Origin of the sequence: Lentzea sp. NPDC020367 (assembly GCF_044387305.1) — a bacterium.
In the GTDB taxonomy this organism is placed as follows: Bacteria; Actinomycetota; Actinomycetes; order Mycobacteriales; family Pseudonocardiaceae; genus Lentzea.
Window position 1 is genome coordinate 228,776 of sequence record NZ_JBIRVV010000005.1, and the last position, 57,671, is coordinate 286,446.

General features: G+C 68.0%; 52 protein-coding genes, 1 pseudogene and 1 riboswitch (1 of these 54 cut by a window edge). Of the genes and pseudogenes, 26 read left to right on the plus strand and 27 right to left on the minus strand.

The window, feature by feature from the left end:
- Both ACH413_RS22775 and ACH413_RS22780 read right to left on the minus strand, forming a co-directional pair.
- Positions 1–337 carry the start of an ATP-binding protein gene (locus ACH413_RS22775; protein WP_360037802.1) on the minus strand. 923 nt of this gene lie to the left of the window's left edge, so 337 of the gene's 1,260 nt are visible here — the first part of the coding sequence; its start codon is at positions 335–337; its stop codon lies beyond the left edge, outside the window.
- The gene (locus tag ACH413_RS22780) at positions 334–1,035 is read right to left on the minus strand and encodes a response regulator transcription factor (protein WP_360037805.1); all 702 of its coding nucleotides are present in this window, start codon (positions 1,033–1,035) and stop codon (positions 334–336) included. Before ACH413_RS22780 ends, ACH413_RS22775 begins: the two co-directional genes overlap by 4 nt.
- 167 nt (positions 1,036–1,202) lie before the next feature.
- Here ACH413_RS22780 and ACH413_RS22785 point away from each other — a divergent pair, with 167 nt between their 5' ends.
- From ACH413_RS22785 to ACH413_RS22795, 3 genes are read left to right on the plus strand one after another with little or no spacing between them, the layout of a single operon-like run.
- Entirely contained in the window at positions 1,203–2,276 is a 1,074-nt protein-coding gene (locus ACH413_RS22785; RefSeq protein ID WP_360037808.1) for a hypothetical protein, read from the plus strand.
- Complete coding sequence (locus ACH413_RS22790; protein ID WP_360037811.1) at positions 2,273–3,277, plus strand: ABC transporter ATP-binding protein; 1,005 nt, start codon at positions 2,273–2,275, stop codon at positions 3,275–3,277. The genes ACH413_RS22785 and ACH413_RS22790 overlap by 4 nt, the downstream gene beginning before the upstream one ends.
- Positions 3,274–4,077, plus strand: a complete 804-nt coding sequence (locus tag ACH413_RS22795) for an ABC transporter permease subunit (RefSeq protein WP_360037814.1) — start codon at positions 3,274–3,276, stop codon at positions 4,075–4,077. Before ACH413_RS22790 ends, ACH413_RS22795 begins: the two co-directional genes overlap by 4 nt.
- Before the next feature lie 90 nt (positions 4,078–4,167).
- Here the strand turns inward: ACH413_RS22795 and ACH413_RS22800 are convergent.
- The 5 genes and pseudogenes from ACH413_RS22800 to ACH413_RS22820 form a co-directional block, all read right to left on the minus strand.
- Positions 4,168–4,581: pseudogene (locus ACH413_RS22800) on the minus strand (HIT family protein); the annotation flags it as partial.
- Positions 4,515–5,270, minus strand: a complete 756-nt coding sequence (locus tag ACH413_RS22805; protein WP_360037817.1) for an SDR family oxidoreductase — start codon at positions 5,268–5,270, stop codon at positions 4,515–4,517. The gene ACH413_RS22805 and the pseudogene ACH413_RS22800, both read right to left, overlap by 67 nt.
- Positions 5,271–5,282: 12 nt before the next feature.
- Positions 5,283–6,233, minus strand: a complete 951-nt coding sequence (locus ACH413_RS22810; RefSeq protein ID WP_360037819.1) for an ABC transporter ATP-binding protein — start codon at positions 6,231–6,233, stop codon at positions 5,283–5,285.
- A complete protein-coding gene (locus ACH413_RS22815; RefSeq protein WP_396425149.1) occupies positions 6,233–7,840 on the minus strand; it encodes an ABC transporter permease in 1,608 nt (535 codons plus the stop codon). The genes ACH413_RS22810 and ACH413_RS22815 overlap by 1 nt, the downstream gene beginning before the upstream one ends.
- Positions 7,816–8,814 carry a thiamine ABC transporter substrate-binding protein gene (locus ACH413_RS22820; RefSeq protein ID WP_360037822.1) on the minus strand — a complete coding sequence of 333 codons (999 nt, stop codon included), beginning with the start codon at positions 8,812–8,814 and terminating at the stop codon, positions 7,816–7,818. The genes ACH413_RS22815 and ACH413_RS22820 overlap by 25 nt, the downstream gene beginning before the upstream one ends.
- Positions 8,808–8,920: riboswitch (TPP riboswitch) on the minus strand. (Overlaps the previous gene by 7 nt.)
- Positions 8,921–8,951: 31 nt before the next feature.
- Between ACH413_RS22820 and ACH413_RS22825 the strand changes: the two genes are divergently transcribed.
- A complete protein-coding gene (locus ACH413_RS22825) occupies positions 8,952–9,245 on the plus strand; it encodes a 4a-hydroxytetrahydrobiopterin dehydratase (protein ID WP_093602787.1) in 294 nt (97 codons plus the stop codon).
- 140 nt (positions 9,246–9,385) lie between these two features.
- The gene (locus tag ACH413_RS22830) at positions 9,386–10,288 is read left to right on the plus strand and encodes a glycoside hydrolase family 88 protein (protein ID WP_360037825.1); all 903 of its coding nucleotides are present in this window, start codon (positions 9,386–9,388) and stop codon (positions 10,286–10,288) included.
- On the opposite strand, the gene ACH413_RS22835 is transcribed toward ACH413_RS22830, so the two are convergent.
- From ACH413_RS22835 to ychF, 5 genes are all read right to left on the minus strand, one after another.
- Entirely contained in the window at positions 10,205–11,419 is a 1,215-nt protein-coding gene (locus tag ACH413_RS22835) for a mannosyltransferase (RefSeq protein ID WP_360037828.1), read from the minus strand. The two genes, ACH413_RS22830 and ACH413_RS22835, sit on opposite strands and share 84 nt — an antisense overlap.
- A gap of 277 nt (positions 11,420–11,696) precedes the next feature.
- Positions 11,697–11,852 carry a DUF6131 family protein gene (locus ACH413_RS22840; RefSeq protein WP_089909616.1) on the minus strand — a complete coding sequence of 52 codons (156 nt, stop codon included), beginning with the start codon at positions 11,850–11,852 and terminating at the stop codon, positions 11,697–11,699.
- A 62-nt stretch (positions 11,853–11,914) separates the two neighbouring features.
- Positions 11,915–14,626, minus strand: a complete 2,712-nt coding sequence (locus ACH413_RS22845) for a BTAD domain-containing putative transcriptional regulator (RefSeq protein ID WP_360037831.1) — start codon at positions 14,624–14,626, stop codon at positions 11,915–11,917.
- A complete protein-coding gene (locus ACH413_RS22850) occupies positions 14,623–17,748 on the minus strand; it encodes a BTAD domain-containing putative transcriptional regulator (protein ID WP_360037834.1) in 3,126 nt (1,041 codons plus the stop codon). Before ACH413_RS22850 ends, ACH413_RS22845 begins: the two co-directional genes overlap by 4 nt.
- A gap of 91 nt (positions 17,749–17,839) precedes the next feature.
- Entirely contained in the window at positions 17,840–18,919 is a 1,080-nt protein-coding gene (ychF, locus tag ACH413_RS22855) for a redox-regulated ATPase YchF (protein ID WP_360037837.1), read from the minus strand.
- A gap of 80 nt (positions 18,920–18,999) precedes the next feature.
- Between ychF and ACH413_RS22860 the strand changes: the two genes are divergently transcribed.
- Together ACH413_RS22860 and ACH413_RS22865 are read left to right on the plus strand one after the other, a co-directional pair.
- The gene (locus ACH413_RS22860; RefSeq protein WP_360037840.1) at positions 19,000–20,286 is read left to right on the plus strand and encodes an AlkA N-terminal domain-containing protein; all 1,287 of its coding nucleotides are present in this window, start codon (positions 19,000–19,002) and stop codon (positions 20,284–20,286) included.
- Positions 20,283–20,780, plus strand: a complete 498-nt coding sequence (locus ACH413_RS22865; RefSeq protein ID WP_360037843.1) for a methylated-DNA--[protein]-cysteine S-methyltransferase — start codon at positions 20,283–20,285, stop codon at positions 20,778–20,780. Before ACH413_RS22860 ends, ACH413_RS22865 begins: the two co-directional genes overlap by 4 nt.
- Before the next feature lie 10 nt (positions 20,781–20,790).
- Here ACH413_RS22865 and ACH413_RS22870 read toward each other — a convergent pair whose 3' ends face one another.
- From ACH413_RS22870 to ACH413_RS22880, 3 genes are read right to left on the minus strand one after another with little or no spacing between them, the layout of a single operon-like run.
- Positions 20,791–21,330, minus strand: a complete 540-nt coding sequence (locus ACH413_RS22870) for a hypothetical protein (protein ID WP_360037846.1) — start codon at positions 21,328–21,330, stop codon at positions 20,791–20,793.
- A 20-nt stretch (positions 21,331–21,350) separates the two neighbouring features.
- Complete coding sequence (locus ACH413_RS22875; protein ID WP_360037849.1) at positions 21,351–24,227, minus strand: SMC family ATPase; 2,877 nt, start codon at positions 24,225–24,227, stop codon at positions 21,351–21,353.
- Positions 24,224–25,363, minus strand: a complete 1,140-nt coding sequence (locus ACH413_RS22880; protein WP_330270993.1) for an exonuclease SbcCD subunit D — start codon at positions 25,361–25,363, stop codon at positions 24,224–24,226. The genes ACH413_RS22875 and ACH413_RS22880 overlap by 4 nt, the downstream gene beginning before the upstream one ends.
- 98 nt (positions 25,364–25,461) lie before the next feature.
- Between ACH413_RS22880 and ACH413_RS22885 the strand changes: the two genes are divergently transcribed.
- The 3 genes from ACH413_RS22885 (at position 25,462) to ACH413_RS22895 (ending at position 30,647) form a co-directional block, all read left to right on the plus strand.
- Complete coding sequence (locus ACH413_RS22885; RefSeq protein ID WP_360037852.1) at positions 25,462–26,373, plus strand: DNA recombination protein RmuC; 912 nt, start codon at positions 25,462–25,464, stop codon at positions 26,371–26,373.
- A gap of 89 nt (positions 26,374–26,462) precedes the next feature.
- On the plus strand, positions 26,463–27,188 hold the full coding sequence (locus tag ACH413_RS22890) for a DUF6542 domain-containing protein (RefSeq protein ID WP_360037855.1): 726 nt from the start codon (positions 26,463–26,465) through the stop codon (positions 27,186–27,188).
- 81 nt (positions 27,189–27,269) lie between these two features.
- Positions 27,270–30,647 carry a hypothetical protein gene (locus ACH413_RS22895; RefSeq protein ID WP_360037858.1) on the plus strand — a complete coding sequence of 1,126 codons (3,378 nt, stop codon included), beginning with the start codon at positions 27,270–27,272 and terminating at the stop codon, positions 30,645–30,647.
- On the opposite strand, the gene ACH413_RS22900 is transcribed toward ACH413_RS22895, so the two are convergent.
- Positions 30,644–31,588 (minus strand): 4-hydroxy-3-methylbut-2-enyl diphosphate reductase, encoded by a 945-nt coding sequence (locus ACH413_RS22900; protein WP_360037861.1) that lies wholly within the window; start codon positions 31,586–31,588, stop codon positions 30,644–30,646. The genes ACH413_RS22895 and ACH413_RS22900 overlap by 4 nt on opposite strands.
- 63 nt (positions 31,589–31,651) lie before the next feature.
- Between ACH413_RS22900 and ACH413_RS22905 the strand changes: the two genes are divergently transcribed.
- From ACH413_RS22905 to ACH413_RS22945, 9 genes are all read left to right on the plus strand, one after another.
- The gene (locus ACH413_RS22905; RefSeq protein WP_360037864.1) at positions 31,652–32,146 is read left to right on the plus strand and encodes a lipid droplet-associated protein; all 495 of its coding nucleotides are present in this window, start codon (positions 31,652–31,654) and stop codon (positions 32,144–32,146) included.
- Complete coding sequence (gene xseA / locus ACH413_RS22910) at positions 32,143–33,393, plus strand: exodeoxyribonuclease VII large subunit (protein WP_360037867.1); 1,251 nt, start codon at positions 32,143–32,145, stop codon at positions 33,391–33,393. Before ACH413_RS22905 ends, xseA begins: the two co-directional genes overlap by 4 nt.
- Positions 33,383–33,727, plus strand: a complete 345-nt coding sequence (locus ACH413_RS22915; protein WP_360037869.1) for a sugar ABC transporter substrate-binding protein — start codon at positions 33,383–33,385, stop codon at positions 33,725–33,727. Before xseA ends, ACH413_RS22915 begins: the two co-directional genes overlap by 11 nt.
- Positions 33,724–33,957 (plus strand): exodeoxyribonuclease VII small subunit, encoded by a 234-nt coding sequence (locus ACH413_RS22920; RefSeq protein ID WP_360037872.1) that lies wholly within the window; start codon positions 33,724–33,726, stop codon positions 33,955–33,957. Before ACH413_RS22915 ends, ACH413_RS22920 begins: the two co-directional genes overlap by 4 nt.
- A 67-nt stretch (positions 33,958–34,024) precedes the next feature.
- Positions 34,025–35,065 carry a class II fructose-bisphosphatase gene (gene glpX, locus ACH413_RS22925; protein WP_319980272.1) on the plus strand — a complete coding sequence of 347 codons (1,041 nt, stop codon included), beginning with the start codon at positions 34,025–34,027 and terminating at the stop codon, positions 35,063–35,065.
- Between the two features lie 132 nt (positions 35,066–35,197).
- A complete protein-coding gene (locus tag ACH413_RS22930; RefSeq protein WP_360037875.1) occupies positions 35,198–35,968 on the plus strand; it encodes a serine protease in 771 nt (256 codons plus the stop codon).
- A gap of 142 nt (positions 35,969–36,110) precedes the next feature.
- Positions 36,111–36,671, plus strand: coding sequence for a L,D-transpeptidase (locus ACH413_RS22935; RefSeq protein WP_360037878.1), 561 nt, complete (start codon positions 36,111–36,113; stop codon positions 36,669–36,671).
- A gap of 9 nt (positions 36,672–36,680) precedes the next feature.
- A complete protein-coding gene (locus ACH413_RS22940) occupies positions 36,681–37,088 on the plus strand; it encodes a L,D-transpeptidase (RefSeq protein ID WP_360037881.1) in 408 nt (135 codons plus the stop codon).
- Between the two features lie 56 nt (positions 37,089–37,144).
- Positions 37,145–37,555, plus strand: a complete 411-nt coding sequence (locus ACH413_RS22945) for a L,D-transpeptidase (RefSeq protein ID WP_360037884.1) — start codon at positions 37,145–37,147, stop codon at positions 37,553–37,555.
- Here ACH413_RS22945 and ACH413_RS22950 read toward each other — a convergent pair.
- Positions 37,552–38,523, minus strand: a complete 972-nt coding sequence (locus ACH413_RS22950; RefSeq protein WP_360037887.1) for a Glu/Leu/Phe/Val dehydrogenase dimerization domain-containing protein — start codon at positions 38,521–38,523, stop codon at positions 37,552–37,554. The two genes, ACH413_RS22945 and ACH413_RS22950, sit on opposite strands and share 4 nt — an antisense overlap.
- Before the next feature lie 110 nt (positions 38,524–38,633).
- Between ACH413_RS22950 and ACH413_RS22955 the strand changes: the two genes are divergently transcribed.
- Positions 38,634–39,095 carry an Lrp/AsnC family transcriptional regulator gene (locus ACH413_RS22955; RefSeq protein WP_093602793.1) on the plus strand — a complete coding sequence of 154 codons (462 nt, stop codon included), beginning with the start codon at positions 38,634–38,636 and terminating at the stop codon, positions 39,093–39,095.
- A 27-nt stretch (positions 39,096–39,122) separates the two neighbouring features.
- Here the strand turns inward: ACH413_RS22955 and ACH413_RS22960 are convergent, their stop codons facing one another.
- Complete coding sequence (locus ACH413_RS22960) at positions 39,123–40,091, minus strand: NAD(P)/FAD-dependent oxidoreductase (protein WP_360037890.1); 969 nt, start codon at positions 40,089–40,091, stop codon at positions 39,123–39,125.
- Between the two features lie 63 nt (positions 40,092–40,154).
- Here ACH413_RS22960 and ACH413_RS22965 point away from each other — a divergent pair, with 63 nt between their 5' ends.
- Positions 40,155–41,549: a class II fumarate hydratase gene (locus ACH413_RS22965; RefSeq protein ID WP_360037893.1), complete on the plus strand. Its 1,395-nt coding sequence runs from the start codon at positions 40,155–40,157 to the stop codon at positions 41,547–41,549.
- Between the two features lie 138 nt (positions 41,550–41,687).
- Here ACH413_RS22965 and ACH413_RS22970 read toward each other — a convergent pair whose 3' ends face one another.
- Together ACH413_RS22970 and ACH413_RS22975 are read right to left on the minus strand one after the other, a co-directional pair.
- Positions 41,688–41,933, minus strand: a complete 246-nt coding sequence (locus ACH413_RS22970) for a hypothetical protein (RefSeq protein ID WP_360037896.1) — start codon at positions 41,931–41,933, stop codon at positions 41,688–41,690.
- A 617-nt stretch (positions 41,934–42,550) separates the two neighbouring features.
- Positions 42,551–45,295 (minus strand): tetratricopeptide repeat protein, encoded by a 2,745-nt coding sequence (locus ACH413_RS22975; RefSeq protein ID WP_360037899.1) that lies wholly within the window; start codon positions 45,293–45,295, stop codon positions 42,551–42,553.
- 254 nt (positions 45,296–45,549) lie between these two features.
- Here ACH413_RS22975 and ACH413_RS22980 point away from each other — a divergent pair, with 254 nt between their 5' ends.
- Together ACH413_RS22980 and ACH413_RS22985 are read left to right on the plus strand one after the other, a co-directional pair.
- The gene (locus ACH413_RS22980) at positions 45,550–46,065 is read left to right on the plus strand and encodes a tyrosine-type recombinase/integrase (RefSeq protein ID WP_360037902.1); all 516 of its coding nucleotides are present in this window, start codon (positions 45,550–45,552) and stop codon (positions 46,063–46,065) included.
- Between the two features lie 194 nt (positions 46,066–46,259).
- Positions 46,260–47,654 (plus strand): hypothetical protein, encoded by a 1,395-nt coding sequence (locus tag ACH413_RS22985; protein ID WP_360037905.1) that lies wholly within the window; start codon positions 46,260–46,262, stop codon positions 47,652–47,654.
- 86 nt (positions 47,655–47,740) lie between these two features.
- On the opposite strand, the gene ACH413_RS22990 is transcribed toward ACH413_RS22985, so the two are convergent.
- Positions 47,741–48,412 carry a hemolysin III family protein gene (locus ACH413_RS22990; RefSeq protein ID WP_360037908.1) on the minus strand — a complete coding sequence of 224 codons (672 nt, stop codon included), beginning with the start codon at positions 48,410–48,412 and terminating at the stop codon, positions 47,741–47,743.
- Between the two features lie 77 nt (positions 48,413–48,489).
- Here ACH413_RS22990 and ACH413_RS22995 point away from each other — a divergent pair, with 77 nt between their 5' ends.
- Positions 48,490–49,272, plus strand: a complete 783-nt coding sequence (locus tag ACH413_RS22995; protein ID WP_360037911.1) for an isoprenyl transferase — start codon at positions 48,490–48,492, stop codon at positions 49,270–49,272.
- A gap of 57 nt (positions 49,273–49,329) precedes the next feature.
- Here the strand turns inward: ACH413_RS22995 and ACH413_RS23000 are convergent, their stop codons facing one another.
- Both ACH413_RS23000 and ACH413_RS23005 read right to left on the minus strand, forming a co-directional pair.
- On the minus strand, positions 49,330–49,596 hold the full coding sequence (locus ACH413_RS23000; protein ID WP_360037914.1) for a hypothetical protein: 267 nt from the start codon (positions 49,594–49,596) through the stop codon (positions 49,330–49,332).
- Positions 49,597–49,685: 89 nt separating this feature from the next.
- The gene (locus ACH413_RS23005; protein WP_360037917.1) at positions 49,686–49,943 is read right to left on the minus strand and encodes a hypothetical protein; all 258 of its coding nucleotides are present in this window, start codon (positions 49,941–49,943) and stop codon (positions 49,686–49,688) included.
- A gap of 229 nt (positions 49,944–50,172) precedes the next feature.
- Between ACH413_RS23005 and ACH413_RS23010 the strand changes: the two genes are divergently transcribed.
- Entirely contained in the window at positions 50,173–51,423 is a 1,251-nt protein-coding gene (locus tag ACH413_RS23010; protein WP_360037920.1) for a DUF885 domain-containing protein, read from the plus strand.
- A gap of 400 nt (positions 51,424–51,823) precedes the next feature.
- Complete coding sequence (locus tag ACH413_RS23015; protein ID WP_396425150.1) at positions 51,824–53,116, plus strand: PhoH family protein; 1,293 nt, start codon at positions 51,824–51,826, stop codon at positions 53,114–53,116.
- A gap of 64 nt (positions 53,117–53,180) precedes the next feature.
- On the opposite strand, the gene ACH413_RS23020 is transcribed toward ACH413_RS23015, so the two are convergent.
- From ACH413_RS23020 to ACH413_RS23035, 4 genes are read right to left on the minus strand one after another with little or no spacing between them, the layout of a single operon-like run.
- A complete protein-coding gene (locus ACH413_RS23020) occupies positions 53,181–53,951 on the minus strand; it encodes an ABC transporter permease (protein WP_360037926.1) in 771 nt (256 codons plus the stop codon).
- Positions 53,948–54,901: an ABC transporter ATP-binding protein gene (locus ACH413_RS23025; RefSeq protein ID WP_360037928.1), complete on the minus strand. Its 954-nt coding sequence runs from the start codon at positions 54,899–54,901 to the stop codon at positions 53,948–53,950. Before ACH413_RS23025 ends, ACH413_RS23020 begins: the two co-directional genes overlap by 4 nt.
- A 4-nt stretch (positions 54,902–54,905) precedes the next feature.
- Positions 54,906–56,345, minus strand: a complete 1,440-nt coding sequence (locus ACH413_RS23030; protein ID WP_330271018.1) for a GuaB1 family IMP dehydrogenase-related protein — start codon at positions 56,343–56,345, stop codon at positions 54,906–54,908.
- Positions 56,346–56,405: 60 nt separating this feature from the next.
- Positions 56,406–57,671, minus strand: a complete 1,266-nt coding sequence (locus tag ACH413_RS23035; protein WP_360037931.1) for a GNAT family N-acetyltransferase — start codon at positions 57,669–57,671, stop codon at positions 56,406–56,408.

The following is a 57,671-nucleotide window of genomic DNA, read 5'->3' on the forward strand; positions in this document are numbered from 1 at the left end:
GACGAGGCGACCCGTCCCCGGCGAACACCACCTGCCCGCGGAACCTGAGCGCGGACTCCCCCTCCATCCGCAGCACGGGCTCGCCGGACCTCAGGGCCCGGATGTCCTGCGCTGTCAACGGAAGCGGCGGCTGCCCGTCCACCGGCGCCCCGGACACGTCCAGCACTCGCGGCGGTGACTTCTCCAGTTCCTGGTCCACGGCGGTGATCTGGATCAGCCCGATCAACGCCGGCGCCAGCCCGGTGAACGCCAGCAGGCACAGCAACGCCACCCCCGTGGCCACCACGGTGATGCGGAAGCGCAACGTGCGCCGCAACCACCAGCGGCGAGGGTTCACTTGTTCCCCAGCGCGTTGTCGAGGTCAGGGGTCGACGCGATGTAGCCGTGTCCACGAATGGTCCGCACGACCTCGCCGGCCCCCACGGCGTCCAGCTTGCGCCGGAGATATCCCACGTAGACCTCGACCGCGTTGCGGGTGGCGGCCTGCTCGTCGCCCCAGACGGTCCGCAGCAGTTCGTCCTTGGTCACCACGGACCCCGCCCGTGACGCCAGCACGTCGAGCACCGCGTACTCGCGCGGCGACAGCGACACGTCCTGCCCGGCCCAGCTGACCTCGCGCAGCCCGCGGTCGATCACCAGGTGCCCCAGCGTCAGCCTCCGGCGCGCCCCGCCACCGCGCCGCAGCAACGCCCTGACCTGCGCGACCAGCACCACGAAGCTGAACGGCTTCACCAGATAGCCGTCGGCGCCGAGGTCCAGCCCGTCCGCCTGGTCGACCTCGCCGTCCTTCGCCGACACCATCAGCACGGGCGTCCGCACCCCGTCGGCGCGCATGCGCTGCAGGATCCGGTACCCGGACAGCCCAGGCAGCATGATGTCGAGCAGCACCACGTCGAACGCCCCGGTCAACGCGACCCGCAGCGCCGTGGGCCCGTCGGAGGCGGTGACGACCTCCATGCCCTCCGCCGTCAGGCCACGTTCCAACGCCCGACGCACGCCGACTTCGTCGTCCACGACCAGCACCCGAGGCTTCACGGGTCACAGCATGCCGCGCACGACTCTCAGCCGCGCGCAAGATCTCAGCCGACTCTCAGAAAGCACTCTGCACGGAGCACAAAACCGCAGGTGGGAGTAGTCTCAGCACCATCTCAGCAACCCACCACCAAGCTATGAGCACAAGCCCTTGGAGGAGGGGACCACTGATGAACAAGCGAAAGGTGACCCTGGCCGCTGCGGCGGCCGGAGTGATCACCGGAGCGACAGGCCTGAGCCTGCTCGCCATGCCGGCGGGTGCGGGCCAGCCGCCGTCCCTGCCTGATGTGTCCGCGGAAACGCTCGTCGAGCAGGTGCTGACGAGCAACCCGAGTGCGTTCGGCGGAACCGTGGAGGTCGACAACAAGCTCGGTCTCCCGTCGATCGCGGAAATCCCGCAGCTCGCCGACGGCAAGCACAGCGCGCGGATCTGGACGGACGGCAACGGCAAGTTCCGCGCCGCCCTGCCGAACGGCCAGTCCGAGCAGACCATCGTCGACGACGGCACGACCACGTGGTCGTGGAACTCCGCCGACAACGAGGTCACCAAGTCCGAGCACAAGGCCGACCAGCCGAAGCCGGACGCGGGCAAGGCCGAGACGATGGATCCGGCCGCGGCGGCCAAGCAGGTCGTCGGGCTGACCAAGGAGTTCAGCGACATCAGCGTCGACGGCACCGCGCGAGTCGCGAACCGTGCCGCCTACGAGCTCGTGCTGACCCCCAAGGCCAGCGAGAAGACCCTGATCCGCGAGGTGCGGATCGCGGTCGACTCCGAGCTCAAGATGCCGCTGCGTGTCGCCGTGCTGACCAACGGCACGAGCGAGCCGGTCGGCCTGGTCGGCTTCAGCGAGATCAACGTCGGCCCGCAGGACTCGAAGCTGTTCGAGTTCACGCCGCCCGCCAACGCCAAGGTCACCACGCCGGAGGCCAAGGAGGAGAAGGGCCGCGACCGCATGCCCGAGATGGGCATCGAGCAGGCGCTGCAGGGCAAGGACCCGCAGATCTTCGGCACCGGCTGGGACACCGTCGTCGGCGCGAGGATTCCGGCGGAGGCCATGACCCAGGTGCCCGCCGAGGCGCAGGGCATGGTCGACCGGTTCACCAAGAAGGTGAGCGGTGCCTGGGGTAGCGGCAAGATCTTCAACACGAAGGTCGCCACGGTCCTGATCGCGGACGACGGCCGTGTCGTCGCGGGCGCCGTGCCCGAGCAGGTCCTGTTCGACACGATCGGACAGGTGAAGTGACCACCTCGACCAGCGCGCCGGTGACAGCGCCGTCGAAACACGCTGTCGCCGCGCGGACCAAGGGTCTGCGCAAGGAGTACGGGAGCACGGTCGCCGTGGACCGCGTCGACCTGGAGCTGCCGGAAGGTGCCGTGCTCGGCATGCTCGGGCCCAACGGGTCCGGCAAGACGACCACGATCCGGATGCTGCTCGGGTTGGTCCGCCCCACGCAGGGGGAGATCGAACTGCTCGGCCAACGTCTTCCCGACGGAGCCGAGCAGGTGCTGCCGCACGTCGGCGCGCTGGTCGAGGGTCCGGGGTTCCACCCGTTCCTGAGCGGGCGGGAGAACCTCGTCAGGTGTGCCGCGTTCGAGCCTCTGCTGCCCCGCAAGGAGATCAAGCAGGCGGTGGAGGACGCGATCGAACGCGTCGGGCTCGCGCAGGCGGCCCACCGCAGGTACCGGGGGTACTCGCTCGGCATGAAGCAGCGTCTCGGCCTGGCCGCGGCGCTGCTCGTGCCGCGCAAGCTCGTCGTCCTCGACGAGCCGACCAACGGCCTCGACCCGGCCGGCACGCGGGAGATCCGCAAGATCATCGCGGACCTGCACGCGTCCGGCAGCACGGTGATGGTGTCGAGCCACCTGCTCAGCGAGGTCGAGGCCACCTGCACGCACGTCGCGGTGCTGCACCGCGGAACCGTTGTGGCACAAGGAGAGCTGACCGAACTGCTGCAGGCGGGCGGTTCGGCGCTCCAGGTGATCACACCGGACGTCGAGAAGGCGCTGAGCGCGTTGCGGCAGGCCAAGATCTCCGCCCGGCCGCTCGGTGACGGCCTGCGGGTCGAGCTCGCGGGGACGAGCGCGCCGCAGGTGATCGAGACGCTCGTGCACGGAGGCGCCCAGGTCTACGAGGCGACGCGCTGGAAGACCGGTCTGGAGGAGCTGTTCGCGCGGCTCACCGAGGCCGAGGAGGCCGAGCGCGGGATGTCCGCTGTGGACACTCTGGACGGGGGACGGCGATGATCACGCGTCAGTTCGGTTCCGAGGTGCGCTGGATGCTGCGCAGGCCGCGGACCCTCATCGGGTTGTTCGGCCTGATCCTCGTGCCGATCATCATCAGCTTCGGCATCTGGACCGCCGGCGAGGACGGTGGCGGCGGGCCTGGCCTCGCCGCGATCATCGAGGGCAACGGCATGGTCGTGCCGATCTTCACGTTGTTCCTGTCGCTCAACCTGTTGCTGCCGCTGGTGGCGTCGATCTGGGCGGCGGACGGCCTGGCGGGCGAGGCCCAGCACGGCACGTTGCGCAGCCTGCTGGTCGCGCCGGTGTCCCGTGTGCGGCTGCTGTTCGTGAAGCTGTTCGGGCTCACCGCGATGTCGCTGCTGGCCGTCACGCTGATGGCCGTCGTCGGCATCATCGCCGGCACCGCGTTCCTCGGCTCCGACGGCATGGCGACGCTGTCCGGCACCACCCTCTCGACCGGAGAGGGCCTGGTGCGCATCGGTTTGTTCATCCTGCTGGTGACGTTCCAGATGGTGTCGATCGGCGCGGTCGCCCTCGCCGTCTCGTCCGCCACCGAGCACCCGCTGGTGGTGCAGGCGGCGACGATGGTGACGATCATCGTGTTCCAGGTGCTGGGGCAGTTCAGCTCACTGGACTGGCTGCACCCGTTCCTGATCACGACCGGGTTCCCCGGGCTGATCGACGTGATGCGCGACCCGATCCCGTGGGGGCAGATCGGCGACAGCACGTTGCTCGCCGGGTGCTACCTGCTGATCGGCACCGGGCTGGCGGCGATCCGCCTGATCACGAAGGACAGCTAGCAGCTTGTCCGCATAAGGCCGGCGTTGCTCGCCGGTGGCGAATCCCGGTAGCGGCTTCGATCCGTACAGGTCGTCGCCGCTGTACCGGGGGATGACGTGGACGTGGAAGTGCCACGCGTCCTGGCCACCGGCGGGCTCGTTGTGCTGGCGGGTGGAGATCCCCTCGCAGCCGTACGCGTCCCGCATCGCGACGGCGATCTCGCGAACGGCGTCGTGCACGGCGTGGCCGTACTCGGCGGGCAGGTCGTAGATGTTCTCGTGGTGCGCGTTGGGGATCACGATGACGTGGCCGCGGTTGGCGGCCCACCAACCGGACGCGACGAACGCCGTGGCTCGTTCGGTGCGCAGCACGACGTCGCTCTGGCTGTCGATCTCGGTCTCCCCGCCGGCGAGCAGGAAGCAGAACGGGCACTCGTACCCGTCCGGTGCGTGACTGATCACCGCCGGAACCCGCCCTCGCTGTTGAGCACCTGACCGGTGATCCACGCGCCGTCGTCGGTGCACAGCCAGGAGATCAGCCGAGCCGCGTCGTCCGGTTCGCCCCAGCGCTTCGCCGGCATCCGCTCGTTCACGAAGTCGGTCAGCTCGGGCCCGGCCCAGCCGGTGTCGGTCGGGCCGGGGTTCACCGCGTTGACGGTGATGCCCCGGTCCGCCAGCTCGTGCGACAGCGTCGCGACGATCGCCGCCAGCGCCCCCTTCGAGGCCGCGTAGGCGATCTCGCCGGGCATCGGGCCGAGGTTCTGGCCGGACGTCAGGAACACGACCCGTCCGCCGTCGGCGCTGGTCCACTGGCGGGCAAACGCTTGCGCCAGCAGGATCGACGAGCGGGTGTTCACCGCGTAGTGCTCGTCGAGCATCGCGGCGTCCAACGAGCCCAACGGGCCGTCGCCGCCAGACCGCGCGTGGTTGCACACCAGGACGTCGACACGTCCGCAGGCCTCGACAGCCGCGGCCATCAGCTCGTCCGGTGCGTCCGGCCGGGCCAGATCCACGCCCAGGCCTTGAGCGCCGAGGTCCGCCAGCACCTCGTCCACCGAGTCCGCGCCCCACGGCTGTGAGGCGTCGTGCGCGACGTGGTGCTGCACGAACAGATCGAAGCCCAGGCCGCGTAGCCGGGACGCGATCGCGTAGCCGATTCCCTGCCGCCTGCTCACGCCCGTGACGAGCGCGACCCGTCCCCCATGAAGTCCCATAGGGCTCCATGACTACCCGACGCGCGCGACGCCGTCCAAGTCAATTGCGAGCCGCACGCGGTCCCCCACGGACACCGGACCGACGGCCTCGTACTCCTCGCCGCCGATCTCCACGAGCAGCCGCACGTGATCTCGCCGGTGCACGCGCTCCAGCACCGTGCCCTCCAGCAGGCCGTCGGAGTCGACCCGGAGCGCGGTTGCCCGCAGCCCGACCCGTTCCACGTCCAGCCCGACGAACGAGCCGGGCACGAACTTGTTGCAGCCCAGGAACTTCGCCGTCTCCACGTCCACGGGCGACGACCACACCTCGGCGGGCGGCCCGACCTGGACGATCCGGCCGCGCGACATGATCGCCACGCGATCGGCCAGGGTGAACGCCTCGTCGTGGTCGTGCGTCACCACGAGAGCCGTGGTCGCAGCCTCTCGCAGCAGCCGGGCCAGGTCGACCGCGAGCTGTTCGCGCAACGCCCTGTCCAGCGCCGACAGCGGTTCGTCCAGCAGCAGCAATCGAGGCGACGGCGCCAAAGCTCGCGCCAACGCGACTCGTTGCTGCTCGCCGCCGGACAGCTGCGTCACCCGCCGGTCGGCATAGCCTTCGAGGCCGACGAGTTCCAGCAGCGACAGCACGCGCTTGTCCCGCGCCTCGCGCTCGACCTTCTTCATCCGCAGGCCGAAGGCCACGTTCCCGGCCACCGTCCGGTGCGGGAACAGCTGCCCGTCCTGGAAGACCAGCCCGAACTCGCGCCGGTGCACAGGAACGCCGGCCAGGTCGGCGAAGTCCCAGCGAACCGCACCGGCAGACGGCTTCTCCAGGCCCGCCACAGTGCGCAGCAACGTCGACTTCCCGCACCCCGACGGGCCGAGCAACGCCACGACCTCGCCATCCGCGACCGACAGCGACACGTCCGACACCGCGGCCGTCTGTCCATAACGGACGGTGATCGAGTCCAGTTCCAGCGCCATCAGAACTCCCCGCTGCTCGGCACGCGCAACCGTTCGATCAGCAGCACGCACCCGACCGTCACGACCATCAGCAGCGCGCACGCCGCGTAGGCCATCTGGCTGTTCAACTCCCCCGGCCGCGACATCAGCCGCGCGATCACCACCGGCAGCGTCGGTGCGTCCGGGCGGGCCAGGAAGCTCGTCGCCCCGAACTCCCCCAGCGCCACCACGTACCCGAACCCGGCCGCCGCCACCAACGACCGCCCGACCAGTGGCAGGTCCACCTCTCGCCACACACGGAACGGTGAGGCGCCCAGCGTTGCCGCCGCCTGCCGCAGCCGTTCGTCGACGGCCCGCAGCACCGGCAGCACCATTCGCACGATCAACGGCGTCACCACCAACGCCTGCGCCAGCGGCACCAGCAACGGCGAGGTGCGGAAGTCGCCGGGCAGCGCGTCCATCGTGATCAGGTAGCCGAAGCCGACCGTCACCGCGGACACCCCGAGCGGCAGCATCAGCGCGGTGTCGAGCACCTCGGACACGCGGCTCCCAGACCGCCGCAACCCGACCAGCACCACCGCCGAGAACACCCCGACCACCAACGCCACCAAAGTCGCGTCGAAGGCCGTCCGCAACGAGTTCACCGCGGCGTCGATCCCGGTCACCGCCAGCGTGCCGCGGTCGCCACGGGAGTTCAGCGCCACGTACCCGGCGAAGCTCCATCCGTCCCGAGTGGACAGTGACCGCGTCACCAGCCCGACCACCGGCGTCAGCAACGCCAACACGACGGCGAAGGCCGCGAGCACCACGTACCACTCGCCACCGGTCGGCCGCCGCGCCAGCTCTTCCCTGCCCCGCAACGCCAGCGCGGTCTCGCGCCGGCGCCGGGCCAGAGCTCCCAGCACCAGAACCGCGAGCACGGCGAGGAACTGCAACAACGACAGAGCAGCGGCCCCGGACAGGTCGAACAACTCGACCGTCCGCAGGTAGATCTCGGTCTCCAGGGTCCGGTACCGCGACCCGCCCAAAACCAGCACCACGCCGAAACTCGTGGCGCAGAAGAGGAACACGACCGCCGCGGCCGAGCCGATCGCCGGTGCCAACGCCGGCAGCACCACCGACACGAACGCGCGCGGACGCGATGCACCCAAAGCCCGCGCCGCGTCCTCAGCCCGTCGATCGGTGTGCGCCCACAGCCCGCCCACGGTCCGCGCGACCACGGCCACGTTGAAGAACGCGTTCGCCAGCACGATCGGCAACACCCCGCCGTCCGGCCAGAACGTCCGGAAAGCCAGGCCCACCACCACGGTCGGCAGCACGAACGGCACCATCACCGCGGCCCGGATCACGCCGAGCCCGCGGATCCGGCACCGTGCCAGCACGAACGCCAGCGGCATCCCGGCGACGACTGCCACGACCGTCGACGCCAGAGCCTGGCCCAGCGTGAACCCGACGAGTTCCCAGGTGTCGCTGTCGGCGAACGCGGAGGCCACGCCACCTTCGCGCAGCCCGAGCGACACGATCGCCAGCACGGGCCACGCGAAGAACAAACCCAGGAAGGCCAGCGGAAGCAGCGCCGCCGCCGACCACCCCGTGCGGGAACTCAGCCCTGCACGAGCTTGCGCCACTGCTCGACCCACGCTTCGCGGTTGTCCTTCACCTTGTCCGCCGGAAGCGACTGCGGTGAGGACGGCAACGGCGCGTCCTTGGCCCACGACTCGGGCAGCGCGACGCCCTCACGCGACGGGTAGACGTACATCTGCTCGGCCACCTGGGCCTGGAACTTCTCGCCCAGCAGGAAGTCGAGGACCTTCTGCGCGTCGGCGGAGTTCTTGGCCCCGGACAGCACACCCGCGTACTCGACCTGGCGGTAGCAGGTGTCCAGCACGGCCTTGGTCTTGCCGCCCTCGGCCGACGGCGACGACGCGTAGGACACGACGATCGGCCGATCGCCCTTGGTGGCGGAGAACTCCTGGTTGTAGGCCTCTTCCCAGCCGCTCACGACCTTGACGCCGTTGGCCTTGAGCTTGGTCCAGTAGTCCTGCCAGCCGTTCTCGCCGTACTTGGCGATCGTGCCGAGCAGGAACGCGAGACCGGGCGAGGACGTGGCCGGGTTCTCGACGACCAGCTTGTCCTTGAACTTCGGGTCGGCCAGGTCGTCGTACGACTTCGGCTCGACGCCGCCGAGCTTGGCCGGGTCGATGTTCAGGCACACGTCACCGACGTCGACGGCCTGCAGGCGGTTCGTGTCGTCGGCCTTGTACCGCTGCGCGCCCTTCGAGGCCTCCGGCGAGGCGTACTCGGCGAACACACCCTCGCTCAACGCCCGCGAGGCGAACGTCGAGTCGACGCCGAACGCGACGTCGCCGATCGGGTTCGCCTTGGTGAGCACCAGCTTGTTCGTCAGCTCGCCCGCGTCACCGCTGGCGATCTGCTTCACGGTGATTCCCGAGGACTTCTGGAACTCCTCCAGCACCTCGGGTTTCACGACGAACGAGTCGTGCGTCACCAATGTGACCTCGTGCGTCTGCGGCGCGGTCGAAGTACCGGCCGAACAACCGGTCAACGCCAGCGCGGCGACAACAGCAAAAATCCTTCTCACGTCAAATCTCTCCCTACGCCGGTATGACCCGGATCAGGTGGACGGTCGAGGGCTTGCGAGCCCTCCTCTCAGCCCGGCGCTTCACCGGACTCCCGTGGCAACGCGCAGCCTACGTGACGTGGTGGGACGATCAGGGCATGGCCGAGCTGTTGAGCGACGATCAGCTGAACGACGTGCTGCCCAAGCTGCCCGACTGGAGTGCCCAGGACGCGGCGCTGGTCCGGACCGTGGAGCTGGCGAGCTTCTCCCACGCGATCATGGTCGTGAACCGGATCGCGGAGATCGCCGAGAACGACAACCACCACCCGGACATCGACATCCGCTACAAGACGCTGACATTCCGCCTGAGCACCCACTACAAGGGAGGAATCACCGCGCTCGACGTGTCCCTCGCCGAGGAAATCGACGGGGTCCTGGACGCGATGAGCTGATTCGGTCAAGATGTGCGCTGCCGCCGCCCGCGGAAATGAGAGGGAACACCCTCATGCGGTTGCGCACATCACTTTTCGTCCTGGTTCTTACCGGGACACTTACCGCGATTCCGACCGCGGCTCAGGCCGTGCCGTGTGCCGTGACGGACACGATGATCAAGGCCAGTGCCACCTGGGTCACCAAGGGGTCCGACCTCGCGGCGAACACCTGGTCCAACGCGAACTTCCACGTCGGCAACCTCGCCCAGGTGCGGACCACCGGGATCAGCAACCACAAGACGTGGCCGTGGGTGCAGGCGAACAAGTACCTGCTGCCCGTGGACCCGGCGAACCCCTTCGCCCCGGACGCCCAGTCGACCGGTGAGCCGTACCTCGACGTGGCGTTCTTCCACCCGGAGCCCGAGGTGCTGCAGCCGTTGCGCGACAACCTGCGCGCCCAGGTGAAGGACGGGAAGACCGGCTACTGGCGCTCGCCGGACGCGCTGAACATGGCGCTGCCGTCGTTCACGCGCATCGCCGTGGCCGACAACGACAAGGCCATGCTCGACTACTCGTTCCAGTCGTACCGCAGCCTGAAGGCCCGGACGTTCAACGAGTTCACGGGTCTGTGGAGCCTGAACGTGCAGACGAACGGCTGGGCGGTGCAGGGCCTGGCCAAGGCGATGCTCGCGCTGCCGGCCGACCACCCGTACCGCGCCGAGTACGCCAAGACGCTGCGCAAGAGCGTGCAAACGCTCAAGTTCCTGCAGCGCCACGACGGCTTCTGGGGCAGCACCGGCAAGGACTCCGCCGCCACCGCGATGATCACCTACGCGATCGCCGCCGGCATCAACGCGGGCGTGCTCGACCGGGCGACCTACCTGCCGCACGTGCAGAAGGGCTGGCAGGCCCTCCTGACCGCGCTGGACGCAGACGGAACGCTGGGCTGGGTCGCGGCCCGCAACTCGTGGAAGCCGGCCTCAGCCGGTGACACCGGTGGGTTCGCTGTGGGCAGTTTCCTCATCGCCGGGCAGCAGATCGTCCCTCTTACGCCGGGTTGCTAGCCCGATCGCGACGAGCGTGAGCAGGCCCGCGGCCGGATAGCCCCAGCCGAGCAGCACGAAGATCCAGGGCCGCGGGAAGTCCCAGATGTTCGGCTGGGCGAGCAGCAGGAACGAGATCAGGTAGCCGCCGGTCAGCAGCACCCACAGGCCGGCGGTGATCTTGCACAGGAGGTGTCCGCCCTCGTAGATGAGCCACAGCAGGGCGGGCACCATCCACACCCAGTGGTGGCTCCACGAGATCGGCGAGACCAGCAGACCCAGCATCTGAACGCTGACGATCAACGCCAGCACGTCCTTGGTCTTGCTGACCGCGAACCACGTCAGCGCGGCCGCGACGAGCACGGCGACGATGTAGATCGGACCGGTCTTCACGTCGTACCCGACCGTGCGGCTCAGGGCACCGCGCATCGACTGGTTGATCGCGCTGCCGACCGGCCCGACGCGACTCGCGTCACCGAGCAGCTGGAACCAGAACTTGTCCGACTGGGACGGTGAGATGGCCCACCCGATGCCGTACACCACGACAAAAGCGACGAACGACCACACAGCGGCCATCCACCGGCGCTGAATCAGGAAGTACAGCCCGGAAATGGCGGGCGTGAGCTTGATGCCCGCGGCGAAACCGACACCGGCGCCGCCGACCCAGTTGCGCGCGCTGGCGAGCGTGCCGATCAGGATCGCGACCAGCACCAGGTTGATCTGGCCGTAGTTGAGCGTGGTGCGGACCGGCTCGATCCACAGCGTCAGCGCGGTCCACATCATGGCGCGGCGCGGGTCCTGCAGCTTCAGCAGCTTCAGGCTGGTGCGCACGATGTAGTAGAGGCAGCCCAGGCAGAGCAGCTGCCAGATCCAGCGCGACGCCTCCCACGGCACCCAGCTCATCGGCGTGAAGATCGCGGCCGCGAACGGCGGGTAGGTGAACGGCAGCGGGAACACGTCCGCGTACTGGTCGAGCCGCCACTCGTAGAGGTCGCCGGAGAACAGGTGCGGCGACCCGTTGCGGTACACCAGCAGGTCGATCATGGTCATCTTCGCCTGGAACGCGACCATGAACAGGTGCCCGGCGACCGACAACGCGAGCAGCCACGGTGCTACGGAGAGCACACGCGCTTCCACAGCACGGAGTTTCACCCCGAAAACGTTACCCGAGGCAACGAAACGGGGTACCCCGGCGTCATTAGGACGGGAGAGATCGCAAGAGGGAGTTTTCTGGTCATGTCTGTTGATCTTGTAGTTGCCGCTGTCGCCGCTCTGGCCATGCTGGGGGTCGCGTTCGGAGTGTTCGCCGCTGCCGCACGCGCTAAGAACAACGTGTAAGAGCTTGTGAGACAAGCAGAAGGGGGAGCCTCCACAAAGGAGGCTCCCCCTTCACCGTTTCCGAGGGGAGGAACGGTGACTTGGTGCGCGTTTAGAAGTAGTGCGCCCGTCCGCCGATCGGCTTGCCGACCGCGCCCAACACGGCGAGGATCGCGCCGATCACCAGGAGCACGACTCCCAGGGTCGTCAGGATGCTGATACCCATCAGCCACCCGACGACAAGCAGAATGAGACCGAGGACGATCATGACACCTCCAGGTGGGGAATCCTTTTCTGGATTACCCCACGGGGGTCGGTACAAACCTCGCTTCATACATTCGTCACCGATGTAAGCAGTGCCCGCGCCTCATCCGTCTCGTGGTGCCGCAGCTTCTCGTAGATCTGCACCGCCTCGGCCAGGTGTTCCCGCGCTGCGCCGGGCTCCCCTGCTGCGATCTGCGCCCTCGCCAGCCGTACGAGCCCTTCTCCCAGGTAGTAGGTGTGGTGCATCGCCCGCATCCGGCCGACGGAGAGGCGGTAGCTCTCCACGGCTTCGGCATACCTGCCCAGTTCCACGTAGATGTCCCCCAGCGTCTCGGCGTTGTTCGCATGGGGCATGGTCTTCGGGCCGGTGTCCAACTCGAACGACACCTCCGCCTCCATGCAGAGTTCGATCGCGCGCTCGCGCTCACCGCTCTGCTGATAGGCCCGTGCGTACGCCGCGAGGTAGCAGCCTCGCTGGAACACGCTCAGTTCGGCGATCCTCGGGTACAGGCGACTCAAGATCTCCAGCGAGCGGTGGTGGTGCCCCAGCTCCTCGTACACGTGTGCCAGCCCGCGAGAGACGTCCGCCTGCCCGTTGACGTTGTCCATCTCCTCTTCGCAGCGCAGTGCCGAACTCAGGTGGTGTTCAGCCTCCGGAAAGTCTCGTTTCGCGATGTAGATCCCGCCGAGCGCGCGGTGCAGCCGCTGTCGCCCGAACACGTCTTTCCGCCGTTGTGCGGCACCCAGCGCGAGCAACTCCGCTTCCTCGGCTTCGTTCAGCAGTCCCTCTCGCAACAGAGGCAGGTGGAGTGTGTAGGCCAACCGCCACACGAGGTCGTCCACACCTGCCTCCACCATCTCGGTCAACACGCCCAGCAGCACCGACTGCTCGATCCGGAACCAGTCCTTCGCCGCCTTCACATCCGGCAACGGCGCGATCACGGCCGCCGGCGAGGGAGGTGCCAGTGGCGTCCAGACGGCCCTGGGCTCGGTCCACCTGTTCGCCTTCAGCGAGGAGTGCAGATAGTGGTCGAACAGTCGCTGTTGCGCCTCGGCCTGCCACTCCTCCGACAGCTCGCCGAAGCGTTCGGCGGCGTAGTCCCGCAACAGGTCGTGCAGCAGGTACCGGCCGATGCTCGTCCGGGTGACGAGGCTGCTCCCGACCAGTTCACCGAGCGCCCGTCGTGCTTCCGTTCCCGAGACGGCGGCGAGGCTCGCGGCGGCCTCGACCGTGAACTCCGGGCCGGGATGACGGCCGAGCACCACGAACACCGCGGCCGCGTCCTCACTGACCGACCGCAGTGACCAGGAGAAGACGGGCCGGACGCCGGTGGTCGGGTCGTCGATGTCGAGCGCGTCGAGCCGTTCCTGCTCCAGCTCGTCCGCGAGTGCGGTCAGCGAGTCGCCGTAGGCAGCGCGGGCGGCCACGATGCCCAGCGCCAGCGGCAGGCCCGCACATCGTTCGACCAGCCGCGCGACGGCGTCCGGCTCGGCTGCGATCCGTGCCGCGCCGACCCGTTCGGTCAGCAGGTCGGTCGCGGCCCGCTCGTCCATGACGTCCAGCGCGACCGGCTGAGCACCCTCGCGCGCGACGAGGCCACTCAGGCGGTTGCGGCTGGTGATCAGCACGAGGTTGCCGGCTCCACCGGGCAGCAGCGGGCGTACCTGCTCCACGTCTCGGGCGTTGTCCAGCACCACGAGCATCCGGCGGCGCGCCAGCAGCGACCTGTACTCGGCGATCACCGCCTCGTCCGACGTCGGCAGCTCCTTGCCGGACACGCCGAGCGCCACGAGGAAGTCGCGAGCCACCGCGACCGGGTCGAGCGGCTCGGCGCGGAGGTCGAAGCCACGCAGGTTGACGTGGAGCTGCCCGTCCGGGAAGCGGTCGGCGACCTGATGCGCCCACTGCACCGCGAGCGCCGTCTTGCCGACGCCGCCGATGCCGTTGATCGCGGAGATCAGCAAGGGTTCGCCGGGGCGCGCCCCGACCAGGTCGGTCAGTCGTTCCAGCTCGTGCTCACGGCCGGCGAAGTGTGGATAGGCGGGCGGTAGTTGCCTCGGCACGACCGGCGAGACGGGCACCTCACCGCTCAGGACCTGCTCGTGCGCCTCCCGCAGCCGCCGGCCGGGATCCACGCCGAGTTCGTCCGCGAGCCGCGTGCGGATCTCCTGGTAGGCCGCGAGCGCCTCGGCCTGCTGGCCCGCGCGGTGCAGCGCGAGCATCAGCTGCGCCCAGAAGATCTCGCGCAACGGGTGCTGCCGCACCAGCGAGCGGAGTTCCGGCACCAACACGTCGGTGGTGTGGGCGAGTTCCTCGTCGATGCGGCGTTCCAGCGCGACGACCTGCTCCTCCACCAGCCGCGGCACGTCCTCGCGGTGCAGCGAGTCCGACGTGACGTTGCCGAGCACCGGGCCGCGCCACAGCTCCAGCGCCGCGCGGTGCTCGCCCGCGGCGGTGAGCCGGCGGAACCGGGCGAGATCGAGCTGTTCGGGGTCGACTTCGGCCAGGTAACCGTGCGACGACGTGACGACGCAGTTGGCGGCGCCCAGCGACTGCCGCAGCCGCATCACGACGGTCTGCAAGGTCTTGCGCGCGCGGTCGAGGGCGGGCGGCTCGCCGTCCCAGACCCGTTCGACCAGCTCGTGCACCGACACGAACTCGTTGGCACGCAACAACAGCGTCGCCAGCAGCACGCGCCCGCGACCTGCGGGAACACCTACCTGCTCGCCGTCGAGCAGTACTTCCAACGGCCCCAGGACGCGGTACTCGGCGGTCACCCGGGAGAACCTACCGGTACGCCGCAGTCCCGATAGGCGTTGATGGCCAACGCTTCCGCGGCCTCCGCGCCTTCCTCGTCCCCCAAGGCACGGCGCACGGCCGCGAGCGTTGCGTGCGACTGCCCTTCCAGATACCGCTGGCGGTGCCGCTGATGTGTGGCGACCGCCTCTTCCGCGCACAACAACGCTTCCGAAAGCTCGCCCATCGCAAGGTGGAGCAGCGCGCGCTCGCTGAGCAGCACTCCTTCTCCCTCGACCGCGTAGCCGGCAGCGGTTCGGACTGCGCGGGCCTCGTTCAGATGGTTCACCGCCGGTTCGAGCGCGCCGAGTTTCCGGTACGCCCGCGCAGCCGAGCAATGCGCGGTGAGCCGATAGGAGGGAACGGTGGAGTCCTCACCGATGAGCCTCAGCCGCACCAGGGCGGCGACCAGCGCGTCCTCATGCGCACCGCAGTGGTCCATCACGTCCTCCAGCGCGTGCCAGACGTGGCACTCCTCCTCCATGCCGATCCTGTGCCGTGCCTCTTCGAGGAGGTCGAGCACGAGGTCGAAAGCCTCGTCGACCCTCCCCAGTGCCAGGTCGATCCTGACGACGGAGGCGGCGCCGATGGAGACGCGCAAGGGCGCTCCCAGCTCGGCCAGCACCGCGAGGTACTGCTCGTAGTGCGCTCTGGCATCCGCGAACCTGCCCAGTTCCACACAGGTCGTGACCAGGCCTTCGTGGGTGACCACGCGAACGGCAGGTGAGTCGGCCAGCTCCAGAACCCTGAGCAGCGCCTGTTCGGTGGCCGGGTAGTCGGACAGTTCGCACCAGAGGGCGGCGAGGTTCCGCAGGGCCAACGCCTGCCCCTCGGTCGACCCCCGGCGCTCGTGGATCGCGAGCGTCCGCTGCAGGTGTTCGACAGCGGTCTCCGTGTCACCGGCGATCCTGGCCACCGCCCCGATGCTGAGGTGCGCGCTCGCCTGGATCGACAGGTCACCCTCCCTGACGCCGATGTCGAGCGCTTCCTGTGCGAGTTGCTTGACCTCCGCGAAGTCCCCTTGGCAGTAGCGGTAGATGGAGGCGCCGAGGTTCGCGCCGGCGATCAGCAGGTCATCGCCGGACGCACGGCTGGAGCGGTCCCGGATCTCGCACAACACCGCCCAGTCCGTGTCATAACGAACTTCGTAGTAGAAGCCGTTGGCCACGGCCCCGAGCTCGGCGACCAGCCGGTGATCACCCCGCTCGGTCGCGACGAGCATCGTCGCGATCAGGTTCACGTGCTCGGTGTTGAGCCACGCGAACGCCTCGTCCGTGCTCTTCAGCACGACGCCGGGCAGTGGGGTCGTGGTGGTGTTGAGCGGGTATCTGCGCTGATCCGGGAACAGCAGCTCGGCCGCGGCGTCGGTCATGCGACGGTAGAAGTCGTACAGCCGTGCGATGGCCTCGTCGGTTTCATCGCTCGTGCACCTCTCCCTCGCGTACACGCGCAGCAGGTCGTGCAGGGCGAAGCGGGTGCCGCGCTGTTCGACGAGGTGCACACCGACCAGGTGGTTGAGGTGGCGGCGGGCGTTGGGCAGGCCGGCGATCACGGCGGCGTCGTTGGCGGTGAAGTCCGCGCCGGGCAGCAATCCCAGCCGGCGCAACACCATCCGCGTCTCCTCCGGCAGCGAGGAGTAGCTCTCGTCCAGCACGACGCTGACCGCGGCGGCGGGATCGCCGGGCACCGAGAGCTCGCCGAGGCGGTCGTCACCGAGCTGCGCGACCTTGTCCGCGATGGTCATCGTGTCCTGGGAGGACAGGTCCGCGGCCGCGATGCGCAACGCGAGCGGCAGCCCGCCGCACAGCCGCACCAACGTGGCCGCGGCCTCCGCCTCCGCGCGCACCCGGTCCGCCCCGAGCACCCGCTCCAGCACGCGTGTCCCGTCGTGGTCACTCAGCACCGGAAGCCGCAGCAGGTCGCCGTCGTGCAGGGCGAGTCCGCGCAGGTCACCTCGGCTCGTGACGATCGTCAGCGCACCCGCGGACGCGGGCAGCAGCGGCCGCACCTGCTCGGCGTTCGCGGCGTTGTCCAGCACCAGCAACAACTTCCGGTCCGCCACGAGGGACCGGTAGAGCGCCACCAGCTCGTCCAGTCCGGCAGGGACGGAGTCGACGCCCAGCGCCTTGAGAACGAGGGTCAGCGCTTCCTGCGGCGGCATGGCCCGCACCGGATCCTGACCGCGCAGGTGCACGAAGATCTGCCCGTCCGTGAACCGCTCGCTGATCCGATGGGCCCAGTGCACGGCCAGGGAGGTCTTGCCGACGCCCCCTGTGCCCGCGATGGCCAGCACCTTCGCCCCGCTGGCCGCCAGCCGTGCCACGTCGTCCTCGCGCCCGGCGAACGTGGCGAGATCCGGCGGCAGCTGCCTCGGCGTGACGCGCTTCTCCTTCGGCGGCGTGACCTCTCCGCGCAGGATCTGCTCGTGCAACTCGCTCAGCGCGGGCGCCGGGTCGATCCCCAGCTCGTCCGCGAACATCTCGCTGACCTGCCGATACGTCGCGAGCGCGCCGGCCTGCTGCCCCGACCGGTACAGGGCGAGCATGAGGTGAGCCCAGAAGCGGTCGCGCAACGGATGCCTGCGGGTGAGGTCGTGCAGCTCCGGCACCAGGTCCGCGGACCGCCCGGCCGTGAGGTCGGCCTCGATCCGCTGCTCCAGCGCGGCGAGCTGTTCCTCCACCAGCGACGGCACCTCGTCGCGGTGCAGCGACTCCGACACGACGTTGCCCAGCACCGGCCCCCGCCACAACGCGAGCGCGGGCCCGAACTGCTGCCGCGAGACCAGCGCGCGGAACCTCAGCAGGTCGAGCTGCTCCGGTTCGATCTCGGCCAGGTACCCGCCGGGCTCGTGCCGCACGCAGTTCGCCTCGCCGAGCGCCTGCCTCAGCCGCATGACGACCGTCTGCAACGTCTTGTGCGCCCGGTCCAGATCCGGCGGCGCGCCCTCCCACAACCGTTCAACGAGCTCGTCCACGGAGGTGAACCGATTGGCGCGCAACAACAGCGTGGCGAGCAGCACCCGGCCGCGGCCGGCGGGAACCGCCACGGGTTCGCCGTCGAGCACTACCTCCAGCGGTCCCAGCAACCGGTACTCAGCTCTCACACCTCGGGAGTCTAGGTGTGCCACCGGAGCACGCGCCTGACATGGCGACGGCCCCTTCCCGCGTGGGGAAGAGGCCGTTGCCGTGCACTGGTCAGACGTTGAAGCGGAACTCCACCACGTCGCCGTCGGACATGACGTAGTCCTTGCCCTCCATGCGGACCTTGCCCGCCGCCTTCGCGTCGGCCTTCGAACCAGAGGTCACCAGGTCGTCGAACGACACGACCTCGGCCTTGATGAAGCCGCGCTCGAAGTCCGTGTGGATCACGCCCGCCGCCTGCGGGGCGGTGGCGCCCTTCGGGATCGTCCAGGCGCGCGATTCCTTCGGGCCGGCCGTGAGGTACGTCTGCAGGCCGAGGGTGTGGAAGCCGGCGCGGGCCAGGGCGTGCAGGCCCGGCTCGGTCTGGCCGATCGACTCCAGCAGTTCGAGGGCCGACTCGTCGTCGAGCTCGATCAGCTCCGACTCGACCTTGGCGTCGAGGAACACGGCGTCGGCCGGGGCGACGAGCTCGCGCAGTTCCTTCACGCGGGCCTCGTCGGTCAGCACGCCCTCGTCGGCGTTGAAGACGTAGAGGAACGGCTTGGTGGTGAGCAGGGAGAGCTCGCGCAGCAGTTCACCGTCCACTTCGGACTGCGCTGCGAACAGCGTGCGGCCCGCGTCGAGGATGTCCTTGGCCTTCTTCGCGTTCTCGAGGACGGCGCGGCGGTCCTTCTGCATCCGCGCCTCCTTCTCGATCCTCGGGATGGCCTTCTCGAGGGTCTGCAGGTCGGCGAGGATCAGCTCGGTGTTGATCGTCTCGATGTCGCTCGACGGATCGACGCGGCCGTCGACGTGCACGACGTCCGGGTCGTCGAAGACGCGGATGACCTGGCAGATCGCGTTCGCTTCGCGGATGTTCGCGAGGAACTTGTTGCCGAGGCCCTCGCCCTCCGACGCGCCCTTCACGATGCCCGCGATGTCGACGAACGACACCACGGCGGGCACCTCGCGCTCGGAGCCGAAGATCTCGGCGAGCTTGGTGAGACGGGCGTCCGGCAGCGGCACCACGCCCACGTTCGGCTCGATGGTCGCGAACGGGTAGTTCGCGGCGAGCACGTCGTTGCGCGTGAGCGCGTTGAACAGGGTGGACTTGCCAACGTTGGGCAGGCCGACGATACCGAGGGTCAAACTCACGGTGAGCGAGTCTACGGCAGCCGACGGTCGTGTCCGATTCCCGCGAGCCATCGGCCGTTCCCGCTGGCAGGATCGATGGCATGGTCATTGACGAAGAACACGCGTACCGGGTGTGCTCCGCACGTGACGCCCGCTTCGACGGGTGCTTCATCCACGCGGTCCGCACGACCGGCATCTACTGCCGGCCGTCGTGCCCCGCGGTGACCCCGAAGCGCCGCAACAGCCAGTTCTTCCTGACGGCCGCCGCCGCGCAGTCCGCGGGCTTCCGCGCCTGCCGCCGCTGCCTGCCGGACGCCGTGCCGGGCTCCCCCGAGTGGAACCTCCGCGCGGACCTGGCGGGCCGGGCGATGCGCCTGATCAGCGACGGCATCGTGGAACGCGACGGCGTGACCGGCCTGGCCTCCCGGCTCGGCTACTCGGAACGCCACCTGACCCGCGTGCTGACCGCCGAGCTCGGCGCCGGCCCGCTGGCCCTGGCCCGTGCCCACCGCGCCCACGCGGCCCGGTTGCTGATCGAGACGACCGAACTCCCGTTCGCCGACATCGCGTTCGCCGCGGGCTTCGCGTCGGTGCGCCAGTTCAACGACACGATCCGCATGGTGTTCGCCTCGACCCCGTCCGACATGCGCGGCCGGGGCAAGGCACCGGTGGGCACGCCGGGCCGCATCGTCCTGCGGCTGCCGTACCGCCCGCCGTTCGACGCCACGGGCCTGCTGACCCACTTCCGGGCGCACGCGTTGCCCGGTGTCGAGGAGGTGACCGCCGACTCGTACGCACGGACGTTGTCACTGCCGCACGGCGAGGCGACGGTCCGCCTGACGTTCCCCGCCGACCACGTCCTGTGCTCGCTGCGTCTCGCCGACGTGCGGGACCTGGGCGCGGCCGTGGCCCGCGTGCGGCGGCTCCTGGACCTCGACGCCGACCCGACGGCCGTCGACTCGTTCCTGGGCGCCGACCCGATGATCGGCCCGCTGGTCCGCGAGGTGCCCGGCATCCGGGTGGCGGGCAGCGTCGACGGCGCCGAGACCCTGCTGCGCCTGGTGGCCCCGTTCACCGGCGTCCCGCTGCAGATCCCGGACGGCGCCCTGACCCACCTCTACGCGGCCGGAGACCACCCCGTCACCGAGGCACTGGCGAACGGCAGACTCGTCGTCGACGTGGGCCGCTCGATCGAAGACCTGACCGAAGAACTGACTCCCCTGGTCGGCGCCTCCGTGGCCGACGAGGTGGCCATGCGAGTGCTGGGCGCACCGGACGTGCTGGTGCTTCCGAAAGCCTTGCGACACCTGACTTCCCACGGCCCGAACTGGCGGCCGTGGCGCTCCTACGCCGGAGCACACCTGACGAGGAAGGCAGCAACATCATGAGCGTCGCGCACACGTCCACTGTGGACACCCCGGCGGGGCCGTTCACCGCGATCGCCGCGCCGGACGGGGCAGTGCTGGCCAGCGGCTGGACCGACGACCTCGCCCTGCTGACGCCCCAGATCCACGCCACCCTGATGCCGTCCGAGATCACCTCGCGACCCGATCTGGGCGACGTCACCAAGGCCGTCATCGCCTACCACGAGGGCGACCTGACCTCGATCGACACCATCGAGGTCCGCCAGAAGTCCGGCCCGTTCCTGCAGCACGCGTGGGACGTCCTGCGCACGGTCAAGGCGGGCGAGCCGGTCACCTACTCCGAGTACGCCGAACTGTCCGGGCGCCCGGCCGCGATCCGGGCGGCGGCCTCGGCCTGCGCCCGCAACTCCGCGGCGCTGTTCGTCCCCTGCCACCGGGTGATCCGGATCGGCGGCGACCTGGGCGGCTTCCGCTGGGGCCTGGACGTCAAGCGCTGGCTGCTGGCCCACGAGAACTGACCCGCGAGACCTAACCGACGAGGTTGATCTCCGGCGTCTCGCTCATGGTCACCAGGTCCGTGCCGCACCGCGTGCACGGCCTGGTGACGGGCAGGACCACGTTGGTCTGCAGGGAGTTCTCCCCGTTGAACCAGTCGGCCTCGCCGGCGTCACGGCAGGTGTGGCACCCGACGCGGTAGTGCAGCCGGACCCACGGACCGGCTCCCAGCTCGCCGCCCTGCGCCTGTGGACGCTGGAGATCGGTGAACGGCGACCACCAGAACGACAGCCTGCACCGCAGCATGCGGGTGGCCCCGTCGCCGGCGGCGTCGAAGCCGGTGATGCGGATCGGCGCCGGGTGACTGCCCGACTCGACCGCCTCGTCCTGCCACTCGAGCGGGCTCCGGGAGGAGTGGCACACGCCGTGCGTCGCGCCGTGCTGCAGGGTGACGGTCCGTCCCTCCCGGCGGCACACGAAGCAGTCGTGCGAGTACTCCACCTTGTTCGCCCACCCGAAGTGGGCCGCCTTGGTGACCGAGACGCGCGCGGTGATTTCCACGTGGGACAGCACGGGCCGAGGTTAGACGCTGATCACGCCAGCGACATCTCCAGCGTCGACCCGGTCCTGGCCTTGCGCACCCGCAGCCGCGTGGGAATCCGCTGCCGCAGCTCCTCCACGTGCGACACCAGCCCCACGACCCGACCGCCGGCCCGCAGCTCGTCCAGCGTGTTCATGACGATGTCCAGCGTGTCCGAGTCCAACGTCCCGAACCCCTCGTCGACGAAGAGGGTGTCGAGCAACGCCCCGCCGGTCTCGTTGGCGACCACGTCGGCCAGGCCGAGCGCGAGCGACAGCGAGGCCAGGAACGACTCCCCGCCGGACAACGTCTTGGCCGGCCGGGCACGGCCCGAGTAGTCGTCCAGCACGTCGAGGTTCAGCCCGCCTCGGGTGCCGCGGGCGCCGGCCGAGTCGGAGTGCACGAAGCTGTACCGGCCCTGGCTCATCCGGTGCAGCCGCGCGGAGGCGGCGACCGCGACCTCTTCGAGGCGCGCGGCCAGCACGTACGACCGCAAGGTCATCTTCTTGGAGTTCTGGCCGCGGCCGTTGATCACGTCGGTCAACGCGTCCAGCTCGGCGTAGGTGGTTTCCAGCGGCTCCAGCGACTTCCACTCGGCCCGCAACCGCGCGGCCAGTTCGCCGACCCGGTCCAGCGCGGCCTGCGCACGGGCCAGGCCGGTGGCGGCGGAGGACGCGGCGGCACGGGCAGACGACGCCGCGGCCGTCACCTGGCCCAGGTCCACCTCGTGCGCCGGGTCGATCTCGGCCAGCTCCTCGACCGTCGCCGAGGCTGAGGCGCGGGCGCGTTCCCAGGCCGCGATGCGGTCGTCCAGGGCCTGGAGTTTGATCGCCGGACGGGCCGCGGCCAGGACCGCGTCGACGTCGGGGAAGCCCGCGTCGGAGGCCATGGCCGCCACGCGGGCCTGTTGTTCCTCCACGCGGGCGAGGGCGGCGTCACGGGCCGCGCGGCGGTCGGCCAGTTCCACCAACGCCTTCGACAGCCGGAGCAGGTGGTCGCGGCGGGTCAGGACGTCGTCGTGCTCGCCCCGCGCCTTGTCCAGCCGGGCGCCGCGTTCCTCGACCACGCCCACCAGCGACTTGTGTTCGGTGTGCAGGCCCACCAGGTCCTGCTCCACCTGGGCCTTCTCCGCGCCGAGCTCGCGGGTCTTGGCTTCCAGGCCGACGAACTCGTTCTGCCGTTGCGAACGGGTGTGGGCCAGGTCGAAGGCCTTGCGGTACTCGGCGATCGCGACAGCGGGCTCGTCCGACCCCAGGGCCTCCCAGCAGGCCTGGATGCGCAGTTCGGCGGCGTGGGCGGCACGCTCGGCCTCGTTGCGGCGGTCCAGCGCGAGCTGCTCTTCGGCGGCCGCGTCCTCCTCGTCGGTCGCGTCGACGCCGCCGAGCATGGGCTGGGCGGGGGCGGGGTGCGACGGCGAACCGCAGACGGCGCAGGGCTTGCCGCGCTTGAGCGCCGCGGCGAGTTCGATGGCCATGTTCTCCAGGCGTTGGTGCCGGACCTGCTGGAGGACGTCCTTGGCCTTCTGGTGGACGTCGATCGCCTCGTGCAGCTCTTTCTTGGTGCGCTCCAACGCTTTCCCGGCGTCCGGCAACGCCAGCGCGGCGTCGGCGCGGGACTTCAGCGACTCCAGGCGGGCCGACGCCTCCGCCGCCGCGTCCAGCTGGAGGCGGCACTGGGCCACGCGTTCGGGCAGCACCTCCAGTTCGGCGTTCAGGGCCAGCAACCGGCGTTCGACCTGGTACGAGGAGTTCTTCAGCACCGACAACCGGCGCACGTCGGCCTGCTGCCGTTCGGCTTCGGCGGCCAGTTCGCCCAGGCCGCCCGCCTCCTCGCGGTAGCGCTCGGCGTCCTCGCGCAACTCCGAGCCCGTGTACCCCAGGCGCTCCAACGATTCGAGCGCGCGGGCCTCGTCGCGGACGGCGAACTCGTAGGACTGCTGGAGTTTCGCGATCTCACCGAACGCCGGCACGACCGGAACGGCACGGCGGGCCGCGTCCCGTTCGGCGAACCACGCCGCCGAGTCCGCGGCCTCCACGCGCGCCAGCAACTCGCGGGCCTCGCGCACGCGGCGGATCTGGTCGGCCTGCACGCGGGCCTGGGCCAGCAACGCGTCCGCCCCGTCGGCCAGGCCCGCCGTCTCCTCCGCCAGCGCGCCGGCCGTGGAGACCGCGGCGGACAGGCGCTCCAGCACGGATTCCAGCCAGCCCGGCTCGAACGACGGCTCCCCACCGGCGGCTTCGGCCACCCGGTGCATCAGCTCGTTGGCGCCCTGCCGGCGGTCCTCCAGCACCCGGCCGGCCGCGACCCGCCTGTCGCGGAACCACTTCTCGACGTCGAGGAACCGCTCGGTGCCGAAGAGCTTCTCCAGCAACACCTCGCGTTCGGCCGTGTCCGACCTCAGGAACCGCGCGAACTCCCCCTGCGGCAGCAGCACGACCTGGAAGAACTGCTCGTACGACATGCCCAGCATGTCCTCGACCGCGCGCGCCACGTCGTCGATGCGGGTGATGCCCTCGCCGTCCCAGCCTTCGAGCCAGGTCAGCGAGCACTTCGCGGGCTGCGTGGTGAAGCCGCCGCCGCGCTTCTTCGGCCGGTCGAACTCCGGTGAGCGCACGATCCGGAACCGCCGCGACTGCACGGTGAGCTCCAGCGTCACCTCCGTCGGCACCTCGGGATCGGCGTACTCGCAGCGCAGCTTCTTCACGTCGCCGCGCGCGCCCGGCACCCGGCCGAACAGCGCGAACGCCACCGCGTCGAGCAACGTCGTCTTGCCGGCTCCCGTGTCGCCGTGCAACAGGAACAGCCCGTCCGCGCCCAGCCCGTCGAAGTCGACGACCTCGGGCTTCGGGTAGGGCCCGAACGCCGTGAGCTCCAGGCGGTGCAGTCTCATTGCTCCTGCTCCCTCGCCACCGACGCGAACGCCTCGCGCAACAACGCCATCTCCGCCGTGGAGGGCTCGGAGCCGCGTGCGTCCGACACGAAGCAGCAGGCCACTTCCTCGTCGGAACGGCCGCGCACCCGGTCCGCGTACGTCATGTTGTGCTGCTGGCCCTGCTCCGGCCGCCACTCCACGTGCACCGCGTGCTCGAACCGCTTCTGCAGCTGCCGCAACGCGTCCATCGGCCGCACCTGGTCCGTCAGCACGACCGACAGGAAGTGGTCTTCCAAAGGCTTGTGCGCCGGATCCTCCAGCACCTCGGCCAAAGTGCCGCTCACGACGGCCAGCTGCCGCGGCACCGGCAAATCCCGCCGTTCCACCCCGACGAGCCCGCCCGCGTCCAGTTCGACCAGCCAGACCGACTTGCGGTGCCGCGCCTCGGAGAACGAGTACGCCAACGGAGATCCCGAGTACCGCAGGTTCTCCGCCAGCGTCTGCGGCCCGTGCAGGTGCCCGAGAGCCACGTAGTCGACGCCCGCGAACACCTGCATCGACACGTCCTGCACACCGCCCACCGCGATGGTGCGCTCGGACTCCGACGGTGCCCCGCCCGTCACGAAAGCGTGCGCCAGCACCACCGACCGCGCCTCGCGTGATGCCAGGTCGGCGCGAATCCGCCGCATCGCCTCGCCGAGAACGGGCGCGTGCCCCTTGTCCGCCACCCCGAGCACGTGCCGCGCGGGCTCCGGCTCCAGGAACGGGATCCCGTACACCGCGACGGGCCCGTGCTCGTCCTCCAGCTCGACGGGCTTGTCCAGCAACGAGATCTGCGTGCGCAGGTAGAGCCCGCCCGCCGCCGCGAACTCGCCGAACACCCCGATCCGCGCCGCCGAGTCGTGGTTGCCGGGGGTGATCACGATCCGCGCCCCTGCCGCGCGGATCCGCATCAGCACCCGCGCGCACAACGCCACCGCGTCGGCCGACGGCACCGCCCGGTCGTACAGGTCGCCCGAGATGACCACGACGTCGACCTTCTCGGAAGACACCAGGTCAGCGAGGCCGCTCAGCACCGACTCCTGCTCCACGAGCAGGTCGCGGCCGTGGAAAGTGCGCCCCACGTGCCAGTCGGAGGTGTGCAGGATCCGCATGGCCCCAACCGTAGAGACGGGGTCTGACAAATCTCCGGGAGGGTTCCCGGCGTGTCACCCGATCGAGTTCAACATCTTTGGGGGAGCATCATCGTGCCGTGACCGCAGTGATCATCACCGCCTCGATCGTCCTGGCACTCGTCTGTGCCGGGGCGCTGCTGTTCGTCTGGCGCCTCTACCAGGACAGCGTCCGGCGAACCGACGAAGCGCTCCAGGCCATCGGCACCGAACGCGCGCGCTACGACGCGCAACAGGTCGCCCTGCAACGCTACGAAGTGGCGTTCTCCAGCGTCAGCGGACGCGGCGAGCTGGGCGAACAGGTGCTCGTCGAGACAGCGCGCGCACTCGGACTGAGGGAAAACCTCCACTACACGCTTCAGACGGACGTGGCGGGCGGCGGCGCGGTCCGGCCCGACATGGTGCTGAACGTCGGCGGCGGCCGCGCGGTCCCGGTCGACTCGAAGATGTCCATGGCGACGTGGGCCGAGGCCGTCGAGACGGACGATCCGCAGGAACGCCAGGACGCGCTGCGGGTGCACGTCCGCAACATCCGTTCGCGCGCCGCCGAACTGGCCGGCAAGGGCTACCAGCGCTGGGCCGACGCCATCTACGGCACGATCATGTTCGTCCCCAACGACGGCGCGGTCGTCGCGGCGCTGGACACCGATCCCGAACTGCTGCGCTGGCTGCTCGACCGCCGCGTCTTCCTGTGCGGCCCGACCGGGTTCGCCGTGATCGCGTCGAGCGCCATGTTCGCGGTCACCGAACGCGCGCTGGCCGACGACGTCGAGCAGGTCAGGCTTCAGGCGGGCCGGGCCAACCGCGCGGCCGACAGCGCCATCGACGCCGTCAACCTCTCCACCACCCACCTGCAGCGCTTCCTCTCCGCGAGGCGCAGGGAACTCGACGCCCTGGAGGGCTTCCGGGCGAGCGTGGAGCCACTGACGGACGCCTCCGCCACTCCTACGCCCCTCCCACTGGTCCGAAGGGCGGACGAACAGTCCGCTTAAAACGCACGCAGTGTGCCCTCAGGTTGCTTCTGGGTGAGAAAGCCGCGGACTGACGAACACCGAATGGCCGAACGGCTACCGTGTGCGTCGTGAGTGCGTTGCGCGAGCGTTCAGCAGCTTTCGATGATGACGATGTCGAAGACTACGACGCGGTCCCGTGGAACTACCGAGCGATCTTCGGCGAGTTCAAGGGCATCCCGTGGTGGGCAGCGATCCTCGCTGCCCTGGTCCCGGCGTTGATCGGCGCGTTCATCGACATCAGCTCCAGCAAGACCGTCGGCTGGACGTTCAACGCGGTGTTCTTCCTCGGCGCGCTGGCCGCGATCCTGCTGGTGCAGCGCCGCAGCCTGTTCGGGCCGATGGTGCAACCGCCGTTGATCCTCGCCGTCACGGTGCCCACGCTGGTGCTGTTCACCGGCGGCGTCCAGAAGGGCGGCCTGTCCTCCATGGCGCTCGGCCTGGGCAAGCCGCTGATCGACAGCTTCCCGGTCATGGGCATCACCACCGCCGTCACGGTCGCGCTGGGCATCCTGCGGATCACCCTGCAGAAGGACCCGAACCGCCCGTCGAAGGACGAGATCCGCGAGGCCAAGGCGGAGATCAAGGAACGCTCCAAGCCCGTCCGCAGGCCCCGCGAGGAGCCGGAGGAGGACGAGCGTCCGCGCCGCCCCCGTCCGGAACGCGCGGAGGGCACTCCGGCGCGCCGGCCGCGTCCCGAGGGCACCCCGGCCCGCCGCCCACGCCCGGAAGGCGCCGCCCGCAGCGAACGCCCGGCAGGCCAGCGCAGGCCCCGTCCGCCCCGCGAAGACCGCTAGAGGTTGTTCGCGATCGCCCCTTAGAACGTCGTACAACGGATCACGGACAACAACCCCCTGACCAGCACGCACTCTGCGAGCATGAGTTCGATGCCTAGGGGAGAACGTCCACTGGACGAGGGCGACAGCCCGCTGCTGCTGTTCGCCGCGGACCTGCGCCAGTTGCGAGCGGACGCGGGGAAACCGAGCTATCGGGAGCTGTCCCGACGCGCGCACTTCTCGGCCAGCACGCTGTCCGACGCGGCGGGCGGCCGGAAGCTGCCGGGCCTCGACGTCGCCCTCGCGTACGTCCGCGCGTGCCACGGCGACGAGCCCGCGTGGGAACGGCGCTGGCACGACCTCGCCGTCGCGATGGCGCAGAGCCGGACGAACGACGGACCGTCGCCGTACGTCGGCCTGAACCCGTTCACGCGAGAAGACGCCGACCGCTTCTTCGGCCGTGAGGCGCTCACGCACCGGTTGCTCGACCGGCTCGAACGCCAGCCGTTCCTGGCCGTGTTCGGCGCGTCGGGCGAAGGGAAGTCGTCGCTGCTCAGGGCGGGTATCGCGGCGAAGTTCCCGCACGCGGTGGTGTGCACGCCCGGCTCGGATCCGGACGCGGCCATCGCCGACGCGCTCGCGCTCCACCCGGACCTGCTGGTCGTCGACCAGTTCGAGGAGCTCTTCACGCTCTGCGAGGACGAGGTGCAGCGCCAGGCGTTCCTGGACGCGCTGCTGGCCGCGGACTGCCGCCGCGTCATCGCCGTCCGGTCCGACTTCTACCCGCACTGCGCCCAGTACCCGAGGCTCGCGGAGGCGCTCACGGACGCCCAGGTGCTCCTCGGCACCATGACGCCGGACGAGCTGCGCCGCGCGATCACCCAGCCCGCCGCGACCGTCGGCTGCACGGTCGAGACAGCGCTGCTGACCACCCTCGTGGCCGAGGCGGCGGGACGCAGCGGCGTACTCCCCCTCGTGTCGCACGCGCTGCTCGAAACGTGGCACCGCAAGCGCGGCAACACCCTCACTCTCGGCGGCTACCAGTCCGCCGGCGGCATCCAGGGCGCGCTCGCGCAGAGCGCCGAAGCCGCGTTCGGCACGCTGGACGAGTCCGAGCAGCACCTGGCCAAGCAACTGCTGCTCCGGCTCAGCGCCGACGGCACCAAACGGCCCGTGCCACGGCATGAGGTCGTGGGCGAGGAAGTGCTCGACGTGCTCGCCGGCACCCGTCTCATCACCGTGGACGAGCACACCGTCGAGGTGACCCACGAGACGCTGTTCCAGGCCTGGCCGAGGCTCCGGGCATGGCTGGACGAGGACCACGAGGGCCTCAGGACGCACCGCAGGCTCACCGACGCCGCCAGGACGTGGCAGGAACTGGGTCAGGACGACGACTCGCTCTACCGCAGCACCAGGCTCGCGGAGACGACCGAGTGGGTCACGCGCGCCAGGCCGGAGCTGACCGGCACCGAACGCGAGTTCATCGGCGCCTCGAAGGCACGGGAACGCCGCCGCACCCGCCGCCTGCGCTGGACCGCGGCCGGACTGGCGGTGATGCTGGTGGCCACCGCCGCGAGCGCCGTCGTGGCCGTCCAGCAACGCCGTGAGGTCGAACGGCTCGGCCTGATCTCGCAGTCCCAGCGGCTCGCGGCCGCGTCGGAGGCACTCGCCGTCAGCGACCCGCAGCAGTCCGCCCGCAAGGCCGGCGAGGCCTACCGGGCCTATCCCACGCCCGAGGCGCGCAGTCGCGTCCTGAGCGCGTCGGCCGCGGCGCGCGGCCGCAAGCTCGACTACCTCGACGGGTGGAGCTTCGCGTTCGGCAAGGACTTCGTCGGCCTGATGAACCACGAAGGTCTGGTCGTGCACGACACGGCCACCCTGTCGCTGAAGGCCCGCTGGCTCCCGAGCACGACCGGCGTCGTCTACTCCTGGGCCGTCGCGCCGGACGGGCGCACGATCGCGGTGTGCCTGCACGACGGCCGGATCGTGCTGTGGACGGGCCCGGAGGACGACCAGGTCGTGCTCCGGCGCCAGGGCACGCGCGGTGGTGTCGCCTTCAGCGCGGACGGCCGCTCGCTCGTCGTCGGTGGTGACGTCTGGGACCTCGCCACCCGCGAGGTGCGGTTCTCGCTGCCGGTCGGGCCGATCAACGGCCCGTTCGACATCGCGGACGACCGGGTGCTGGCGCTGGTGACCGCCGGCTCCATCTCCCTGTGGGACCTGGAGACGAAGCAACGGACCGGCGGCCTGCAGGTGCAGTCCGGCGAGATCACCAGGGTGCGGTTGCTGCCCGGCGGCAAGCTGGCCGCGGTCGCCACCACCGAGGGGCAGGTGCAGGTGCGGGACCTCGCGACCGGCGCCGTGGTCGCCACGCCTCCCGCGCACACCGGCGTCGTCAACAGCCTGACGCTCAGCCCGGACGGCAGCACGCTGATCTCCGGCGGTGAGGACGGCCGCGCCCACGTCTGGGACGTCGCGCACGGCAACGCCATCACGACGATCGTGATCAACGAACCGGCCAGGAGCGTGCAGTTCTCACCGGACGGCGGACTGGCCGTGCTCACGCCGCGGGCCCTGCGGTTCTGGCCGCCGGGCGCCCTCCCGCGGACCGCGGGCTACACCGTCCGCGGGCTCACCGTCGACGACGACGGCTCGATCGTCACCCTCGACGAGGCCGGCGTGATCGAACGCAGGGACAGCACGCTGCGCACGCTCAAACGCATCGAGACCGGTGTGCCGCAGTTCCGTTCCGGCCGCTTCAGCCCGAACCACGACCTGGTCGTCCTGAACGGCGACCTCCAGGTGCTCGACGCCAGGACCGGGGAGAAGGTCAGCGCTCCGGCGGTGCGCGCCGGCAGCTCGATCACGGGCATCGCGTTCGGCGAGCAGCAGATAGCCGTCGTGAACTCCGCGGAACCGGACGCGTTGTGGCCGTTGGAGAAGGACAGTCAGCCGAACTTCATCGGTGGTGACTCCAGCGGCCCGCGCACCGCCATCTCGTTCGGCAGGAACGACGGGCAGCTCGTCTTCGCCCGTGAGGACGGCGAGGTGCTGGTCCGCGACTTCGGCATGCAGAACCAGAACCTGGCGCTGCCCCACACCCACTCCGCGCCGGTGCGGGCGCTCGCGCTGTCGCCGGACCGCAGGATCCTCGCGACGGGAGGCGACGACGGCCTGATCGCGTTGTGGGACACCACCAGCTGGCAGAAGATCGGCGAGCTGCGCGGGCACGCCGACGCCGTCAAGGCGCTGGAGTTCAGCCCGGACGGCAGCCGGCTGGCGAGCGGGAGCACCGACCGTTCGGTGATCGTGTGGGACGTGCGCGACCGAACCGCGTGGGCGACCCTGCGCGGGCACAGCCGTGGCGTCACGCACGTGGCGTGGCGCCCCGACGGCTCGCAACTGGTGTCCGCGGGCGCAGACGCGATCCAGGTGTGGGGCCTGGACATGGCCCACGCCCTCCGCGTGGTCGAGAACTAACGCACGAGGTCCTTGCGGAGCTCACGCGGCAACGAGAACGTGATGCGCTCGTTCGCCGTGGTGATCTCCTCGACCTCGCCGTAGCCGTGCGACTCGAGGAACTTCAGCAGCTCCATCACCAGCAGGTCCGGCACCGACGCGCCGGACGTGACGCCGACGGTCTCCACGCCCTCGAGCCACGCCAGGTCGACCTCCTTGGCGTAGTCGATCAGGTAGGAGGCCTTGGCGCCGTGCTGCAGCGCGACCTCGACCAGCCGGACCGAGTTGGAGGAGTTCTTCGAGCCCACGACGAGCACCAGGTCGCACGACGGCGCCATCGTCTTCACCGCGGTCTGGCGGTTCGAGGTGGCGTAGCAGATGTCGTCCGAGGGCGGGTCCTGCAGATCGGGGAAGCGGTCCTTGAGCTGCCGGACGCGCACCATGGTCTCGTCGACCGAGAGCGTGGTCTGCGACAGCCAGATCACCTTGTTCGGGTCGCGGACCTCGACCTTGGCCGCGTCCTCCGCGGTGTCGACGAGCTGGACGTGGTCCGGCGCCTCACCGGCGGTGCCCTCGACCTCCTCGTGACCCTCGTGGCCGATCAGGAGGATGTCGTAGTCCTCCTTGGCGAACCGCACCGCTTCTTTGTGGACCTTCGTCACGAGCGGGCAGGTGGCGTCGATGGTGCGCAGCGACCGGTTCGCCGCCTCCTCGTGGACGGCGGGCGACACGCCGTGCGCTGAGAACACCACGAGTGCGCCCTCAGGAACCTCGTCCGTCTCGTTGACGAAGATGGCGCCGCGGTCGGACAGCGTCTCCACGACGTACTTGTTGTGGACGATCTCCTTGCGCACGTAGACGGGAGCGCCGTACTTCTCGAGGGCGAGCTCGACCGTCTCGACGGCACGATCAACGCCCGCGCAGTAACCACGCGGCTTCGCCAACAGGACTCGCTTGGGCATGGCTCCAGGGTACCCAGGCCCGTTCCTAGGCATTCGCCGCACAGTTGCGGCAGGCTAGGACCCATGAAGCCACTGCCGTTGCCGGTCCGACTCGCTGCCGGGCTCGCGGTGACCGCCCTCGAACAGGCGCGCAGGCTGCCGCAGCAGCTCGCCGGACTCCCGTTGACGGTGGTCAGCGAGGCAATGCAGTTGTCCATGCGCGTGCAGCAGCATGTGACCGAACTCGCCATCAAGGGCGACGACGTCCTCTCTGGACTGCGCCCGGCCGAGGAAGAACCGGAGTGGGCGACGTTCGACGAGGACGAGACGCCCGTCACGACTTCTCAGGAAACTCCCGCCGACGACCCGTGGGAGGAAGAGGAACGGGCGATCGCCGAGGTTCCCGAGTTCCTCCCGACGTACGACGAGCTGTCGATCGCCCAGCTGCGCGCCCGCCTGCGCAACCTCGACGTCGAACAGCTCGAAGAACTGTTCCGCTACGAGAAGGCGCACGAGTCGCGGCCTGAGTTCGTGGGGATGCTCAACCGCCGGATCGCGACGGTGAAAGCGCAGTCGTGACCGAAGCAAAATCCACGCCGGAGAACCCCTGGCCGGTGCGGACGGTCGCCCGCAAGCTGCTCGACTGGATCAACCGGCTCGGCGACGTCTGGGTCGAGGGCCAGGTCACCCAGCTCAACGCGCGCAGCTCGACGGCGTTCCTGACGCTGCGCGACCCGAGCGTCGACATGTCGATGTCGATCACCTGCAACGCCTCGATGATCCGCGAGCTGCAGCTCACCGAGGGCAGCAGGGTGATCGCGCACGGGAAGATCAGTTTCTACCCGAACCGCGGCACGCTGTCGTTGCGGGCGGACGACATCCGCGCGGTCGGCATCGGCGAGTTGCTGGCGCGCATGGAAAGACTGCGCAAGCTGCTGCACGCCGAGGGCCTGTTCGACCCGCGCCGCAAGCGCAAGCCGCCGTTCCTCCCGAACAAGATCGGCCTGATCACCGGCCGCGCGTCGGCGGCGGAGCGGGACGTGCTCACGAACGCGCGAAACCGTTGGCCTGGAGCGCACTTCCGCGTCATCAACGTCGCCGTGCAGGGCCCGACCGCCGTCACCCAGGTGATGACCGCACTGTCCACTTTGGAGCGAGACCCCGAGTGCGACGTGATCATCATCGCCCGCGGCGGCGGCAGCGTGGAGGACCTGCTGCCGTTCTCCGACGAGGCGTTGTGCCGCGCGGTCTCCTCGTGCCGCACGCCGGTGATGTCGGCGATCGGCCACGAACCGGACACCCCGCTGCTCGACCACGTCGCTGACGTGCGTTGTTCGACGCCGACCGACGCAGGCAAACGGGTGGTTCCCGATGTCGCTGAAGAGAGTGAACGCGTCCGGCAGATGCGCGATCGCGGCCGGCGCGCGCTGCACGGCTGGGTTGATCGAGAACGCAAACTGCTCGACGCCCTGCGCTCCCGACCAGTACTTTCGGACCCTTACGGGCCACTGGAGCGGCGTTCCGAGGAAGTGAAGCGTTTTCGCGACCAGGGACGCAGGGCCGTGACGCAACGACTCGATCGGGAAGACGTCCACCTCTCGGGGACCAAAGCCCGCTTGACGACCCTCGGACCAGCCGCCACGCTGGCGCGCGGATATGCCGTTGTGCAACTCGTCACACCTGACGGGCCCGACGGCGTGCTGCGTTCTGTGACGGACGCGCCAAGCGGAACACAGCTGCGGGTACGCGTCGTTGACGGGGCAGTGCGAGCGGTTGTCTCCAGCTCGGAAGTCGACTCGGAAGGGGGAGGTACCGATGATGCGTGATGCCGTGTTCCTGCCCCTGACCATGGAGGCGGCCGGCGAGTGCGCGACGGGACTGAGGACCAAGGCGGAGGCGGCGAACCGCGCCGCGGCCGAGTGCTGGACGGCGATGGTGGGCGACTGCGACACCCCGAGCCGCCGCACGCTGATCCTCACGTTGCACGACCTGAGCGAGGCCACCGCGGGCACGGTGCAGTACCGGCGCGTCGCGGAGGCCGAGGCGCTCATCGACGAGGCGGTGCGAGAGGGTGACGGCGAGGAGTTCGCGGAGGCGCTGGTCGGCTACGACCTGGCCGTCGCGACCGTGCTGAGCCGTCTGAGGAGTCAATCCGCGTGAGTTCGGAAGCCACCCAGAAGGAAACTTCACCGGGTTACGAGGCCGCCCGCGACGAACTTGTCGAGGTGGTCCGCAAGCTGGAGGCCGGCGGGCTGTCCCTTGAGGACTCGCTCGCGTTGTGGGAACGCGGTGAGGCGCTCGCCAAGACGTGTGAGCAGCATCTCGCCGGTGCGCGCGAGCGAATCGATGCAGCTCTCGCTGTGGTCGAGGAGGACGTTTCGCAGGCGTGATCCCGTGCAAGGATTCAGTTGCCGATCACAAAATCCGGCACGCTGAGTAGTCGCATGGAGGCGCGCAATGGTGAACACCCCCGCGGAACGACGTCGCGAAGCCCCCGACCGGAACCTGGCATTGGAGCTCGTGCGCGTCACCGAGGCGGCGGCGATGGCCGCGGGCCGGTGGGTGGGGCGCGGCGACAAGAACGGCGGTGACGGCGCGGCCGTCGACGCGATGCGCAAGCTCATCCACACCGTCTCGATGCGAGGCGTCGTGGTGATCGGCGAGGGCGAGAAGGACGAGGCGCCCATGCTGTTCAACGGCGAGGAAGTGGGCAACGGCGAGGGTCCCGACTGCGACGTCGCGGTCGACCCGATCGACGGCACCACGCTGATGGCCAAGGGCATGCCGAACGCGCTGGCCGTGCTGGCGGTGGCCGAGCGCGGGGCGATGTTCGACCCGTCCGCCGTGTTCTACATGGAAAAGCTCGCCGTGGGCCCGGAGGCGGCCGACGTCATCGACATCACCGCGCCGCTCGCGGAGAACATCCGCCGCGTCGCGAAGGCGAAGCACAGCGATGTGTCCGACGTGAACGTGTGCATCCTCGACCGGCCCCGGCACGAGCAGATCGTGCAGGAGGTCCGTCAGGCCGGCGCGCGCATCCACTTCATCTCCGACGGTGACGTGGCCGGCGCGATCGCCGCCGCACGCCCCACGTCGGGCGTGGACATGCTCGTGGGCATCGGCGGCACCCCCGAGGGCATCATCGCCGCGGCGGCCCTCAAGTGCGTCGGTGGAGCCATTCAGGGCCGGTTGTGGCCCAAGGACGACGAGGAGCGCGAGAAGGCGATCGGCGCGGGCCACGACCTGTCCCGCGTGCTCACCACGAACGATCTCGTCTCGGGCGACAACGTGTTCTTCTGCGCCACGGGCGTGACCGACGGCGACCTCCTGCGCGGTGTGCACTACCGGGCGGGTGGCTGCACGACGCAGTCGATCGTCATGCGTTCCAAGTCCGGCACCGTGCGCATGATCGACGGCTTCCACAGCCTGCACAAGCTGCGCGAATACGCCTCGGTGGACTTCGACCTTCCCGAGGCCGCGCAGCAGCCGCTGCCGTAGTTCCGCTGTGAATCTGTGAACCGTTAACGGAGGGTCACCCTCCGAGTGACCCTAGTGACCAAGTCACTTTCGTCCTTAGTTTCCGACCTGACCCCGGCAACCCTGCGCCGGGTTCAGGAAAGGAACTCAACGATGAGGGCACGTTCGTTGTTCTCCGCATTCGTCGTGGCCGCGGGCGCTCTGCTCGCCTCGGCCGCTGCGGCTACCGCGGCTCCCGCTCCCACCGCTGACGGCGACGTCTCGCCGATGATCGTCGGTGGCGGCAACGCCTCACAGGTCTACCCGTTCATGGTCTCCCTGCAGAGCACCTCGGGTAGCCACTTCTGTGGCGCGTCGCTGGTCAAGGCCAACTGGGTCGTGACGGCGAAGCACTGCGTCCAGGGCTCGTCGGCGTCGTCGATCCGCACCCGGATCGGCACCACGAACCGCACCAGCGGCGGCACCACGACCGGCGCCTCGCGGATCATCACGCACCCGTCCGCCGACCTGGCGCTGGTGCAGCTCAACACCTCGGTGAGCCAGGCCCCGATCACCATCCCGACCTCGTCGGGCGCCGTCGGCACCGCGACCCGCATCATCGGCTGGGGCCAGACGTGCCCCGTCCGCGGTGCCTGTGGTGCTCCGGTCACCCTGCAGGAGCTCAACACCTCGATCGTCGCGGACAGCCGTTGCTCCGGCATCAGCGCCGCTTCGGAGATCTGCACCAACAACACCGACGGCAACAAGGGCGCCTGCTACGGCGACTCGGGTGGCCCGCAGGTGAAGTCGGTCGGCGGCCGCTGGGAGCTCATCGGCGCGACCAGCCGCTCCGGTGGCGGCGCGAACTGCGCCCAGGCTCCGTCCATCTACGTGGACGTCGCGTACTACCGCTCCTGGGTCAACACGAACGTCGGCGGCCTGTAACCCGCTGGTCCGGTAACCCGGTAAACGCATTCCGAGGGCCCGTCTCCCAATTCGTTATGGGAGGCGGGCCCTCGCCGTTGCAACCTGAGCACTCCTCCCGTCGTCTACTTCGGCAAGGGATGGACCAACCAGGGGGTGCGCGATGAGGATGCTGCTCGTGGCGGTCGCGTTGATGTCGGTGGCGGGGTGCGCGCAGGGGGCCGTGCACGCCGAGACTCCAGCGGCGCCACCATCTTCGTCGTCTACAGCGCCGTCTTCAGGAGCGCCGTCTTCGGAAGCGCCGCCTTCCACGCCCGCGTCGACGTCGACGGAGGCTCCTCCCCCGCCGCCGCCTCCCCCGCCTGTCGTGAAGCCGACGCCGTGCACCATCAGCGACGGCGCGTGCATCCAGCTCTCCACGAACCAGACGTGGGTCGTCCGGGGCGACAAGATCGTCTACGGCCCGACGCCGATCACGCACGGCCGCAAGGGCTTCGAGACGCCGCTGGGCAACTTCCCGGTGCTGCGCAAGGTGAAGAACGAGTGGAGCCGGCCGTACAACGCGCCGATGCCGTGGTCGACGTACTTCACCGAGAGCGGCATCGCGTTCCACGAGGGCTCGCTGACCGTGCCGTCGCACGGCTGCATCCACCTGGACCCGCCGTCGGCCCAGTACTACTTCACCAACCTTTCGATTGGCGACACCGTCCAGGTGGTCTCATGATCACCAACCATGAGAGTTCTGGCCGTCACGGCCCTGTTCCTGCTTAGTTTCGCGGTACCCGCGCAGGCTTCCGGCTGCACCGTCTACAACGGAGCGTGCGTCCAGAAGCACACGAACCTGGCCTGGCTCGTCACGAACGGCGCGACGAGCTACGGCCCGGTCCGGATCAGCCACGGCAAGCCGGGCTTCGGCACGCCCGTCGGCAACTTCCCCGTGCTGCGCAAGGTGAAGAACGACTGGAGCGTCCCCTACAACGGCCCGATGCCCAACGCCGTCTACTTCACCACCGACGGCATCGCGTTCCACCAGGGCGACCTGAACTCCCAGTCCCACGGCTGCGTCCGCCTCACCTGGGGCGACTCCGAGGTGTTCTACAACAACCTCTTCCCCGGCGAACGCGTCCAGGTACTTCCATAGAAAGATGATTGAGATCACCCCATCGTGGTTACTCCACTACCGAGGGGTGATGAGAGATGCGAGTTCTGATCGCGACGGTGCTCCTGATCCTCGGCTTCGCTGTTCCCGCACAGGCTCAGGCGGGATGCACCGTCTACAACGGAGCGTGCCTGGAGAAGCATTCCAACCAGGCATGGCTCGTCTTCAACGGCACCACGAGCTACGGCCCGGTGCCGATCAGCCACGGCAAGCCGGGGTACGAGACCCCGGTCGGCACGTTCTCCGTGCTGCGCAAGGTGAAGAACGACTGGAGCGTCCCGTACAACGGCCCGATGCCGAACGCGGTGTACTTCACCACGACCGGCATCGCGTTCCACCAGGGTGACACCGCTGTCCAGTCGCACGGCTGCATCCGGATGTCCTGGGACGCGTCGGCCGTGTTCTACGACAACCTCATGGTCGGCGAGCAGGTGCAGGTTCTGCCCTAACCGACCGGTTTGAAGGCCTGGCCGGCATCGGCCAGGCCTTCGAGCAGCCTGTCGACCGTTGCCTCGATGCGGTCTACCCGCTTCAGCGCGGTCTCGTGGTCCGCCCCGTCGTCCTCCCTGGCCAGCGTGTAGATCACGCCGCCGGCACTGGCGACGTGATCAGGCACCCAGACGATGCCGCGCTCGTCCAGCAGTCCGGCCACGTCGTCGTCGGTGAGCTGGTTGTTGGCAGGCCCCACGATCAGCCTGACGTCGAGGTGCCGCACGGTTTCCGGGCTCAACACCCCGCCCACCGCTGCGGGGATCAGCACGTCGGCCTTGATCTTGTACGCCTCGTCGGGGTGCACCCAGCCGAACTCGCCCGTCCGCCTGCTCTCGTCCACATCGGACACCACGACGTCGGCGTTCTTCAGGTTTCGGGCGATCAACTCGCCCACTGAGCCGAACCCGCTGATCACCACCTTCTTGCCGGTGAGGTCCGGTGTCCCGAAGACGTGCCGTGAGGCCGCTTTCAGCGCCGCCAGCACACCTCGCGCCGTGGGCCCGCTGGACGAGCCCGTGCCGCCGTGCTCCTCCGGCAGGCAGTAGGCGTGCGGAGTCAGTTCCCGGAGGACCAGCATGTCGTCCGGTCCCGTCCCGACGTCCGGACCGGCCTGGTAGGCGCCGCCGAACTCGTTGATCAGGTCGGCGTGGTCGAGCAGCACGGCGCGCCGCAGTTCCGGGGTGAGCTCCCGGTCGACCACGATCACGCTCTTGGCTCCACCGTGCGGAATCCCGGCCGCCGCGCACTTCAGCGTCATGGCCTTGGACAACCGCAGCACGTCGGTGATGGCGTCGGTGATCCGCGCGTACGGCTTCATCCGGCACCCGCCGACCGCCGGCCCCGCTTCAGTCGAGTGCAGGGCGACCATGGTGGTCATCCCCGACCGCCTCCCCGTGCGGACGACGAGCTGTTCGTGCTCCCACATCTGCGTTCCTCCCCGAACTTCGGTCAGCCTCTGGCCTCGAAGTTAGGGTGAACACCAGTGCTCGATGTGCTTCGCCGAACGATATTCGGCACGGTGACGTGGAGAACGAGATGGATGAACTTGATTCGGCGATCGTGCGGGAACTGCAGCGCGATGCCCGGCAGTCGAACCGCGACATCGCCCGCAAGGTGGGCGTGGCGCCGTCGACGTGTCTGGAACGCACCCGGCTGCTGCGCGAACGGGGCGTGATCCGCGGCTACCACGCCGACATCGCCCCGTCCGCGCTGAACCGGGGCGTGCAGGCGCTGGTGTCGGTGCAGGTCCGCCCGTTGAGCCGGGCCGTGATCGACGCCTTCAAGGCGTTCACCGTCGGGCTGCCCGAGGTGACGGCGGTGTTCGTGATGGCGGGCAGCGACGACTTCGTGATCCACGTGGGCGCACAGGACAACGAGCACCTGCACGCGTTCCTGGTCGACAGGCTGAGTCAGCGCAAGGAGATCGTCGGCTTCCGCACGTCGATCATCTTCCAGCACCTCGCGAAGCACGACCCGGCACCACTGCCGGAGGCCTGACCGCTGCCGGTCAGGCCTCCGCGCCGGTCAGCTGCCGTCGCTCGAGTGGCCGGGGAACAGGTGCGCCGACGGGTTGAGCACCACCGCGATGTTGTTGACCGCGGTCGCCGCCTCCCCGAAGCCCGTCGCGATGAGCTTGACCTTGCCGGGGTACTGCGCGACGTCGCCCGCCGCGTAGACCCTGTCCAGCTTGGTCTTCATCGTGGAGTCGACGAGCACGGCGCGGTGGTCGAGCTCGAGGCCCCACGACTCGATCGGCCCGAGGTCGGCGGTGAAGCCGAGCGCCGCGACCACGGTCTGCGCGGGCAACGTCCGCGCGTCGCCGCCCTTGACCTTGATGTCCACTTCGGACAGTGGTTCGCCGCGCAGAGCCAGCACCTCGGCGTCGGTGATGATCTCGACCCCGAGCTCCCGCACCTGCCGCACGGTGGCGGCGTGGGCGCGGAAGTTGGCCCTGCGGTGCACGATCTTGACGCTCGCGGCGATCGGGTGCAGCGCCAGCGCCCAGTCGAACGCCGAGTCGCCACCGCCCACGATCACCACGTGCTGCCCGGCGTGTTCGGCCAGCACCGGCACGAAGTGGACCATGCCGCGCCCCAGCCAGCCGTCGCCCGCGGGCAGCGGACGCGGGTTGAACTCGCCCATGCCCGCCGTGATCAGCACGGCCTTCGTGGTGATGGAGGAACCGTCCGCGAGCCCGACCCGCAGACCGTCCTCAGTGGACTCGCAGGTGCGCGCCTGACGGCCGAGCAGGTAGTTCGGCTTGAACTGCCCCGCCTGCTCCACCAGTCCGTTGACGAGGTCCCGTCCCCGGACAGCGGGGAACCCGGCCACGTCGAAAATCATCTTCTCCGGATACATCGCGGTGACCTGGCCGCCGGGCTCCGGCAGCGCGTCGACCACTGCGACGTTCATTTCCCGGAAGCCCGCGTAGTAAGCGGCGAACAACCCCGTGGGACCAGCTCCCACGATGAGGAGGTCGACGTCACGCTCCATGAGTGGTGCCCTTCTGCCAGTGGTGGGTGGCAGTGCTGTGATCGACGATAGAGACTCGGAGGTATGTCTGAACAGGAGTACCGCGTCGAGCACGACACGATGGGTGAGGTCCGCGTGCCGGTCGACGCATTGTGGCGCGCCCAAACACAACGCGCGGTCGAGAACTTCCCGATTTCCGGTCGAGGCCTGGAACGAGCCCAGATCAGGGCGCTGGGCCTGCTCAAGGCGGCGGCGGCCCGAGTGAACGCCGAGCTCGGTGTGCTCGACGCGGACCTGGCCTCGGCCATCGCCACGGCGGCCGACGAGGTGGCGGCCGGCCAGTGGGACGCCCACTTCCCGGTCGACGTCTTCCAGACAGGTTCCGGCACGTCCTCGAACATGAACGCCAACGAGGTCATCGCCACCCTGGCCACCCGTGCGCTCGGTCGCGACGTCCACCCGAACGACCACGTCAACGCCTCGCAGTCGTCCAACGACACGTTCCCGACGACCCTGCGCGTGGCCGCCACCGAGGCCGTGGTGACCGACGTGATCCCGTCCTTGGAACACCTGCTGGGCGTCCTGGAGTCACGCGCGTCCGAGTGGTCCGACCTGGTCAAGTCCGGCCGCACGCACCTCATGGACGCCGTCCCGATCACGCTGGGCCAGGAGGCGGGCGCCTGGGCGGCCCAGGTCCGCTACTCCGTGGAACGCCTGCGGGCCTCGATCCCGCGCCTGGCGGAACTGCCGATCGGCGGCACCGCGGTGGGCAGCGGCCTGAACGCCCCCGCGCAGTTCGGCGCTCTGGTCGCCACCGAACTGGCCAAGGCCACCGAACTGCCACTGGTGGAGGCCCGCGACCACTTCGAGGCCCAGGCCACCCAGGACGGCGTCGTGGAGATCTCGGGCCAGCTCCGCGCCACCGCCGTAGCCCTGTTCAAGATCGCCAACGACCTCCGCTGGCTGGGCTCGGGCCCCCGCACCGGCCTCGGCGAACTCGCCCTCCCCGACCTCCAGCCGGGCAGCTCGATCATGCCGGGCAAGGTCAACCCGGTGATCTCCGAAGCCACGATGATGGTCGTGGCCCAGGTCATCGGCAACGACGCCACCGTCGCGTTCGCCGGCTCGCAGGGCAACTTCCAGCTGAACGTGATGCTGCCGGTCATCGCCCGCAACGTCCTGGAGTCGTCCCGCCTGCTCGCCGCCGTCGCCCGCCTGCTGGCCGACAAGGTCCTCACCGGCACCGAGGCCCAGGCCGAGCAGATGCGCGAGTACGCCGAGTCGTCCCCGTCCATCGTCACGCCGCTGAACCGCTACATCGGCTACGAGGAGGCAGCGTCGATCGCCAAGCAGTCGTTGAAGGAGCGCAAGACCATCCGCGAGGTGGTGCTGGAGCGCGGCCACGTGCCGGGCAAGCTCACCGAGGAGCAGCTGGACGCGGCGCTGGACGTGCTGCACATGGCGCGCGGCGGCCGCTGAAACACCGGAGTCCGGTGCCGGAACTCGGCACCGGACTCGGCTGGATTGAGCGAAACTCAGGAGTACATCGCGAGCCAGATGGCGATGTTGTGAACGTCGTCATCTCGCGACCTGCGGGTTGGTGGCTGAAACACGCGTCTACCAGCGAGAACAGTCTCGACGGTTCTCGCTGGTTTTCGTCCTTTCCAGACGCCCGACGGCCTGTAGACGACCTGGAAGTTGATCAATGGTGTTGCTGCGTGATGTCTGGAAGATCGGGACCAGGTTGGCGGCGCAGCGGAACACGGGCGCGCGGTCGGCCAGCTTCGTGACAGTCAGCGTGATCTTGGAAAGTGATGGCGCGACCTGCACGACGGCAACCGGACGGCTGCGCTTGATCGTCATCAGAGCCTCCATCTCGTAGCGGCCCCACAGAGCGAGCTGGTTCGGGTTGGCCGTGCGCCTGGTCCTCATCGCCGTCTCCCATCCGCCTGCCGACATCGGTTCCGGTGGACCTCGGTGGCTGGTCGCCCCCGGTTCCCCGGCCCTTGCCGCCAGTTACCGCCGAGACGTTGAGGTCAAGGGCGGGCCGTGGCCCATCGCGTAGCGACGCCGTAGGCGCCCTTGATGTCAGCGGCTCGGTGTTAAACGATCCCTGGGCCTCGGTGGGACCAGTCACCGCCTGAGCTGCGCGTTCGCAGCCAAGTCCGCGCGGTTAGCTCTGATCATGCTGGGGAGAAGTAGTCCCACCGTCGGCGGTGTACTGCCGCGCCACCACGGGGACCGCGCCGCCGTGGCCGGCGGGCGGAGCGAAGCGGGAGCCCGACGTGCCCGGATGGATGCGAGCCACGCTGGTAGGCGACAGGCTTCGCGCGCGCCGCCGACGGCGGCGCCTTGATCCCATAAAGCAGAATTCAGCAGCAGGTAACGAAGGTAAGTTCGGCTGGCCGCCAGCGTCAGCTAGCCGGGCACAGTGACGATACATAGGCAACAATCGCGATGCCATGTGGCAATATGCACTGTCAACCAAGTCCGGCTAGCTGCTTTATCGCCAACGCCGAATTCGCTGACACCTTGGGATGATTGAACGTGATCGCCAATTCGAAGGCCTCGCGAGCCTCTTGCACGAGCCCCTGATTTCCCAGCAGGCACCCCAGATTATAAGCCGCTCCAGCCGAATACTCAGGGTGACCGAATTCGATGGCAACCAGAAAAGCTAGCCGCGATTCTTCCTTCAATCCGTGGTTCACATACAGCATAGCGAGACTGAGCGCAGCTTCCGGAGAATACTCGCGATGCTTGGTCGATATCGCCGCCTCATAAGCAAGAGCCGCTAGATGTGGCTGGTCAAGCTCAGCAAGATAATCACCCTGCTTACACCGCGCAAATGGGGCATATTCGCGATCCTTGGATTCTACAACGTCCTGCAGCAGCAACAAAGCCTCATCAGCTTCACTGAGCTTGTACAGAATCATGGCGAGGGCCACAGCAGCCTTCGCCCAAACCTGGGAATTGCCCAGCTCTACAACTGCCTCAAGCCCGCTACGCGCGCCGTCGAGATCGCCCGTGTCTCGACATATTAAGGCGAAATGAAGAGAAACCGTGGACTGAATACTCTCATGTCCACTATCACGCAAAGCATGAAGCAACTCGCGAGCCTCCCCAAATTCACCTCGCTCCGCAAGAAAAGCAGCGATATTACTAGCGGCCTGCGCAGCAAGCACAGGATCGCTGGCGGTAGCTGCAATATCTTCGAAAATCGCGCGCGCATCGTTAAACCTGCCTACACGAGCATGCAGTAGACCGATCTCAAGCTTGGCGCGGGGAGACTGTTTCGGGTGCCCGGCACTTGCAAGTTCTTCGAGAACAAGGAAGGCTTCATCCATCCTCCCCTGCTGGGCCAGCATCACCCCAAGATTGTATGCCGCAATCGGTGATTGCTGAGGATCCTGGAGAGACAAGACCCTTCGAAGGGACTTCTCTGATCCTTCCGAATCTCCAAGATCAGACAGAACCACACTCAGATTGAAGAGGGCAATCGCCAAGTGTTCATGGTGTCCGTTTTCTATGGCTTCCTCAAGCAGCTTTCGAGCACCCTCAAGATCGCCTTCTTGAGCCAACACGGAACCAAGGTTGACCGTCGCCCTGGTCGCCTGATTAAAATGACCTGACGCGATTACTTCCCTGTAGATATTGGCGGCACTTTCATTATCTCCCTGCCCAGAAAAGAGGACACCGAGGTTCTGAAGCGCCATCAGAGAATACTCGTCGTCACCCGAGTCAATCGCCGCTCGATATTCCTGCATCGCCGCATCTACGTAACCTTGCTCTGCGAGAAGAATACCAAGGTTGAAAGAAGCAGCAGCGATTGAACCTGCGTGATCCTTAGCCTTCCTAAATGCCTCTTCCGCACACTTCGGCTCACTGGAGTAATACGCGACCGAGCCGACAGAAAGCATCTCTTCAGGCTTGGCCAGATCAAGCAGTTCTGGCCAAGCGAAACGTGCTATTGGGCGGACCTGATGACCACGCTGACCGCTCTCCGCGGCTACGACGTAGTCAAGAATGTCCCACTCCGCATCCGCTGTAGCACTAGCCCTTCTGAGGAGTGCAACCTGAGAAGCGACGGGCGCGGTCGCCCACTTTAATCCGTTGTCGAATGAACTCCTATCCAGCGTGAGACCGGCGTTAATCCGGTGCGCATAATGCGGAAAGAGACGAAAGAGTTCTTCGGTCTTGACCTTGCGAGTAAGTCCCGCGCGCCTAAAGTCCACAGCCGCCTGCACGATCGCCAGGCCAGCAGGACTGTCCGAACGGCCAGCGTCAAATTTCGCCAGAAGCTCTTCGCCGCCCACAAGAGACTCGCCAATACTGGCTTCAATATTATCGTCTGGGTAATGCTTCCTTGACTCGGATCGCTCATCATCCGTCAGATTGAAATCAAGTCTGATGCATGTCGCGTTTCTTAGTGCGATACGCCCAACCGCACTCACTTCAGAACCTGTACGTATGATGTCGTTGTAGCGCTGGCTCGTCATAGTTCCGACTACCACCACGCTTTCGCGGAGTCGACTCAACGCGGTGTTTGTCAGCTGACCTAGATGCGAAGGCGTCAGATCATCTAGCCACAAGACAGCGGGCTTGGAGCGAAGCGGCACCGGCGGATCCAATGTGACAAGGCCACCTAGCGCTTCAGCGCTCGCAGGTACCAATATTTCTGATTCCGCGAAGTGCAGACGTACAGCTTCCGCAGCGGTATGAGACTTTCCAGCCTTGGAATCCCCATACACAATTACGAACGGATAGATCGGAGCCGCACCATTGAGACTCTGATGCAGCGCTGCATCAGCATTTGATCGCCCAATGTATGGCGCACTGCCTTCACGCGTGTGACGAGTAGGCGTAACCCCTAGCGCTGTGTCGCTAACATCCTTGACGATAGGAAGCCTGCCGTTGCGGGGCGGCTCAGCCAGGAGACCTCCAACCTTGGCCTGCCACTCACGTTGTGCCTTTACCTTCTTCTCTCGCAACTCGCCAAACTTGCCAGCAGCGGTTGCCAGTCCGCCTACCAGAGTTAGGATGAGTAGCCACGGGATCCACTGCTCCAAGTTTCCGGAGGGCTTTTCTGCCACCTTCATTGCCTGCGTGACAAAGAAAAGAAGAACGGCGGATATCGCCGCAGCTACTGTCGACCAGAACACGAGTCGGGTCCAGCCCCACCCTATGGGGGCCGGCTCACGTAGCCTTGTCTGCAGTTCGCTGCTCATATACCGTCTCGCTCCTCCTTCTCCTTGAAGTCGAGGTGCACCGTGCAGGCGTTACTGTCCTAACTTAGCTGTGAACGAGTGGCTCCACCGGTACAAGTGTTCGTGTCGCTCAAGCTCGATCAGCGCCACGGAGGAGACAGAGACAAGCGTTGACGGCTGGCTGACAGCCCTCAGTGCGGCCAGAGCTGGCTGCGAAGGCGCGACTGAGTTCGCGCTGGTCCAACCGGTCGCCGTTCCTCCGCTCACTGCACGTCGTGCGGCAGGTACGGATCGGGAAGAACACGCTCGTGTTCGCTCCGCCCAAGAGCAAGAAGGAACGCAGCGTCCCGGCCGGTGACGGCGTCCTGGATGAGCTGGACGATTACATGGACGAGTTCCGACCGGTCACGGTCACGCTGCCTTGGGAGAAGCCTGGCGGGCGTCTCGTGACGGTCCGGCTGCTCATGACGACCCCGGACAAGAACGCCTGCCGACGACAGAGGTTCAACATGGGCGTGTGGCATCCGGCGTTCGCACGGGCTGGCCTGATCTACGTGCCGCAAGACGACGGCATGCACGCGATGCGGCACCTCTACGCGTCCGTCCAGCTTGAGAACGGCGTCTCGATCAAGGCGCTGAGCGTCAACCTCGGGCACAGCGATCCCGGCTTCACGCTCCGCATCTACACGCACCTGATGCCATCCAGCGGCGACAAGAGCAGGAAGGCCGCCAACGCGCTCTTCAAGCCCAAGACTCCCACGGGCAAGGAAGAGAGCATTGATATCGCTTGAACCCGAACAATCGAAGAATCCGAAGCAGGAGTGCAGTGAGTGCTCGACCGATTACGGAATGATGCAAGATTAACCCATTTGTGTTGTCTTGACCCCCACCAGTCAGTTCCCTATGTACCCTCTTCTGCACCTAACCTAAGGGGGGGAAGGTGCGAGTCTCCCAGTTCTACAAGCTTGGCCGAGGACAAGAGTCGTTGGAGTTCGTCGACGTCAGCATCTCGGACGACGTGGTGTGTTTCGTCGATCCAGGCTCCATCAGATTCTTGACAACACCACTGGCGCATCACTGCGCGAGCCTTGTCCAGTCGTTTTTCGGGCACGTTCTTCATTGCATCAGCACCGGCAGGCGCGGAGAGGCACACGCCCTGCTCTCTAGCTTGAGTGAGATAAACGAGACACATCTAGGCTTTTCAAGGGGTAAGTCACGTGGACACGGGATGGGCAACAAGCTCGCAGCCAAGATGTGGTCAGCGCTCGCAGAAAGCAAGGCAGCTCAATCGGGAGTCCTCAGCGATCTTGAGGAGACTGCACTATTCGTAGAAGGTGTCGACCGCGACATAATTTCGGACGTGATTAGCAATATAATTCGCGGACCACTGATTGACTTCACCAACTCGATGGCGACGAAGTACTCGATCCCGGTGACCGACGGATTTCACATGCTTGAGTGGGATCGACAGGCCCGTGCGTGGACGCAGCGGGTATGCTCGCTACCAGCCCCCGAAGGCGACCCCCTGATCCTCATCCCCCGAATGTTCGTCCGTCGACGTTCTGGAACATTCTCAGCCCAGACGTACTACCGACACTTTGTGGTGCCTGTCCTGCAGGACGAGCACTATGCCGCCAACAGCGAACTCGTTCGACTCCTGAAGAGCGGCGCACGAAGGCCTCCGACCAAGAAGTCAATCATGGGCCTTCATCCCGACGTAAAAGAGACAAACGTAGAGGTAACGGAGCGCTCTCCAAATCTACTTGGAGACTACAGAGAAGATGCTCGCCAGAAGTTTCACCTCATCGATATCGACGAGCTGAACGAGGCAGTAGGCTCCCCGCCAGCGAAATTCGACGAACTACTTGAAGCGGCATTGCGCGTCACCCCCGGCTCCGACGGAGCAACTGCATACCATACCGCAGTGGAGAAACTCCTCACAGCGCTTCTCTATCCCGCGCTAGATATGCCCAAAATAGAACGCCCCGTTTACGGCGGGCGCAAGCGGATCGATATCGACTACGCAAACGTAGCGAGAAAAGGGTTCTTCCACTGGTTTCATTCAGTCCACGGACAACCATGCTCATTTGTTCCGGTCGAGTGCAAAAACTACAGCCAGAAACTGAAGAACCCCGAGTACGACCAACTGACCGGGCGTTTCAGCGTCCAGACCGGCGTTCTTGGTATCCTTTGCTATCGCGGAATCTCTAACAAGAGCGAGGTTGCGGACCACTGTCGCGATGCAGCGACCAGCGGGCGTGGGTACATCCTGGCCCTGGATGATGATGATCTCCGTACCCTCGTTGAGGAGCGAAAGACCGTCCCAGGCGGTGAAGAGTTGATGTTCTTCTTCCATAGGTTCAGGACGATCTTGCAGTAAGGCCGCCAACGCGCCCTTCAAGCCGAAGAAGCGGGCTGACGGCCTGGAGACGGCCTGACAAGATCAGCTAGCTAGAAAACACCAGGTCAGGAGTACATCGCGAGCCAGATGGCGATGTAGTGGCAGATCGCCGCCACGACAGTCGCCGCGTGGAAGAACTCGTGATACCCGAACACCTGCGGCCAGGGATTCGGCCACCGGGTCGCGTAGAACACCGCACCGACCGTGTAAAGCGCCCCACCCACCAGCAGCAGCACCAAAGCAGCGACCCCGGCGTGGTGCAGCAACTCAGGCAGCACGAACACGGCCACCCAGCCCAGGGCGATGTAGATCGGCACCCCGAGCCACCGCGGCGCGTGCGGCCAGGCCAGCTTCAAGGTCACGCCGAGCAGCGCGCCGATCCACACGACCCAGAGCACGGTCGAACCGGTCCCCGGATCCATCGCCAGCAGCGCGAACGGTGTGTAGGTGCCCGCGATGAACACGAAGATCATCGAGTGGTCGAGCCGCTTCATCCACGTGCGCACGCGCTCGGACTGCCACGTCACGCGGTGGTACAGCGCCGAGACGCCGAAGAGGCCGAGGACTGTCAGGCCGTAGACGGAGGTGGCCATGGCAGCGCGCGCGGACACTGTGGACGCCGCTAGAGCGATGAGCGTCGCGCCTGTCGCCACCGAGGCGATGAACGACCAGAGGTGCAGCCATCCACGCAGGCGCGGCCGCAGTCCGGGCTGAGGAGGAACGGTCGCAGTGGTCACAGGGTCCTAGGTTACGCGACCGTAGGTTTCCTACCGCGACTCAGTGATGAACGTTGCACGGCGTACGCTGTTCGGACGTGGCACTCCGCACCCGTGTGAAAGACGTCGCTATCCACTTCTACGAGTGGATTCTCCGCCGCGAGCTCAGCGCGAACACGCAGGTGCCCAAGCACGTCGGCGTGGTTCTCGACGGCAACCGCAGGTGGGCCAGGGAAGCCGGGTTCACCGATGTCGCGCACGGGCACAGGGCCGGCGCTCGCAAGATCCTCGAGCTGCTCGACTGGTGTGGTGACGCCAAAGTGGAGGTCGTCACCCTCTGGATGCTGAGCACCGACAACCTCAACCGCGACAGCGACGAGCTCGGGCCGTTGCTCGACATCATCGCGGACATCACCGACGAGCTGGCCGAGGACGGCAAGCCGTGGCGGGTTCGGCACGTCGGCGCGCTCGACATGCTGCCCAAGGAGCACGCCGAGCGGCTCACGAACGCCTCGAACAGGACCAAGAACCGCACTGGCATCCAGGTCAACGTCGCCGTCGCGTACGGCGGGCGGCAGGAGATCGCGGACGCCGTGCGGAAGCTCCTCACCGCGCACGCCGAGCGCGGCGGCACCATCGAGGAACTGGCCGAGGTCCTCGACGTCGACCACATCGCGGAGCACCTCTACACGTCCGGGCAGCCCGACCCCGACCTGATCATCCGCACGTCCGGTGAGCAGCGGCTCTCCGGCTTCATGCTCTGGCAGTCGGCGCACTCGGAGTTCTGGTTCTGCGAGGCCTACTGGCCCGGTTTCCGGCGCACCGACTTCCTGCGGGCCATGCGCGAGTACGCCAAGCGCCACCGCAGGTACGGCGGCTGACACGACAAAGGGGCGCTCACCGCGAGGTGAGCGCCCCTTCGAGCGTTGGGGACGAGATCAGTCGTCCCAGCCCCACTCGGCGCCGTCCTCGATGCCGCCGGCCGCGCAGGTCTCCGTGATGGAGGGCGAGTTCACCGGAACCGCTCCACCGAGCACCGCGACGTTGTTGCCACACGCACCCAGAACACCGTTCAGGTTGTTGGCGTTACCCGCGATGAGCAGCGGCGCGTTCTCCCAGTGGTGGCCCTGAACGGCCATCGCCGGCGAACCAACAGCAAGGAACGCGGCAGCCACACCGAGAGCGGCGCCAGCCTTCTTCAGCACGATATTTCTCCTCATGAAGGTTTAAACGGGGAAAAACGCGTCTGGGGGCGCCAGAAATGACGCCCCCAGACGTACAGCTAAAAGGGAGATCAGCCCTCGTCGACGATGCCGCCGGCGGCGCAGGTCTCGGTGATCGACGGCGAGTTGATCGGCACGGCGCCGCCCAGGACACCGACGTTGTTGCCGCAGGCACCGACAGTGCCGTTGAGGTTGTTGCCGTTCAGCAGAACCAGCAGGGGGCCGTTCTTCCAGTGGTGTCCACCGTGGCCCTCGCCGGCCATGGCGGCCGGGGCGAACGCGAGCGACAGCGCGGCTGCAGCGGCAACCACGGCACAGGCCTTCTTCATGTGATTCTCCTTCATGTCGGGTTATCCCCGTCATTTCCGGAGTCTTCGGGGATCTCCGGAGCGGTGGGGTCTCCGGGCGGAAACGCTATAGGCATTGATCTCGAATGGCGGCCCGCGTGACCCCATTGTGTGACGCCAAGATCAACAACATTCCCCGATCAGGTGGTCGTCGATTCACGATTCGGTCGCGAGTAAGGCGCTGTGGTAGACGCTCTAAGCTCTCCGGCTCATGGACGCCAACGAGCTGGTGCGCGGCTACCTGGTGCTGGGGCTGCGGCTCGGGCGCCTGGTGTCCGGGTTCGTCGACTCGTACACCGGCGACCCGGCACTGAGCCGCGCCGTCGACAACGAGCCGCGCCTGCACCCCAGGGCGCTGGGAGACCACGCGCGTCTGCTGCGCAGGGAGATTCCCGGCAGCGACCTCACTGAGCAGCGCAAACAGTTCCTCGACGCGCATCTGACGGCGCTGGAGTGCACCGCGCGCAAGCTCGACGGCGAGCACATCTCGTTCGTCGACGAGGTCCAGCGGTACTTCCAGGTCCGCATCCGCCCCGGCGACGAGGACGCGTACGCGCAGGCCCACCGCAACCTCGGCGCCGTGCTCGAGGGACCGGGCTCGCTCGCCGACCGCCTCGCCGACTTCCGCGACACCGACGAGGTGCCCGCGCGCAGGCTCCAGGGCGTCGTACAGGCCCTGTCGAGCGCTCTGCGGGACCGGGTGCGCCAGAAGTACGCGCTGCCCGAGCAGGAGATCGTGGAGTACCAGATCGTCACGAACAAGCCGTGGAGCGGCTTCAACTACTACCTCGGCGGCTACCGCAGCAGGGTCGCGATCAACGCCGACATGGGTCACCGCATGTCGAACCTGCCGCACCTGGTCGCGCACGAGTCCTATCCGGGCCACCACACCGAGCACTGCCGCAAGGAGGCTGGCCTGGTCGCCAAGCGCGGCCACGCGGAGCAGTCGATCTTCCTGATCAACACGCCGCAGTGCCTGATGGCCGAGGGCATGGCGGACCTCGGCCTGCACGCCGCGGTCGGGCCGGGCTGGGGCGTGTGGACGGAGCGGATCCTCGGCGACCTCGGGTTGCGAATGGACGGCGAACTGTCCGAAAAGGTCGAGTCGGCGGCATCGGGCCTGCTCACGGTGCGGCAGGACGCCGCTCTGCTGCTACACGATCGGGGTGCGGATCAGGATGACGTGGTTGCGCATCTGCGCAGGTGGCTGCTAGTCCCCGATCGCCGCGCACGGCAAATGGTCCGTTTTCTGGCCGATCCGCTGTGGCGCGCGTACACCACGACATACGTCGAAGGGGTACGTCTCGTTCGGGCCTGGCTCGACGTCCGCGCGCCCGGTGAATCGCTCGACGACCGCTATCTGAGGCTTCTCGACGAGCCGCTCGTGCCGAAATCACTCGAATCCCAGGTCAGGGACGGTGTCTCGTGGTTGGCGCACAACACCCACGAGAACAGCATCTGACCAGCAAAAACACGGCTGCGGTCACGTTTCGGGTTGTTTTCGGGCAGATGACAAATCGGGATTCACCTGTGTGGCTTCGTGCAGATGGGGCACTTCCGCAGGTAACTTCGAAAGCGGCGGGACGCGACCACTGCGGACCGCGCAGGGAGGCTCTGATCGTGGCAGACAACGTCGCGAGGGGGCCGGCACCCGGCCCTCGTGGTCGACCTGCCTGACGCCACACCGGCGGAGGGCAAGACGATCAATCAGGGTGGTGCCTGGCCCAGCGAGGAGCGGACGCGGGTGCCGCGTTCGTGAGGGAGTTGCCGTGAACGCACGACGTCCCGCGAGCCGTTCCTCAGGCTCATCGCGCAGTTCTTCCTCCCGGCGCAAGTCCGCCGCCCCAGCCATCACGACATATGTGCTGGACACGTCGGTACTGCTGTCCGATCCTCTCGCCGCCACCCGTTTCGCGGAGCACGAGGTCGTGCTCCCGCTCGTGGTGATCAGCGAGCTGGAGGGCAAGCGCCACCACCCCGAACTGGGCTGGTTCGCGAGGGAAGCCCTGCGACTGCTCGACGACCTGCGCTTGCGGCATGGTCGCCTCGATTCGCCGATCCCCATCGGGGATCTGGGAGGCACCTTGCACGTCGAGCTCAACCACTCCGACCCGGAGGTGTTGCCATCAGGTTTCCGAACGGACTCCAACGACGCCCGAATCCTCGCGTGCTCCCTCAACCTCGCTGCTGAGGGGCGCAACGTCACCCTGGTGACGAAGGACATGCCGCTGCGGGTCAAGGCCGGATCGGTCGGCCTGCAGGCGGAGGAGTACCGGGCGCACGACGTCACCCTGTCAGGCTGGACGGGAATGTCCGACATGGACGTCCCGCAGTCCCTCGTGGACACCCTGTTCAAGGAGAACGTCGTCGACCCCACCCAGTACGAGGACCTGGAGCAGATCGCGGAACTGCCCTGCCACACCGGAATCCGGTTGCTGGCGGGCACCTCGAGTGCGCTGGGCCGGGTGACCGCGGACAAGCAGATCAAGCTGGTGCGCGGAGATCGGGAGGCGTTCGGACTGCACGGGAGGTCCGCCGAACAGCGGATCGCACTGGATCTGCTGCTGGACTCCGAAGTCGGCATCGTCTCGCTGGGCGGGCGTGCGGGCACCGGCAAGTCGGCACTGGCGCTGTGCGCCGGTCTCGAGGCCGTGATGGAGCGAAGGCAGCACCGCAAGGTCGTGGTGTTCCGGCCGTTGTACGCGGTCGGTGGCCAGGAGCTCGGCTACCTGCCGGGTAGCGAGAACGAGAAGATGGGGCCGTGGGCGCAGGCGGTGTTCGACACCCTCGGCGCGCTGGTGAGCCAGGCGGTGGTGGAAGAGGTGATGGACCGCGGAATGCTCGAGGTCCTGCCCCTCACCCACATCCGCGGCCGCTCGCTGCACGACTCCTTCGTGATCGTGGACGAGGCGCAGTCGTTGGAGCGCAACGTGTTGCTGACCGTGCTGTCGCGTCTGGGCAGCAACTCGCGGGTGGTGCTGACGCACGACGTGGCGCAGCGCGACAACCTGCGGGTCGGCCGGCACGACGGCGTGGCGGCGGTGATCGAGAAGCTGAAGGGCCACCCGCTCTTCGCTCACGTCACGCTGACGCGCTCGGAGCGTTCGCCGATCGCGGCCCTCGTCACCGAGATGCTGGAGGACTACGCCTCGTAGTTCCGTGAACGAGAACGGCCCCGCGCAGCTTTCGTTGCGCGGGGCCGTTTTCTGCGTCCGGGGCCTAGTCCAGGGCCCGTTTCATGAAGCCGCGCAGGCCGAGCCCGCCGAAGCCGGCGATCGCGAGGACGAGCACGCCCAGGACGATCGGCAACGGGATGTGCGGCACGTCCGGCACCAGTTCCGCGCGCATGCCCTCGCTCACGTACGTCAGCGGGTTGAGCGCGCAGATCACCTTGAACCACAGCAGGTCGTCGCTCAGCGACCGCCACGGGAACTGGGCGGAGCCCGTGAACAGGATCGGGGTGAGGATCACCGCGAACATCACGTTGACCCGGCGCGCGGGCACCGACGTGCCGATGACGAGGCCGACACTGCCACCGGCGAGACAGCCGAGGATGATCACCAGCAACGCGCCGGGGATTCCCGACCACGCCCACGACACGTCGAGCATCACGAACCCGACGGGCACCATCAGCACGGCCGCGAAGAACCCGCGGATCGCGCCGAACACGATCTTCTCCACCGCGACGAGCGGAATCGAGATCGGCGCGAGCAGCCGGTCCTCGATCTCGCGCGTCCACGAGAAGTCGAGCACCAGCGGGAGCGTCGTGTTCTGCAACGCGCCTAAGAACCCGTTCATCGCGATGATGCCGGGCAGCAGCACCTGCGCGAAGTCGTTCTGCACGTACCCGATGTCCCCCAGCACCTTCGCGAAGATGAAGAGGATGAAGAACGGCTGGATGATCACCTGCGCGAGGAAGCTCGGCAGTTCGCGGCCCGTGACGAAGACGTCGCGCCACAGGATCGCCTGGAACGTCCTGAGTTGGCTCACCGAAGCTCCCTGCCGGTCAGGTGGATGAAGACGTCTTCCAGGCTGGGCTTGCCGATCGCGACGTCGCTGACCGTGACGTCGAGGTCCCGCAGGACGTTCAGCACGGCGGGCAGCGTGATCGAGGTGTCGCTGTCGGTGTAGACGCGGAACACGTTGTTCAGGTCCTCGACCCGCTGCACACCCTCCACTTCGGACAGTCCCTGGGTGATCTTGGCGGGCTCGCTGCCGTTCGGGCTCACCGTGACGCCCACGGTGTTGCTGCCGGGCAGGCTCTTCGTGAGCTCTTCCGGTGTGTCCAGGGTGAGCAGCTTGCCGTGGTCGACGATGCCGACGCGGTCGCACAGCTTCGTGGCCTCGTCCATGTCGTGCGTGGTGAGCACGACGGTGACGCCGTCCGCGTGCAGTGCGGCGACGCGTTCGTGGACGAAGAGCCTGGCCTGCGGGTCGAGTCCGGTGCTCGGTTCGTCGAGGAACAGGACCTTGGGACGGTGCATCAGCGCACGGGCGATCATCAGCCGTTGCGCCTGACCGCCGGACAACGTGTCGACGAGCGCGTTCTGATGGTCCTTGAGGCCCATCCGCTCGAGGATGTCGTCGGCGAGCGCCTGCCGTTCCTTCGGGCCGATGCCGTGATAAGCCGCGTGGAACAACAGGTTCTGCCGCGCGTTGAGCGACCGGTCGAGGTTGTTGCGCTGCGGCACGACCGCGAGCAACTGCCGTGCGCGCTTGGAGTCGGCCACGACGTCGACGCCCTCCACGAACGCCTGCCCCGAGGTGGGGCGGACGCGCGTGGTGAGGACACCGACCGTGGTCGTCTTGCCCGCGCCGTTGGGCCCGAGCAATCCGAAGACCTCACCCCGGCGGACCTCGAAACTCAATCCGTCCACCGCGGGTTTTTGTCCCGTTTTATAGACTTTGCGGAGATCTCTTACCGAGACCGCTTCGTCCACTTTTTCACCATCCCCCTGGCAACGGCCTTCCCTCCGCGAATCCAGCGGCGGACTGGATGCCGAGCACAGCCTTGTCGTGGAATTCCTCCAGCGAGTTCGCACCGGCATACGTGCAGGCCGAGCGAACGCCGGACGTTATCGCATCGAGCAGGTCCTCCACGCTCGGGCGCACCGGGTCCAACCGCATTTTCGACGTGGAGATGCCCTCTTCGAACAACCCCTTCTTGGCCCGGTCGAACGCGTTGTCGCTGCGCGTCCGCGCCGTCACAGCGCGCTTCGACGCCATTCCGAAGGATTCTTTGTAGAGGTTCCCGCGCTCATCCCGCTGCAGATCCCCGGGCGACTCGTAGGTGCCCGCGAACCAGCTGCCGACCATCACGCTGCTGGCCCCTGCGGCCAACGCCAGCGCCACGTCGCGTGGGTGCCGCACGCCGCCATCGGCCCACACGTGCTTGCCGAGCCTGCGCGCCTCCGCCGAGCACTCCGCGACGGCGCTGAACTGCGGCCGGCCCACACCGGTCATCATCCGCGTGGTGCACATGGCGCCGGGCCCGACACCGACCTTGATGATGTCCGCGCCGGCCTCGACCAGGTCCCGCACGCCCTCCGCGGTGACGACGTTGCCCGCCGCGACCGGCACGCTCGGGTTCGCTTCCTTCACGGCCTTGAGCGCCGCGATCATCTTCTCCTGGTGCCCGTGCGCGGTGTCCACGACCAGCACGTCCACCCCGGCCTTGATCAACGCTTCGGCCTTGGCCCGCACGTCCCCGTTGACCCCGACGGCGGCCGCGACGCGCAGCTTCCCGTCGTCGTCCTTGGCCGGCTGGTAGACCTCGGCCCGCAGCGCCGTCAGCTCGGTCAGCACGCCCCTCAGCCGCAGCGAGTCGTCCACGCCCAACGCGATCTTGTGCGCGCTGTGGTGGAGTTCGTCGAACACGTCCTGAGGCCGTGAGTCGAGCGACAGCTTCAGCACATCGGTGTTCATGACATCGCCAAGGCGCGCGAACCGGTCCACGCCCGTGAGCGCGGCCTCGTCGACAACGCCGAGAGGCCGCCCACCGTCGTCCACGATGACAACAGCCCCGTGCGCCCGCTTGTGCAACAGGTTCCAGGCGTCCGCCACGGCGTCACGCGTCGTGAGCGTCAACGGGGTGTCCCAGACGGGATGCCGCTCCTTGACCCACGCGATGATCTCCGCGACGGCCTCGGTCGGCACGTCCTGCGGGATGACGACGAGCCCGCCCCGCCGCGCGATGGTCTCCGCCATCCGCCGCCCGGCCACGGCCGTCATGTTCGCGACGACGATGGGGATCGTGGCCCCGGTGCCGTCCGATGTGGAGAGGTCGACGCCGAACCGGGACTCCACGGCACTGCGGCCGGGAACGAGGAAGACGTCGTCGTAGGTCAGGTCGTAAGAGGGTCGATGCCCTTCGATGAACCGCACGTGCTTCCACGATACGCGCCGTGTCTCACTTGGGCAGCCGGTCTCACGCGGGCGGACGCGTCACGGCTGCCAGATGTAGCCGGTGGCCGTGGTCACCACGACGAACCCGAGGCGTTCCAGGATCGGCCTGCTGTCCTCCGTCGCGTCGACCTGCAGGTACTTCACGCCCCGTTCGATCGCGATGCGCGCACGGTGTGCCACGAGAGCGCGGTAGATGCCCTTACCTCGCCACGGCGCGAGCGTGCCGCCGCCCCAAAGCCCGCCGAACTCGGTGCCCGGCACGATCTCCAGCCGCGCGGACGACACGACCTGACCGCCGGCTTCCGCGACCACGACGACCGTGTTGGGGTCGTCCTGCTTGTCCAGCAGGTAGTCGACGAGCCAGCTGCTGTCCCGCTCGAACACCTCGGTGGCCGTGGCGGCCAGCCGCCGGAAGTCGGCCTCGTCCCTGGTCTCGCGCAGGACGATCCCGTCCTCGAGGTGGACCGGACCCGCCATCTCCTCGGCGCGCCCGATGAGCACGGTCTCGCGGCCATCGGAGACGAACCCGGCCGCCTCCAGCCGTTGCGGCAGGTCAGCGGGCTTGTCGTGGCCCCAGGTCTTCCACTCGACGGACTGCCCGCGCGCGGCGAAGAAGTCGCGCTGGCGTGCGATCACCGCGTCCAGTTCGGCGCCCTCGAGGCTGAGGTTGGGCGGCCCCGCGACGAAACCGCGGCGATGTTCCCAGGCGACCCGGAACACCTCCGAGTCCCGCACGGCGTCGGCATACGCCTCCCACTCGGAGGGTCGAGCCTGGGTGTCGAAGGCGCTGAGCAGCGCGGAAACGTCGGTCACTGGTTCGACGCTATCGCCGGGCACTGGTGCCCGCACCCGATTTTCGAACCAGTACCGACCGAGCGCGAGCACGCTGACCGGCCACTTCTCGGTGATCACGCGGTGCAGGACCGGGTGCTCGGATCCGGTGACGTGGGGCAGCCACTCGCCTGGTTCTCCGGCGAACGTCACCGGGGCGCCGTAGACCTCCGGCCAGGGCTCGACCACGTTGAGCAGGAGGCCTCGGGCGGGCACACCGCGCCAGCCGTTCTCCAGCTGGGAGGCGAGTTCGCCACCGTCGCCGAAGTCGAGGCCGACCCAGACCTCGATCCGCACCGTTTCTCCGGTGTCGAGGCTGATCGGCAGGACCACGCGGACGGTGAAGCCGAAGTCCTGCACGGCGAGAGCCCGCCCGTCGTACCAGCTCAGCGTCGCGCCGCGGTCCAGCTCCGTCCACTGCGCGAAGTCGTCCGGCTCGGCGTAGACGCGGCTGAGCTCCTGGCTTTCCCCCAT

Coding starts and splice junctions, on each gene's coding strand:
- ACH413_RS22945 (WP_360037884.1), top strand. CDS start 37,145: ATGCGAGTTCTGATCGCGACGGTGCTCCTGATCCTCGGCTTCGCTGTT.
- ACH413_RS22975 (WP_360037899.1), bottom strand. CDS start 45,295: ATGAGCAGCGAACTGCAGACAAGGCTACGTGAGCCGGCCCCCATAGGG.
- ACH413_RS22940 (WP_360037881.1), top strand. CDS start 36,681: ATGAGAGTTCTGGCCGTCACGGCCCTGTTCCTGCTTAGTTTCGCGGTA.
- ACH413_RS22795 (WP_360037814.1), top strand. CDS start 3,274: ATGATCACGCGTCAGTTCGGTTCCGAGGTGCGCTGGATGCTGCGCAGG.
- ACH413_RS22915 (WP_360037869.1), top strand. CDS start 33,383: ATGATGCGTGATGCCGTGTTCCTGCCCCTGACCATGGAGGCGGCCGGC.
- ACH413_RS23005 (WP_360037917.1), bottom strand. CDS start 49,943: ATGAAGAAGGCCTGTGCCGTGGTTGCCGCTGCAGCCGCGCTGTCGCTC.
- ACH413_RS22865 (WP_360037843.1), top strand. CDS start 20,283: ATGAGCGTCGCGCACACGTCCACTGTGGACACCCCGGCGGGGCCGTTC.
- ACH413_RS22840 (WP_089909616.1), bottom strand. CDS start 11,852: ATGATCGTCCTCGGTCTCATTCTGCTTGTCGTCGGGTGGCTGATGGGT.
- ACH413_RS22955 (WP_093602793.1), top strand. CDS start 38,634: ATGGATGAACTTGATTCGGCGATCGTGCGGGAACTGCAGCGCGATGCC.
- ACH413_RS22905 (WP_360037864.1), top strand. CDS start 31,652: ATGAAGCCACTGCCGTTGCCGGTCCGACTCGCTGCCGGGCTCGCGGTG.
- ACH413_RS22950 (WP_360037887.1), bottom strand. CDS start 38,523: ATGTGGGAGCACGAACAGCTCGTCGTCCGCACGGGGAGGCGGTCGGGG.
- ACH413_RS22825 (WP_093602787.1), top strand. CDS start 8,952: ATGGCCGAGCTGTTGAGCGACGATCAGCTGAACGACGTGCTGCCCAAG.
- ACH413_RS22930 (WP_360037875.1), top strand. CDS start 35,198: ATGAGGGCACGTTCGTTGTTCTCCGCATTCGTCGTGGCCGCGGGCGCT.
- ACH413_RS22970 (WP_360037896.1), bottom strand. CDS start 41,933: ATGACGATCAAGCGCAGCCGTCCGGTTGCCGTCGTGCAGGTCGCGCCA.
- ACH413_RS22895 (WP_360037858.1), top strand. CDS start 27,270: ATGAGTTCGATGCCTAGGGGAGAACGTCCACTGGACGAGGGCGACAGC.
- ACH413_RS22965 (WP_360037893.1), top strand. CDS start 40,155: ATGTCTGAACAGGAGTACCGCGTCGAGCACGACACGATGGGTGAGGTC.
- ACH413_RS22875 (WP_360037849.1), bottom strand. CDS start 24,227: ATGAGACTGCACCGCCTGGAGCTCACGGCGTTCGGGCCCTACCCGAAG.
- ACH413_RS22880 (WP_330270993.1), bottom strand. CDS start 25,363: ATGCGGATCCTGCACACCTCCGACTGGCACGTGGGGCGCACTTTCCAC.
- ACH413_RS22900 (WP_360037861.1), bottom strand. CDS start 31,588: ATGCCCAAGCGAGTCCTGTTGGCGAAGCCGCGTGGTTACTGCGCGGGC.
- ACH413_RS22805 (WP_360037817.1), bottom strand. CDS start 5,270: ATGGGACTTCATGGGGGACGGGTCGCGCTCGTCACGGGCGTGAGCAGG.
- ACH413_RS22810 (WP_360037819.1), bottom strand. CDS start 6,233: ATGGCGCTGGAACTGGACTCGATCACCGTCCGTTATGGACAGACGGCC.
- ACH413_RS23010 (WP_360037920.1), top strand. CDS start 50,173: ATGGACGCCAACGAGCTGGTGCGCGGCTACCTGGTGCTGGGGCTGCGG.
- ACH413_RS22960 (WP_360037890.1), bottom strand. CDS start 40,091: ATGGAGCGTGACGTCGACCTCCTCATCGTGGGAGCTGGTCCCACGGGG.
- ACH413_RS22935 (WP_360037878.1), top strand. CDS start 36,111: ATGAGGATGCTGCTCGTGGCGGTCGCGTTGATGTCGGTGGCGGGGTGC.
- ACH413_RS22785 (WP_360037808.1), top strand. CDS start 1,203: ATGAACAAGCGAAAGGTGACCCTGGCCGCTGCGGCGGCCGGAGTGATC.
- ACH413_RS23035 (WP_360037931.1), bottom strand. CDS start 57,671: ATGGGGGAAAGCCAGGAGCTCAGCCGCGTCTACGCCGAGCCGGACGAC.
- ACH413_RS22860 (WP_360037840.1), top strand. CDS start 19,000: ATGGTCATTGACGAAGAACACGCGTACCGGGTGTGCTCCGCACGTGAC.
- glpX (WP_319980272.1), top strand. CDS start 34,025: ATGGTGAACACCCCCGCGGAACGACGTCGCGAAGCCCCCGACCGGAAC.